The 57,671-nt window shown below is 44.5% G+C and carries 58 protein-coding genes and 4 pseudogenes (1 of these 62 only partly in view); 15 read left to right on the top strand and 47 right to left on the bottom strand.

What is annotated here, in order from left to right:
* The 3 genes from FFM82_RS04400 to FFM82_RS04390 all read right to left on the bottom strand — a co-directional run.
* Positions 1–340 carry the beginning of a hypothetical protein gene (locus FFM82_RS04400; protein ID WP_137644650.1) on the bottom strand. It extends 758 nt beyond the left edge of the window, so the window shows 340 of its 1,098 coding nt (coding positions 1–340); it begins with the start codon at positions 338–340; the stop codon falls past the left edge of the window.
* A gap of 76 nt (positions 341–416) precedes the next feature.
* A complete protein-coding gene (locus FFM82_RS04395; RefSeq protein ID WP_170178209.1) occupies positions 417–1,178 on the bottom strand; it encodes a zinc-ribbon domain-containing protein in 762 nt (253 codons plus the stop codon).
* A gap of 67 nt (positions 1,179–1,245) precedes the next feature.
* Positions 1,246–1,641: a hypothetical protein gene (locus FFM82_RS04390; RefSeq protein ID WP_137644648.1), complete on the bottom strand. Its 396-nt coding sequence runs from the start codon at positions 1,639–1,641 to the stop codon at positions 1,246–1,248.
* A 234-nt stretch (positions 1,642–1,875) separates the two neighbouring features.
* Here FFM82_RS04390 and FFM82_RS04385 point away from each other — a divergent pair, with 234 nt between their 5' ends.
* Positions 1,876–2,952 carry an acyltransferase gene (locus tag FFM82_RS04385; protein WP_137644647.1) on the top strand — a complete coding sequence of 359 codons (1,077 nt, stop codon included), beginning with the start codon at positions 1,876–1,878 and terminating at the stop codon, positions 2,950–2,952.
* A gap of 52 nt (positions 2,953–3,004) precedes the next feature.
* On the opposite strand, the gene FFM82_RS04380 is transcribed toward FFM82_RS04385, so the two are convergent.
* A complete protein-coding gene (locus tag FFM82_RS04380) occupies positions 3,005–3,676 on the bottom strand; it encodes a Fic family protein (protein ID WP_137644646.1) in 672 nt (223 codons plus the stop codon).
* The gene (locus FFM82_RS04375; protein WP_137644645.1) at positions 3,657–3,992 is read right to left on the bottom strand and encodes a helix-turn-helix domain-containing protein; all 336 of its coding nucleotides are present in this window, start codon (positions 3,990–3,992) and stop codon (positions 3,657–3,659) included. Before FFM82_RS04375 ends, FFM82_RS04380 begins: the two co-directional genes overlap by 20 nt.
* A gap of 176 nt (positions 3,993–4,168) precedes the next feature.
* Here FFM82_RS04375 and FFM82_RS04370 point away from each other — a divergent pair, with 176 nt between their 5' ends.
* The 3 genes from FFM82_RS04370 (at position 4,169) to FFM82_RS04360 (ending at position 6,350) form a co-directional block, all read left to right on the top strand.
* Positions 4,169–4,756: a DUF3841 domain-containing protein gene (locus FFM82_RS04370; protein ID WP_137644644.1), complete on the top strand. Its 588-nt coding sequence runs from the start codon at positions 4,169–4,171 to the stop codon at positions 4,754–4,756.
* A gap of 83 nt (positions 4,757–4,839) precedes the next feature.
* The gene (locus FFM82_RS13720; RefSeq protein ID WP_225425614.1) at positions 4,840–5,013 is read left to right on the top strand and encodes a hypothetical protein; all 174 of its coding nucleotides are present in this window, start codon (positions 4,840–4,842) and stop codon (positions 5,011–5,013) included.
* Between the two features lie 248 nt (positions 5,014–5,261).
* Positions 5,262–6,350 carry an Ldh family oxidoreductase gene (locus FFM82_RS04360; protein WP_137644643.1) on the top strand — a complete coding sequence of 363 codons (1,089 nt, stop codon included), beginning with the start codon at positions 5,262–5,264 and terminating at the stop codon, positions 6,348–6,350.
* Positions 6,351–6,419: 69 nt separating this feature from the next.
* Here the strand turns inward: FFM82_RS04360 and FFM82_RS04355 are convergent, their stop codons facing one another.
* From FFM82_RS04355 to FFM82_RS04320, 6 genes are all read right to left on the bottom strand, one after another.
* Entirely contained in the window at positions 6,420–6,692 is a 273-nt protein-coding gene (locus FFM82_RS04355) for a DUF3781 domain-containing protein (protein ID WP_137644642.1), read from the bottom strand.
* An 87-nt stretch (positions 6,693–6,779) separates the two neighbouring features.
* Positions 6,780–7,505 carry an ABC transporter gene (locus FFM82_RS04350; protein ID WP_137644641.1) on the bottom strand — a complete coding sequence of 242 codons (726 nt, stop codon included), beginning with the start codon at positions 7,503–7,505 and terminating at the stop codon, positions 6,780–6,782.
* On the bottom strand, positions 7,502–8,404 hold the full coding sequence (locus tag FFM82_RS04345) for an XRE family transcriptional regulator (RefSeq protein WP_137644640.1): 903 nt from the start codon (positions 8,402–8,404) through the stop codon (positions 7,502–7,504). The genes FFM82_RS04350 and FFM82_RS04345 overlap by 4 nt, the downstream gene beginning before the upstream one ends.
* 477 nt (positions 8,405–8,881) lie before the next feature.
* Positions 8,882–9,142, bottom strand: a complete 261-nt coding sequence (locus FFM82_RS04335) for a type II toxin-antitoxin system Phd/YefM family antitoxin (RefSeq protein ID WP_137644639.1) — start codon at positions 9,140–9,142, stop codon at positions 8,882–8,884.
* 512 nt (positions 9,143–9,654) lie between these two features.
* Positions 9,655–9,870: a hypothetical protein gene (locus FFM82_RS13715; RefSeq protein ID WP_137644638.1), complete on the bottom strand. Its 216-nt coding sequence runs from the start codon at positions 9,868–9,870 to the stop codon at positions 9,655–9,657.
* Positions 9,871–10,725: 855 nt separating this feature from the next.
* Positions 10,726–12,207: an RNA/DNA-binding domain-containing protein gene (locus tag FFM82_RS04320; RefSeq protein ID WP_137644637.1), complete on the bottom strand. Its 1,482-nt coding sequence runs from the start codon at positions 12,205–12,207 to the stop codon at positions 10,726–10,728.
* A gap of 1,246 nt (positions 12,208–13,453) precedes the next feature.
* Between FFM82_RS04320 and FFM82_RS04310 the strand changes: the two genes are divergently transcribed.
* From FFM82_RS04310 to FFM82_RS13940, 3 genes are all read left to right on the top strand, one after another.
* On the top strand, positions 13,454–14,650 hold the full coding sequence (locus tag FFM82_RS04310) for an SWIM zinc finger family protein (protein ID WP_137644636.1): 1,197 nt from the start codon (positions 13,454–13,456) through the stop codon (positions 14,648–14,650).
* Between the two features lie 224 nt (positions 14,651–14,874).
* Positions 14,875–15,117 carry a hypothetical protein gene (locus FFM82_RS04305; RefSeq protein ID WP_137644635.1) on the top strand — a complete coding sequence of 81 codons (243 nt, stop codon included), beginning with the start codon at positions 14,875–14,877 and terminating at the stop codon, positions 15,115–15,117.
* Positions 15,069–15,227, top strand: a complete 159-nt coding sequence (locus FFM82_RS13940) for a DUF6483 family protein (RefSeq protein WP_371852236.1) — start codon at positions 15,069–15,071, stop codon at positions 15,225–15,227. Before FFM82_RS04305 ends, FFM82_RS13940 begins: the two co-directional genes overlap by 49 nt.
* Before the next feature lie 415 nt (positions 15,228–15,642).
* On the opposite strand, the gene FFM82_RS04300 is transcribed toward FFM82_RS13940, so the two are convergent.
* The gene (locus tag FFM82_RS04300) at positions 15,643–16,401 is read right to left on the bottom strand and encodes an aminoglycoside adenylyltransferase domain-containing protein (RefSeq protein WP_137644634.1); all 759 of its coding nucleotides are present in this window, start codon (positions 16,399–16,401) and stop codon (positions 15,643–15,645) included.
* Positions 16,402–16,526: 125 nt separating this feature from the next.
* Between FFM82_RS04300 and FFM82_RS04295 the strand changes: the two genes are divergently transcribed.
* Complete coding sequence (locus FFM82_RS04295) at positions 16,527–17,039, top strand: 2'-5' RNA ligase family protein (RefSeq protein ID WP_137644633.1); 513 nt, start codon at positions 16,527–16,529, stop codon at positions 17,037–17,039.
* Between the two features lie 11 nt (positions 17,040–17,050).
* A pseudogene (locus FFM82_RS13935) lies at positions 17,051–17,320 on the top strand (YrdB family protein); the annotation flags it as partial.
* A gap of 72 nt (positions 17,321–17,392) precedes the next feature.
* Here FFM82_RS13935 and FFM82_RS04285 read toward each other — a convergent pair.
* From FFM82_RS04285 to FFM82_RS04200, 17 genes and pseudogenes are all read right to left on the bottom strand, one after another.
* Positions 17,393–18,025 (bottom strand): site-specific integrase, encoded by a 633-nt coding sequence (locus FFM82_RS04285; RefSeq protein WP_137644632.1) that lies wholly within the window; start codon positions 18,023–18,025, stop codon positions 17,393–17,395.
* Positions 18,015–18,440, bottom strand: coding sequence for a phage integrase SAM-like domain-containing protein (locus tag FFM82_RS04280; protein WP_137644631.1), 426 nt, complete (start codon positions 18,438–18,440; stop codon positions 18,015–18,017). Before FFM82_RS04280 ends, FFM82_RS04285 begins: the two co-directional genes overlap by 11 nt.
* A gap of 876 nt (positions 18,441–19,316) precedes the next feature.
* Positions 19,317–19,935 (bottom strand): annotated as a pseudogene (locus FFM82_RS04270) (M1 family metallopeptidase); the annotation flags it as partial.
* A 283-nt stretch (positions 19,936–20,218) separates the two neighbouring features.
* Positions 20,219–21,322, bottom strand: a complete 1,104-nt coding sequence (locus FFM82_RS04265; protein WP_137644630.1) for an ABC transporter ATP-binding protein — start codon at positions 21,320–21,322, stop codon at positions 20,219–20,221.
* Positions 21,323–21,365: 43 nt separating this feature from the next.
* The gene (locus FFM82_RS04260; protein ID WP_137644629.1) at positions 21,366–22,382 is read right to left on the bottom strand and encodes a LacI family DNA-binding transcriptional regulator; all 1,017 of its coding nucleotides are present in this window, start codon (positions 22,380–22,382) and stop codon (positions 21,366–21,368) included.
* 30 nt (positions 22,383–22,412) lie between these two features.
* The gene (locus tag FFM82_RS04255; RefSeq protein WP_137644628.1) at positions 22,413–23,243 is read right to left on the bottom strand and encodes a carbohydrate ABC transporter permease; all 831 of its coding nucleotides are present in this window, start codon (positions 23,241–23,243) and stop codon (positions 22,413–22,415) included.
* A gap of 14 nt (positions 23,244–23,257) precedes the next feature.
* Positions 23,258–24,181, bottom strand: coding sequence for a carbohydrate ABC transporter permease (locus FFM82_RS04250; RefSeq protein WP_225425615.1), 924 nt, complete (start codon positions 24,179–24,181; stop codon positions 23,258–23,260).
* Positions 24,182–24,251: 70 nt separating this feature from the next.
* On the bottom strand, positions 24,252–25,517 hold the full coding sequence (locus FFM82_RS04245) for a sugar ABC transporter substrate-binding protein (protein ID WP_137644626.1): 1,266 nt from the start codon (positions 25,515–25,517) through the stop codon (positions 24,252–24,254).
* Between the two features lie 23 nt (positions 25,518–25,540).
* Positions 25,541–27,868 carry a glycoside hydrolase family 65 protein gene (locus FFM82_RS04240; RefSeq protein ID WP_137644625.1) on the bottom strand — a complete coding sequence of 776 codons (2,328 nt, stop codon included), beginning with the start codon at positions 27,866–27,868 and terminating at the stop codon, positions 25,541–25,543.
* A gap of 15 nt (positions 27,869–27,883) precedes the next feature.
* Complete coding sequence (locus FFM82_RS04235; protein ID WP_137644624.1) at positions 27,884–28,147, bottom strand: hypothetical protein; 264 nt, start codon at positions 28,145–28,147, stop codon at positions 27,884–27,886.
* Positions 28,148–28,155: 8 nt separating this feature from the next.
* On the bottom strand, positions 28,156–28,575 hold the full coding sequence (locus FFM82_RS04230; RefSeq protein ID WP_170178206.1) for an RDD family protein: 420 nt from the start codon (positions 28,573–28,575) through the stop codon (positions 28,156–28,158).
* A gap of 160 nt (positions 28,576–28,735) precedes the next feature.
* On the bottom strand, positions 28,736–29,407 hold the full coding sequence (pgmB, locus tag FFM82_RS04225; RefSeq protein WP_137644622.1) for a beta-phosphoglucomutase: 672 nt from the start codon (positions 29,405–29,407) through the stop codon (positions 28,736–28,738).
* A 14-nt stretch (positions 29,408–29,421) separates the two neighbouring features.
* The gene (locus FFM82_RS04220) at positions 29,422–31,605 is read right to left on the bottom strand and encodes a glycoside hydrolase family 65 protein (protein ID WP_137644621.1); all 2,184 of its coding nucleotides are present in this window, start codon (positions 31,603–31,605) and stop codon (positions 29,422–29,424) included.
* A gap of 223 nt (positions 31,606–31,828) precedes the next feature.
* Positions 31,829–32,488: a zinc ribbon domain-containing protein gene (locus FFM82_RS04215; protein ID WP_137644620.1), complete on the bottom strand. Its 660-nt coding sequence runs from the start codon at positions 32,486–32,488 to the stop codon at positions 31,829–31,831.
* 15 nt (positions 32,489–32,503) lie between these two features.
* On the bottom strand, positions 32,504–32,950 hold the full coding sequence (locus tag FFM82_RS04210; RefSeq protein WP_137644619.1) for a TcaA second domain-containing protein: 447 nt from the start codon (positions 32,948–32,950) through the stop codon (positions 32,504–32,506).
* Between the two features lie 28 nt (positions 32,951–32,978).
* The gene (locus tag FFM82_RS04205; RefSeq protein WP_137644618.1) at positions 32,979–33,473 is read right to left on the bottom strand and encodes a hypothetical protein; all 495 of its coding nucleotides are present in this window, start codon (positions 33,471–33,473) and stop codon (positions 32,979–32,981) included.
* A gap of 31 nt (positions 33,474–33,504) precedes the next feature.
* Entirely contained in the window at positions 33,505–34,479 is a 975-nt protein-coding gene (locus FFM82_RS04200) for an AAA family ATPase (protein ID WP_371852235.1), read from the bottom strand.
* Between the two features lie 237 nt (positions 34,480–34,716).
* Here FFM82_RS04200 and FFM82_RS13950 point away from each other — a divergent pair.
* A pseudogene (locus FFM82_RS13950) lies at positions 34,717–35,070 on the top strand (MerR family transcriptional regulator); the annotation flags it as partial.
* A 68-nt stretch (positions 35,071–35,138) separates the two neighbouring features.
* Here the strand turns inward: FFM82_RS13950 and FFM82_RS04185 are convergent.
* The 7 genes and pseudogenes from FFM82_RS04185 to FFM82_RS04150 all read right to left on the bottom strand — a co-directional run bounded on the left by FFM82_RS04185 (position 35,139) and on the right by FFM82_RS04150 (position 42,560).
* Positions 35,139–35,645 (bottom strand): annotated as a pseudogene (locus tag FFM82_RS04185) (type 1 glutamine amidotransferase domain-containing protein).
* A gap of 915 nt (positions 35,646–36,560) precedes the next feature.
* The gene (locus tag FFM82_RS04175) at positions 36,561–36,809 is read right to left on the bottom strand and encodes a hypothetical protein (RefSeq protein WP_137644616.1); all 249 of its coding nucleotides are present in this window, start codon (positions 36,807–36,809) and stop codon (positions 36,561–36,563) included.
* A 30-nt stretch (positions 36,810–36,839) separates the two neighbouring features.
* Positions 36,840–37,577, bottom strand: a complete 738-nt coding sequence (locus tag FFM82_RS04170; RefSeq protein WP_137644615.1) for a class I SAM-dependent methyltransferase — start codon at positions 37,575–37,577, stop codon at positions 36,840–36,842.
* A gap of 434 nt (positions 37,578–38,011) precedes the next feature.
* Positions 38,012–38,704, bottom strand: coding sequence for a 2,3-diphosphoglycerate-dependent phosphoglycerate mutase (locus FFM82_RS04165; RefSeq protein WP_137644614.1), 693 nt, complete (start codon positions 38,702–38,704; stop codon positions 38,012–38,014).
* Positions 38,705–38,780: 76 nt separating this feature from the next.
* The gene (locus FFM82_RS04160) at positions 38,781–39,854 is read right to left on the bottom strand and encodes an AI-2E family transporter (protein WP_170178205.1); all 1,074 of its coding nucleotides are present in this window, start codon (positions 39,852–39,854) and stop codon (positions 38,781–38,783) included.
* Positions 39,855–40,013: 159 nt separating this feature from the next.
* Positions 40,014–41,168: an ROK family protein gene (locus tag FFM82_RS04155; RefSeq protein ID WP_137644612.1), complete on the bottom strand. Its 1,155-nt coding sequence runs from the start codon at positions 41,166–41,168 to the stop codon at positions 40,014–40,016.
* Between the two features lie 375 nt (positions 41,169–41,543).
* Positions 41,544–42,560, bottom strand: a complete 1,017-nt coding sequence (locus FFM82_RS04150; protein WP_137644611.1) for a cell surface protein — start codon at positions 42,558–42,560, stop codon at positions 41,544–41,546.
* A 144-nt stretch (positions 42,561–42,704) separates the two neighbouring features.
* Here FFM82_RS04150 and FFM82_RS04145 point away from each other — a divergent pair, with 144 nt between their 5' ends.
* Positions 42,705–43,901, top strand: a complete 1,197-nt coding sequence (locus FFM82_RS04145) for a class I SAM-dependent methyltransferase (RefSeq protein WP_137644610.1) — start codon at positions 42,705–42,707, stop codon at positions 43,899–43,901.
* A gap of 70 nt (positions 43,902–43,971) precedes the next feature.
* On the opposite strand, the gene FFM82_RS04140 is transcribed toward FFM82_RS04145, so the two are convergent.
* The 3 genes from FFM82_RS04140 to FFM82_RS04130 form a co-directional block, all read right to left on the bottom strand.
* Complete coding sequence (locus FFM82_RS04140; RefSeq protein ID WP_137644609.1) at positions 43,972–44,859, bottom strand: hypothetical protein; 888 nt, start codon at positions 44,857–44,859, stop codon at positions 43,972–43,974.
* A gap of 367 nt (positions 44,860–45,226) precedes the next feature.
* Complete coding sequence (locus FFM82_RS04135; protein ID WP_137644664.1) at positions 45,227–46,084, bottom strand: HPP family protein; 858 nt, start codon at positions 46,082–46,084, stop codon at positions 45,227–45,229.
* Positions 46,085–46,373: 289 nt separating this feature from the next.
* Entirely contained in the window at positions 46,374–47,411 is a 1,038-nt protein-coding gene (locus FFM82_RS04130; protein ID WP_137644608.1) for a serine/threonine protein kinase, read from the bottom strand.
* Between the two features lie 61 nt (positions 47,412–47,472).
* Between FFM82_RS04130 and FFM82_RS04125 the strand changes: the two genes are divergently transcribed.
* Genes FFM82_RS04125 through FFM82_RS04115 form a run of 3 tightly spaced genes read left to right on the top strand, consistent with a single transcriptional unit; the run spans position 47,473 to position 48,868 of the window.
* Entirely contained in the window at positions 47,473–47,841 is a 369-nt protein-coding gene (locus tag FFM82_RS04125; protein WP_137644607.1) for a DUF4064 domain-containing protein, read from the top strand.
* 9 nt (positions 47,842–47,850) lie between these two features.
* A complete protein-coding gene (locus FFM82_RS04120) occupies positions 47,851–48,390 on the top strand; it encodes a DUF4352 domain-containing protein (RefSeq protein WP_137644606.1) in 540 nt (179 codons plus the stop codon).
* A gap of 43 nt (positions 48,391–48,433) precedes the next feature.
* Positions 48,434–48,868 (top strand): hypothetical protein, encoded by a 435-nt coding sequence (locus tag FFM82_RS04115; protein ID WP_137644605.1) that lies wholly within the window; start codon positions 48,434–48,436, stop codon positions 48,866–48,868.
* A gap of 34 nt (positions 48,869–48,902) precedes the next feature.
* On the opposite strand, the gene FFM82_RS04110 is transcribed toward FFM82_RS04115, so the two are convergent.
* Positions 48,903–49,796: a LysR family transcriptional regulator gene (locus tag FFM82_RS04110; protein WP_137644604.1), complete on the bottom strand. Its 894-nt coding sequence runs from the start codon at positions 49,794–49,796 to the stop codon at positions 48,903–48,905.
* A 180-nt stretch (positions 49,797–49,976) separates the two neighbouring features.
* On the opposite strand from FFM82_RS04110, the gene FFM82_RS04105 reads away from it, so the two are divergent.
* Positions 49,977–51,512 (top strand): FAD-dependent oxidoreductase, encoded by a 1,536-nt coding sequence (locus FFM82_RS04105; RefSeq protein ID WP_137644603.1) that lies wholly within the window; start codon positions 49,977–49,979, stop codon positions 51,510–51,512.
* Between the two features lie 66 nt (positions 51,513–51,578).
* On the opposite strand, the gene FFM82_RS04100 is transcribed toward FFM82_RS04105, so the two are convergent.
* From FFM82_RS04100 to croR, 7 genes are all read right to left on the bottom strand, one after another.
* Positions 51,579–52,298, bottom strand: a complete 720-nt coding sequence (locus FFM82_RS04100; RefSeq protein ID WP_137644602.1) for a sulfite exporter TauE/SafE family protein — start codon at positions 52,296–52,298, stop codon at positions 51,579–51,581.
* 73 nt (positions 52,299–52,371) lie between these two features.
* A complete protein-coding gene (locus FFM82_RS04095) occupies positions 52,372–52,722 on the bottom strand; it encodes an AzlD domain-containing protein (protein WP_137644601.1) in 351 nt (116 codons plus the stop codon).
* A 19-nt stretch (positions 52,723–52,741) separates the two neighbouring features.
* Positions 52,742–53,515, bottom strand: a complete 774-nt coding sequence (locus FFM82_RS04090; protein ID WP_137644600.1) for an AzlC family ABC transporter permease — start codon at positions 53,513–53,515, stop codon at positions 52,742–52,744.
* A gap of 147 nt (positions 53,516–53,662) precedes the next feature.
* On the bottom strand, positions 53,663–54,163 hold the full coding sequence (locus FFM82_RS04085; RefSeq protein ID WP_137644599.1) for a GNAT family N-acetyltransferase: 501 nt from the start codon (positions 54,161–54,163) through the stop codon (positions 53,663–53,665).
* A 135-nt stretch (positions 54,164–54,298) separates the two neighbouring features.
* Positions 54,299–55,633, bottom strand: a complete 1,335-nt coding sequence (locus FFM82_RS04080) for a D-alanyl-D-alanine carboxypeptidase family protein (protein WP_137644598.1) — start codon at positions 55,631–55,633, stop codon at positions 54,299–54,301.
* A 69-nt stretch (positions 55,634–55,702) separates the two neighbouring features.
* Complete coding sequence (locus FFM82_RS04075) at positions 55,703–56,857, bottom strand: sensor histidine kinase (RefSeq protein ID WP_137644597.1); 1,155 nt, start codon at positions 56,855–56,857, stop codon at positions 55,703–55,705.
* A 15-nt stretch (positions 56,858–56,872) separates the two neighbouring features.
* Positions 56,873–57,562 carry a response regulator transcription factor CroR gene (gene croR, locus FFM82_RS04070; protein ID WP_137644596.1) on the bottom strand — a complete coding sequence of 230 codons (690 nt, stop codon included), beginning with the start codon at positions 57,560–57,562 and terminating at the stop codon, positions 56,873–56,875.
* Positions 57,563–57,671 lie beyond the last annotated feature (109 nt).

Below are 57,671 nucleotides of genomic sequence, written 5' to 3'. Positions count from 1 at the left end.
GAGCCCCGTTGGTAATCTTACTACCGGTTGTGACCGTCGTGACCGCCTTTTCAACGTCCCCATCCTTGAGCTGAGACTGGGTATCAACGTAGGCTTGCGTTTGGTCGCGGTAGGCCTTGGCCTTACGATCCTTAGGCTTTTGCGTTAACGCATTGTCAAAGTAGGTGAGCGCTTTGTCGAATTTATTTTCCGCCACCGCGTCGAGCCCCTTATTGATTGAACGGGTATACCCCGAATCACTCGATTTAGACGTTGCGGCTTGCTTACCACAGGCACTCAGGCCGCCAACTAGTAAGCCTAGCAAGCCTAGAAAACTAAGTACTTTTACAAACTTTTTCATAACCCCTCACTCCTCCAATTTATTTATACAAAATAAATTATACATTTAAGTTAATGAAAGCGATATATTAGTTAAGCTAATCCGCCGTTAAGGTTAAATCGATGGTTTCACCATCGCCCGAAGCCCAGATCCAGTAGTCCCCCTGGGTATCACCCGATTGGATATCAAACGTGTACTTGCCCGGGAAAAAGCCGCTTTGGAGCTGTTGCTTGGAAACGCGCTGCTGCTTATCTTTCAATTTAACCGTAACTGAACCACCACTCCCCGTCAGGTCCGTGAGTTCGACTGGGGAACGGCGGGTCGTTAGGTAATAACTAGTGAAGACGCCTAGAACCTTCTTGCTTTCGAAGTTAAAGTGGTATTTAACTTCGGTCCCCGTCACCCGCTGACCATCCACGATAATTCGACCGACTTCACTCAGCGAATCACGCGAATGGTTGTGCATGTCCTTAACAACGCTCTGCGCGCCAACGTCACTAAACTTCAGCTTCTGTTCATCCTTAGAAAATTGTTTTAAAAATAAGTTACCGTCCTCTTTTTGAACGGCGGTGGTCAAGTTCTCGGCTAACTGGTCACGGGAAACGACCAGGCGCTTTTTAACGCCATAAATCCCACCTAAAATCACTAAAACTGCTAGAATCACAAGAACGGTACCGTTATTACGCTTACGTGGTGTCTGCGTCCCACCTAGTGGCAACTGTGGTGTCGACCGGTCGTCCGCATGATCGACCGTGTCGTCAGCCGCGTGCGCCGGCACCGACTCAATTTTCTGACCACAATGCGGGCAGAACTTCACCCCCGCTGGTAAGTTTGCGCCACAATTCGTACAATGCTTCATGCTAGTCATCCTTTCATTATTCGCCAAAAAAGTGATTACCACGATTAGTAATCACTCGTTTAGGCCGTTATTCAACGTTTTGTTGGCCACTCTCATTCGCCTGCGCGGAATGCGCCACGTGGTACCCGTTGGCGATTAGTTGATTTTTGAACCAGGTATCAAACATCAGCCCGTACCAAATACTACCGACTACGTTAAATATAAAACCAACCGTATTCCCCAAAATAATAACAACTAATAAATCGGCGACGTACAACGCCACCACCGGAATAATGGCCTTTTTAACAAAGCCCGCAGTCTTATACTTTTGGGTCGCCAGGACGTAGATCCAATTGAAGATCCACGCCAGCCAATTAAACGAACCCTTGACCTGCTTAGTCACCGTCCGTCCATCGACCGTCTTTACCAGCGTCATATCCTGAGTGACCCGTTGCTTAAAATCAAACCAATCTGAAATATCCATGTTCCGCCACGCCCCTTTTAACTCGTTTTAATCAGTCCCGTAAACTGGCACTAACCACCAATTTTCCGGTCCTGATATCGCTACCAATTATAAATAATTTGCTAGCCGTTCCACAGTCACGTTAAGCATGGCGAATGACGTGACGTTGTACCTTATAGTCTGCAAGTTGCGTCACCGCTAATTTAGGATTATATTGACAGTGTTTTCGCGATTTTAGTTAAGGGGGCAACCACAATGCAGACCAAAACTACCGCCGACGTCGGCGACTACATGAAAGTTTTCGCCTGTACGGCGGTCATCATGCAATCCGTGCTGGCGTTTGGGTTACAAACTAGCCCCAATCCGCGGGTCCAAACTGGAATCGGGATCACTTACAACTTAGTCAAGTACACCGCGCCAGCTTTCATCTTTGGCATTTTATTCACGACGGTGCGAACCCACGAACGGGCCCACCTTGGTGATTACCGTCAGTATTTAACCCAGCAGTTGCACAGTCTGTTCATCCCGACGTTTTGGTGGAGCTTGGTGTACCTGTTGGGCCTGCCAAGTCTTCAGCAGGTTAGTCACTACCACAACCTTGGTAGTTTCATTTGGCAGTTTATCAACGGCAACGCCGCTCCGCACCTGTGGTATAACACGATGATGTTGCAATTCATCTTACTAATGCCGTTTTTCTGGTGGCTGTCACGCTGGGCCGTACAGTCACCGCGACACCTGTGGGGTACCTTGATTCTAACAATCGTGGGCTACGGCGGTTGGCTGGCCTTCTACGATCAACAGGTCTTTAACGGTCCACACCACTGGTATTTATTGGACCGGCTGTTCGTCAGTTTTCTGATTTACGGCATTTTTGGTGCGTTGGCGTGGAAAAAGCGGCGCACGTTGGAGACTTTCCTTCAGCGCTATTGGCCACTGCTCGTCGGACTATTCGCGGTAACCTTCATCTGGACCAACCTTGAACTGCAAGCCTTTGGTCAACCAGTACGCTTAGCCAACGCTATTTATTACAAGCCGTCAACGACGCTGTACGCTTTAGCCGTGATTGGTTTAATCGCCACCCTCGCTTGGGCAAATATCCGGCATCACTCCCGTTGGTTACCGGTAATGCATGGCTTGGCGACCTACGCCTACCGGGCTTACTTAGCCAACGTTTTCTGGCTGCAACTACTCTGGCAAACTTTCGGCCACCGGCTCAGTCAAACACACCCGGTTTGGGCAATCGTCAGCTGCTACGGCTTAACCTGGTTGTTATCATTTGCATCGGCTTACGGGTTACACGTCGGCTGGTCCGCGCTTAAACGTTGGGCATAAAAAAGCAGGCTTGAAGTTTCCGCATCAACGGAAACCCCAAGCCTATTTTGATTTAATACATTTTAAGACCGAACACGGCCGTTTCTGATAACCACTGCTGCAACTCAGCGGCCTGACCACTCCGATAATAGTCCGCCAGTTTCTTACCGTATTCCGAGAGTCGCTTTTCTGGAACCCCAAAAATGCCGGTGCCTCCCTGAAGCATGAGCAAGTTAGCCGCAATCATGGCGGTCCGTTTATTGCCATCCGTAAATAACTGCGCCCGCGACAGCGCTAAATTCAGCGTAATCGCCTTGGTAGTCGTTGATTGCCGTGCCGTGATAATCGCGTTAATAGTCGCAATCGTGGCATCATTTGGCATTGGCAGGTCCCAAAAAGTATCACCGATTCTGACCCGAACGGCACTAGTCCGCACCTTTCCCGCCGTTGGGTCACCACCCAAAACGAGTTGATTGATCATCAAAACATCGTCGAAGGTCAACTGGGCACACTGCCGGGTCAATGCGTACTGAAACGCCCGTTTAAGGTTTAAAATCGTCCAAACGGCTACCGGACTCACCTGGTCAACCATGAAATCATTCATAATTGACGTCGTCTTCATTAAGCTAACTGGCAAATTTTCGAACTGTCCCGCTATAAAAACGAGCTGGTTCAGGTTCTTCTTAAACAGAAACTTTTCCTCAGCTGCGGTTAACTTGAACTGATCATTTATAGACGCGTTCACTTTTCATACCCCACAAATGCTCGACAATTGATGGCTCCTTCTTAATGGCCTCCAGAAGTCGGTTAGCCACCCGGCTCGGATGTGAACGGCCACTTTCCCAGTTTCTAACGGTCCGTAGTGAGACGTTCATCACCGTGGCCAGTCGCCACTGGGTTAGATTCAGCTCGCTACGCAGGGTCGTGATGTCGGCTGGCGAAAATTGCATCGGCGGGATAATTGTGACGTCGTGGACAACCACTTGCGAATAATCACCATCAAAGATGGCTCGCGACATTTGCTCAATCCCAATTTCTAAACTTGATTTTTCCTCTGCCATTCACTCGTTCCTCCAATTCAGTGCGGGTTAGGTCACCATATTTCGCTAATAGCGTAACCAAGCCAGTTAGTAAAGTCAATTGACTTGTTCATCAATCACGACACGGGTTGTTTTAAAATTTTTAATCCCTTAAAATTAATCATCAAATCAATTTATTTCAGTGAGGATGACCCGTGATGCGATTATGGACAATTCAACCGTATAGCGTTTACCAGCAACTCCGTCGTAACGGTTACTTCTTTTGTAATCCGCAGCAGTCAGAAAACCTTCAATCTTCAGACTTCGTTACCGCCTACGACTGGATGATCGTCAAAATGAAGGCCAAAATCGGTCAACCTCCTGAAGGGGTGACAACCCCACTCTGGGGCTGGTACCGCATTAATTATGAAAATCGGCACCCCGACTTTCGCCATCAGCGCGACTACGACGACGAAGTCTGCCTGGAGCTGGATATTCCAGCCAACCAAGTCCTTCTAAGTGACTTTGAAAGCTGGCACTTCGTTCTAAACGACTGGTACAAGTCGCCCGCCACTGATGATCAAACTTGGACGCAACTTGACCACTGGTTTGATGCCTTGCCACCATCCCAACAGCAACAAATAAAGCGCCAATCTTGGCAAAGCATCTTCGATATTACGCCCCGTACGGGTGACTGGACCAAAAACGGGGACACCGTTCAGGCCTGTTTCTGGTCAATCAATGCCAATCAAGTCCAAAAAATCTGGCGGCTACGTAAGGGCCAGCGAATGCAGATCCTGACCTAACCGCCGCGCCTAACTTTTTAATCGTCGTCCAGTTTTTTGTATAATTAAGCATAGGCAAACACCCACTTGAGGAGGTAGGCAGAATGGAAAAGAAACCAGTGAATCAGTTTCCCAATCAGGCCACTAATACTAATCAGCTCAACGGACAACGCTCCCCACGCGACATTCATGACCTCTTTAAAAACTGGCAAGACGACGGCATTCGCGATTCCGGATTGGACTGGGGCCAGCCGGTTGGTAACGAACTTAAGCGCTAAGCCGTACCAACTTAATTCCATTTTAATAACTACCGCTAAACACTGTTCCGGAACTGCAGTTACCGCGAACAGTACTTTTTGCCATGCCACTAGCGTAGTCAACACTTTAAATTAGGAGCTCCTTTTTATTTAATAAACATTCAATTAAAATATTATTAAAATTTGATTGACATCAAAATCACATTTTATTATCATATTATAATAATAAAGTCGTTACTTAGGCTAAATTCAAAGAAGTGGTGAATGCAATGGTCAAACGATACGATAGTAATAAAATGGAACAACTAATTTACAATATTTACAAAGGGTACGGCTTTACCGAAGAAGAAAGCAAAGAAGTCGCCCACATGCTGATCTACACCGACTTAATCGGCATCGAATCCCACGGGGTTCAGCGAATGATCATGTACGACGATTTCATTCGCAACGGCAAGATTCGTGTACATAATCAACCCGAAGTCGTGAAAGAAACCGACGTCAGTGCGGTCGTCGACGCCCACTTCGGTCTGGGACAATTAAACGGTATTTATAGTATGCGCCTCGCCATCGAAAAGGCGAAGCAGCACGGCATCGGCATGGTGACGACTCGTAATTCCGGTCACTACGGCATTGCGGGTTACTACGCTAACATGGCCGCCGAAGAAGGCTTAATTGGCCTGTCATCGTGCAATTCGCGGTCGGCAATGTTACCCACCCACGCCACCAAAGCGCTGGTCGGCACCAACCCAATCGCCTTTGCCATGCCAGCCAAACCGAACACGTTCATCTTTGACGCGGCGACAACCACCGTCCCCCAAGGTAAAATCGAAGTTTACCGTAAATTAGGAAAAGATTTACCCGCCCTGTGGGTCGCTAAGGACGGCGAAACGCCGGTTAACAGCCATAACGACACCAAGGACCTCGACGACCTCCGGGATTTAGATTCCAACGTTGGCTTGGCCCCACTCGGGGGTGTCACCGAAGATACCGGTAGCCATAAGGGGTTCGGCCTCGGCGTTATCGTCGAGGTTTTCACGGCGATTCTTTCCATGGGGAATACTTCCAACGAAATTACCCCGGACGACCGCTCCGTGGGCCCTTGCCAGAGCTTTACCGCCATCGACCCATCGATTTTCGGCGACAAGGATGCCATCACCGCGAAGTTCTCGGCTTACCTGCAAGCCATCCGCGACCTGCCATCGGTTCCCGGTAAACCAGTTATCGTCGCCGGCGACAAGGAAGCCGCCGCTTATGAGGACCGCTCTACTAACGGCATCGAGATCGATGACAAGACGCTCGCAGAAGTGGTCGGCATTGCGAAACGGCTGGGCATTGACTACGCGCAATACGTCGCTTAGCTCACTCTTAACATCCTAAAATAGAAACCGCCAACGCAGGCGATGAACCGGTGCGTTGGCGGTTTCTATTTATTTTTTAACTTTAGACGCCGTAATCAGTCGGTAGTTTGACGCGTTAATCGTTAATTCCACCTGGTCCTGGTGACTCAGCACGTAATAGTTTTTACCGTGCCGATTAATTTCGTCCGCACGTGCCAAAACGCCGCTCACCAAGGCTTTAACCCCCGCCTCATCCCGATTGAGGCCTAATTTCTTGTTGACCCGCGCAAAAACCAACGGGGTGTAGCCCACCTGCGCTTGAAGCGTGGCAAGCACCTGATCCTGGCTAGCCGTATTTTCCATTCCTAAACTCCCCTTTTAACTATAATATCAAATCTTTGGCCCTTTAATTTAGGTGAAAAACAGCCTTTCAAATACCTGCCAACCACCTTAAGCGCGCCGAGGTATTTTCCGTCCGAACAACCGTAACCGCAGTGCGACCATAAATGGAATCAGGGTTAATAACGCTGACAAACCAAATTTCCACAGAATGCCGTCCGTGGCTTGGTTAGTCAGCCATTGATGAAAGAACTGATAGAAATAATAAGGTGGTAACAGTGCCTGAACCTTCGCGATGATCCCGGTAAGCGTGCTTGTTGAAAACAACGAAAACGGCACGATCATCAGGGCAAATAGAAACATTAGCGGCGTTGATCCCACGTCAACCGTCATCGGACTAAAGCTCATTCCAAACCAAAAACCGATCACGCTGAAATATAGCCCCAACACTGATAGCCACAAAACGGCACACCAGTAATTTACGTTGATGGGCAAGGTCTTTAACGCCACACCCAGTAACGTAATGGCCAAAATGATCAGTAAGTGTAAGCAAACTTGAATAATCAATTGGCTAAACATGTAACGCCAGACGGAGTACCGCGATAACCGGGCTTGGGCGAGGTAAAACTGCCGGCCAGCCGAGATTCGCTTACTAAACGTGACGATTGAATTACCGATAATTCCCATTAAACTTGCGATTAAAAACGCAATAAACGGATCCATCATCCGGGGATTGACCACGCTCGGTAAAAGGTACCAAGTCGCTGGAAACACAATGGTGAAAAAGATAAACCGTTTGTTTCGCAGAACCTGCTTTAACTGAATCCACGTAATCATTTTGCAACTGCTCCTTCCAAGTTACCCTGCCGGTACCACTGTTCAATGGTTTGATTGTTGGCGTGAATCGTCTTCACCTGGGTATCACGCGCAATTTGCCCGTCTTTCAAAAGCACGACCCGCGAAAAGAACTTATCGATTTGATTAAAATCGTGGGTCACAACCAGGGTCGCCCCGTGCATTTGTTCCAGCAACCGCCAGAACAGGTCGATTGAATCCAAGTCCATGCCGACCGTCGGCTCATCTAAAATCAAAAGTTTGGACGGTCGTAGGACACTTAGTAACAGGGCTAATCGGCGCTTCTGACCTCCTGATAGTCGCGCAACGGCCGTATGTCGGCATTCATATAACCGAAACTGTTTGAGCAGCGCTTGCCACCGCTTAGCAATATCCACCCGCTTAATTGCGGCCGCCAAGCGAACCTGCTCGCCCACCGTTAAAGCTGGTATCAAAACGTTTTCTTGCGCCATCACATCCAAATCATCGCGTCGCGAAAACTGTGCCTGCACCGTACCGGCATCGGCCATTATTTCCCCGGAAATAATCTTAACTAACGTTGATTTCCCGGCACCGTTATTTCCCAGTAGTGCAATCCGATCATGTTGATGAATATCTAGGTTAACCCCCGCCAGGACCGGCCGTTCAAATTGTTTGCGAATCTGATGCAGTTTCAAAATAACTTCCTGCTGGTCAGCCGCCCCCAAAAGTAGCTGATCCAGTGTCACCCCAAAAATCTGTGTCAATAGGATAACTTTATCGAGACTGGGTTCTGATTGACCGCCCTCCCACTTAGAGAGCGCCTGCCGTGAGACGTAGAGCTTGCCAGCCAGTTCAGCCTGCGATAGGTGATGTTCGGTACGAAATTTTTGAAGCTGTTGTGGTAACGTATGATCCCCCATAAATAACCATCCCTTTCATTGGATGATTTAAAGATACAAACAATGTCTGAAAAACACAAGTCTTCCCAGGATACCGGTGGTTGCGAACCTTGCTACTTTTAGTTGCCCCCTAATTTTTCTCTTTTACACTGAATTTTTATAAAAAAATTGACCACCCGCTATTTGATTCGTGGTGGCCAATACTTAGGTTTTAATTTTATTCTGCACATTTTTTTATAAGTTACTTACGTTAGATTAATTATCGTAGTGCGCCCACGCGGCATAAATGATGACAACCTTCTAAACAACCCGGTGTTGTTCATTTATCCGCCGCGAAAATTTTCCAGCAACTGGCGGAACTAACTTTTCCAAGCCTTGATTCGGCTTAAAGGGATTTCCTTTAGTTGTCCTATTGTCTTTTTAAAAGACTCAATTAAATTCAAACGCTTTAATTTTTTAAATCCCCCTTGGCCTATTTTTTAATTTCCACGCGGTAGCTCATAACTGATCCCAATCAATATCATCAACATTCATCGCAGCCATATCGTCCTTTTCACGTTCCGCCACCTTAGCTAAAGTGCCAGTTTCCGACAAGTAAAGCGTTTCTTGAATAGCGTCCCAATCATCCTTAGGAACAATTACCGTATCCAGTGTTTCGTCCTTTTGCTGAATAACCACCGGTTTATGTTCTTCTGCGACTTGTTTTAAAAGGCCATAAAGTTTATTTCGTGCACTGGTTGGGGTATAGGATTTTTGCATTCATTATCGCCCCCTTCTGTAAGCCACATTGTACATACGCTTTTTTCGTACGTCAATTAAACGTTATTCACGAATATAATAACTTCGCCTAAAACGCTTAAGAATTACTCCTTCACCATTCTTTCTTGATCATTTTAAATCAAAAGTCATAAAACTTGATTGGCAAATCATAAGAAGACACAGGCAACCAAAACATTCGACACATTCTTAATTACGTTAAACAACAATAATTACACTTTAGTTATTACTAGATGGGGTCAAAAGCGACTGCCACCGCACATGTTAGCTTTTTGAAATCCTAGTTTAGTGCAGATCTGAATATTTTGTTTAAGAGACAGGAAAAATGGCCTTTTATAATAATCGTTTTTATCACTATTACATACAGCATGGTCAATCTGGTACACACCCATTTTAAGCACAAAATTAATAGTTCGTTGTAGTAACTATGCTAATAAAAAAGCATTGATCACCCGCGTGCTCACGGATAACCAGTGCCCAGAGTTTCCTTTGTCTTAAAACCATGCTTTCTCGTCGTTACTTTTTTCCCGAATACTAAATATCGAGCTAAAGATGCCAAAAAGCGAAGCACCAATCAAAATTGAATAACAAATATCGTCACCAGCAGTGACTAGTTGTCTTGGAAAGCCCACAATGGCAATATATAAAAAGAGCAAACCAAGCCAAAACCAGAATGATTTAAAAAATGAAACGGGATGTTTTAGATACATACAGTCACCTTCAATATGCCGTAATGCTAACCAAAACAATGTTTATCACTAATCCAAGTCTCTTCATCAACCGGCGGAGCATATCCTCGTATTTTGATACCCCAGATTTTAACTCTCTTTTTTAAAATTGGCGTACAGATTTCGTTTCATTTCAATGTCATATTTTTTTATTAACCAATCGATTAGCATTACTTTTAACTAGTGGTTTAAGATGCAGCAAAGCATAACGTTCTTTCAAAATTGCGTTGATTGTAAACTTTATAAAATTATCCAAAAAACACAACAACTAAAATCTAGTCGTTGTGCCTTTCTACAAATCATTATTTAAACCAACTACCTGATTAGTGTCCGTAACGCTAACTAACAACACCATCTCAAAACACGGCTAGTTAGTCTTCGCCCATAATTTCCTTCTTTTTTTGATCAAACTCTGCTTTAGTTAAAACGTCACTATCGCGTAATACTTTGAATTCTTTCAACACTTCACCTTGCTCATTCAAGGAGCCTACCAATACTCTCGCTCCACAATACTTTGATGTAATCTACAAACATTTTCCAAACACTACAATATCCGGACTACCTTCACATTCGTAGCGTTTTATCATAACCGAGTCACTCCACATTCAAGATATCCAAACACATCAATTGGGCAATAATTGAAGGCCTTAGCCGTCCATTCAATTAGCTATTCTACAACTATTGGAGTTCACTTTAATTTGATTCTTATTTTATATTACTTAAGTCAGCATCAGATATGGCTAGTTTTGCGACAACTAGCCGATATATACAGGCTCTTAAACTCGGATTTGTAATAATTCATTTTTCACACTGTTCCGACCCATTTGTCAAAGCATTTTATTTTTTATTTAAATTAGTCCGTACATACTTTTGCTTGGGACTTTTTGGCTTAGACGGAATTGTCATCCGAATCAACCCCATATCTAGCAGTGGTGTAATAATTTGAGTACGAAACGCATTGCTACTCGTCCGTTTTCCATTACTAACTAATTGAAATAACTCACGCGTTGACATTGGTTCATCTAGCTCACTTAACACTTTCTGCTGCTCTTCACTTAAATATGCATGTTCGATTTGGTTATTATCACTAGTAGTCTGATTGGATAAATTACTCAATCCCGAATTATTAATCGGTAAGCTAACAATAAAATGATCTTCATTATCAACCACCGGATTACCGCCAAGTAGAATTGGAGCCAATTCAAAAATCTTTCTTAATCCCGATCCAAGCTCTTCAACTAATCCGAGAATATGAAATACATGTGCAATATTCGGGTTTTTAGGGTATGGCCGAATTTCACCATGATGCAGTTTTCCTGGATGAACAGGTTTATTCGCGTTTTTAAAATTAATCTCATTTTTAGTGATTTGAACTCTTGAAACGAATGGATTTGAATATTCACGATGCACCAACATGTTAACAATTATTTCTCTAAAAAGAACATCTCTCAATTCGATCCGTTTATCTTTCCGTATATAAAAGGGATTACTAACATATTTTGCAAAAAAATTCATTATTTGAGAATAACTATCAATTAAATTGGTTGAGATTCGAAGACGATCATCATACCTTTCTGTATCGTTGATTCTTAAAAGAACATCGATTGCAAAATAAGGCAGCACACCATGGATAACTTCATCCTTACCAAATGTTAATATACCCGATAACGTAAATCCTTCCTCACCTGTCAAGTAATCTTTTCGATACATGGACAAACTTTTAAGAATTTCTAAGTCCGTCTCACCCATTAAATTGTGCTCACCGTTAATATTAGTACTAGATTTTCTTACTTTTTCAATTAATACATGTTGAAAATCTTCGATTTGAACATATGGATATATTTTATTCTCAGTATATTCAGACTGTTTTCTGGTATACATTTGCTGGACTAAGTTTGTATTATTAGTAATATCAACATCTGCATCGTTGTTACGATCATAAATAACTCGTTCATTCATACGATGAACCTGGGAACTATTTGGGACCAAAATATGTAATATTATCTTGCCGTTTACTTTGTATGGCTCTATATCGAGATATAATGGTGGCATTATTTTAACACCTGATTGAATTGCTGAGACAAATTCTTTCTTCATCTTTTCAATGCGATTCGCCGATATCCCTAATATATTCCCATTGTCATCAATTCCTAAATAGATATTACCACCATTACGATTTGAAAATGAACATACTGATTCATAAACATCTTTAGGGATTGCCCCTTCACCGTCTCTGCCTTGAGCACTCTTAAACTCAATGGAAATAGTTTCCTTACGTGCCACTATTTCCTCTAGTAAGTTCTTAGAAATATCTTTCATTACACAAATCTCCCTGTCTCTTCAGCCCAGTCTAATAATTAATTAACTGCACTTCATAACCACGCAAGGCTTCATATTATAAGCTTATCTAAACTTATCTCAGCTTATCTTTTTATACTTGTTTGTCTAATTCAATGCCACTAGACAATCCGTACGGGATTCACATTTCAAGCTTATCTAAACTTATCTCAGCTTATCTTTTTGCACCTATTTATCCAGAGTTAATTCCATTGTACAATCTGCGCAGACTTCAAGTTTTAAGCTTATATAGGCTTATCTTTTGTAGTCGTTTTATCATAACCACAACGTCATAAAACGACGATGATACAGATTAAATTTATTTCAAACTAAACATTATACGCTAGTATACCAGTTCTTGAACCAACATTCATAAAACTTGATGTGAAAAGGGTACGTTAAATATTTTATGTATACGCGTCTTGGCCTGGCCCCTCTAACCCGGCTATTCAAGCGCTGATTCAAGTGTATCTTGGTAATTAAGGAAACCATGGTATAACTTAGGCCGACAACACCATCGTCCAAAAATAACAAGACCTATTGAATGGCCCTACGCCTAAATAGCTCGAAGTTGCTCTTTTCAAACAGTTACTAATTCTTCGGGCGCAATCGTATAACTCAAAACTTTCTTATGACCGTCGAAAAAAATTCCAATCATGATATAGACGGCCTCGTTTTCGACCGTATCTCATCGAAAATAGCTGTAAATTGCGTCGATATATACGACAGCATATTTGTCAGCTAAGTACTGTTGGTAAAACTAATTAACTTGTTTGACCACGTTTTGCGTGGTATTCAACACAGTGGCGGCGTGTAATAGATATCCCATATATTTCCCCATCAGTCTCGTAATTTCCTGGGTTGTACTTTCGCGTCGATAAAACTGAATGACCAAACTAGCTATTCGTCGTTGATACAAGTCGATAGTTTTTGGCCTGGTCGTTGGGCCAAGAAAGGTCATCAATTCGTTTTAAGCAACATCTTCTTTTTTCGCTTGTGTTGCCATAATTTCTTTGCTAGCCCATTCATATGGAAACGTTCCGTTTGTGACTATGGCGTGCTCTAGTTACAACGAAACCGCCTCTGTCCTGCTGTCCCAAAGAATCAATGCTAACACAAGCTATTTAATACTCCCCACCCAGAATGTATAATCGTTATAGATGTATAATCGTTATAGATGTAAAAAGTTAGCTTAGTTAATACCATTCAACCAACAAAAAGGTGTCTTATGATAAATTGGAAAAAATATTTTCATCCTCAAATTCTGCAGCGAGGAAAATTGTATTATCAACATCATTGGGTTAAAAGTTTTGTTAAGACTCAAAACGGTTTGAAGGCCACAGTCATCGGTAACCGTTCTTATCACGTCTCAGTTAACCAAATCAAACGGGGTCATCCCCAAATGAATTGTGACTGTCCCTACTTCAAAGCCGGGCATAACTGTAAACATCTGGCCGCAGTTTTCTATCAGTATGATCTAGGCAACATCACCACCCCACTACCCACTTACACAGCGAGGTCCATCGCGATTCCGCAGCACGTTCATAGCATTCCTGGACAAATCATTATCGACTTTTTTGATCAAGTCATCGCTGGTGATAGCCAAGCCTACAACCAGTTTGAGCACTTATTTTTTTATAAAAAGCTCAAAAACAATCTTAAATCATTCGCAATCAATCGGCGTTCTTTTTGGCGAACATTTGACCGGACGGATTCAGCGTTATTTGCTCAAATTGCGGCAAAATTTATGCTGATTATTAATCGTCATTTGGAATCAATTAAGTCTAGTCACCAACTCACAACGGCCTTTGATTTAACAACCGAATTTTATTTAAGTCTATTACGCCAACACATTGATAACACTTCCTCTGAAGTTATGGATACAGTTTCCAATTATTCGACCGGATGGCTATCAATCTACGAAAATGCGGACGACCACCTGCGAGCCCACTTGTTTAATTGGCTGTGCGACTACGCCGCTAAGTTACCTTGGACCGTCATGGCACCGCTACAGGACCTACTTTTCGAATATCATATATATGAACATCCCAGCGAGTTACAAATGAAACTTATTGTCATTGATAACCGGCTGGCACAATTACAACAAATTAATCATGATTCTCCGATGATGCTCCAAATATGGCAAGTTGAATGGGTTCGCTATCGCGTTGATACCATTAGCATCCTTAAGCTACCCCTTTCAGACATCAAACCATTTTGCGAAACGAACCAGGACGACCCCGTAGTCATGAATTATTTTCTAAATGTCTGTCGATCACAAAACAATCGTACCTCAGCACTAAACTATATTAATTTAGGCATTCAAACCGCACCCAATCATAATAATCCGGTAGATATTAGCTATGCAGAATGGTTATTGAAACGCTTCGATGATTTCTGGGGCGGAAAATTAATGCTCGAATAAGTGTCACGACACACTTAAAAGCTCAGCTAGTTGTCTCTGAAAACAATCTTACCATCGATCAACTTACGAGCGATTTGATTCTCCCACCAGCACATGGTAGAAGTTACAATAATCACCTTTAGATTTCCATTCCAAAACAAACTACTACTTTGTTTTTTGCTTTACGTCACTGAACCTGTTATAAAATGGAGAAAATGATATGACCGTCATAAGGAGGGCTTTCCTTGCAAGAAGAAAACGATATACTGCTCCGACAAGTCAAAGCGTTCGCACAGGGGTTAGGTGCCATACTCTCAAAAGGAAAAGGGGGCACCAGCCAGGAAATTATTTTTCCACCAAAAGAATCCCAAAAATTGCCGTATCAAGAACAGCTCGAACAATACATTAAAACGGCCAACTACGTGCTGGTACCCAATACTTGTTCAGTAAAAGGTTTGCATTGGAAGAAGTTAAATTCGTTGCGTTAGGAACTTGGTATTTTGAACGTTTAAACAACCTAACTGATCAGCAGTTAACTCAATACGACTATCCACGCGTAAAAATTGGCGAAGACCTCAAAAAAATGCAACTGAAATGAGCGTAGTCGCTATGGACTATCTTCAAGTACATTACCTTCTTAAATAATTCTTCATCGAAGTAAACCGTCCCTCAGCCGTACAACTTAGTTCGTTCTAGTTCAACCTCTGCGTAGTCGAAGGTAAATATGTGCATCAGTTCCCACTGTAACAACTCATTAGCATTCACACTTTACTACTGGACTATAAACCATAACCCTCACACTTAAAAATAGAGACATCCCTAGGCTGAATGCCATCACGACGTCTCTTCAAAGCAACAATAGATATTTATAAGCAAAAAAATCTGCTTAATTTTGCATAGGTCTGATTACGACTAGGTATCTTTGGTAAAAGCTTTCTTCAAAACTGTCAACGCGTCTAAAGCCTCGGGAAGCCAACGTCCGGAATACGTTGAATACAAGTATCAACATCTTTTTACAAAATTGTGGTTAAAACCATGGTGGCAAAATCAGTCAAGTCACTTGAATCAATCCGGCCTGACGCCGGCTTACCATTGTATGTTTGAAGGGCAGCATCGATTAATGGCCGCCACCGCAAAGCTAGGTGGTCTAATCCCCATCGACCGCCCCCATTTTTTGACAGAATCAGTCCCGATCGTTGGTAAGCTAAGACCCGGCATAAATTCAGCGTCACGTACACTGGATCGACCGTTATCTCGGCCTGTGCATCCGCAATATCAAAAACTAAAGCCTGCCAGTAAACGGCGGGTGGAATTGGACTAAATACTGCCGCAATGGCCGGCCCGGTTAAGACTTGACCATAGTGATTCAAAATTGTTAAGTGGGCTGCAAGGTCTGGATCAGTCCCATGCATCGTTTGAATATACTGGTCTGGTGCTTGCAAGTAATTTTGATAATGATATTTAGAAAAATGGAAGTCAAAGGGAATTAGTGCTTCAAACGGTCGCAACGCTGCTTGAACCAGAACGTGAAATTCCAACCCTTTTTTGGGAGCTAGTGGCCATAGTTTTTGCAGCGTAACGCTCATTAACTCCCGTTTATTTGTAGCAGTCAAAGCGTGATGAACTACGACAACGTAATCTAGATCACTGACGTCCTCATTATAAGAACCGAGTACGTATGAACCGTGTAAATAGATTCCGACCAAGTTGGAACCTAATACCTGTGTATAACTAGTTACTAAAGCTGTTAAAAGCTGCTGCGTTCGTTGCATGTAACCGTCTCCTTCCATTTTGTTAATCATGTTAAATTTCTTCTTAACAACAGAATACCATTAAACTAAAATGAGAATATAATTAAATTAGCATAAACTCAATTTTCAATTACGTAGGACTGACCATGCGCACTATTTTAATTTTTCCAACCATCCCACCAACCGTCTCCGCTACAATTTATCAGATTCGGCAGCAGTATGATCCGTTGGCACCTCATATTCGGCCCCATCTTTCACTGGTATTTCCGTTTGAGAGCAGCCTATCGGATGCTCAGTTAACGCGCTTAATTCGAGCAATGGTCGCTAAATTGAGTCCGTTTGAGTTAACTCTGGATCACCTTGGTACTGACCACCACGGATATTTTTGGTTGCGAGTGACGACGGGAAATCTTCTTTTAACACAGTTACACGACCAGTTGTACGCGGATGCAAACTTAGCTCCGTTTTTGCGGTCTGACTTGCCCTATCACCCACATTTAACATTGGGGCACGTCGCGCCAACGGCAGTCCCCGCAATTTTGGCACGCTTAGCCCCACTCCCATTAAAATTTACTACGACGGTCACAACGATTTCAGCAGAACACATTCTAGCTAATGGGGATTCCGACGAGGTGATCCGAGTGATCTTGACGCAGTAGTAACCTTAGGCTTAATCATCGCTAGCGGCCTTAGGACAAGTAATTTCGTTTTAAAAATCAGCATTAGCACCGTCATACCAGTAATGGACGTTTTATTCTGGTCGCTTTACATGGCACCCATGTCTCTAACCAGGCAACCCGAATTAGCTCGTACTCTTGCTGAGATTGTTATCTTCGGCGGTACAGTCTCCCTGCTTCTTCTGTCTTTCGGTCCCAAAATTAGCTTCACGTACCTCGCTATCGCTACTATTAACACGATTCTCGACCACGTCCTTGTTTAAACAGTAATTCGCCCCCCTGTCCCACCGCCCCATCCTATGCAAAAAGACACGCCCAATGGACGTGCCTTTAATTTACAAAGCAATCGTGTTCAGTGCCACCATATCTTCCCTTTGATGATCGCCGGGAAGAACCCTCAAGTAGTACCGTTGCGTTATGGAAGGGTTGCTGTGACCGAGTAATCGTGAAACATACGTTACATCAAGTTCAGGTCGCGCCACAAGTAATGATGCCACCGTATGGCGCAAAGAATGGGGACTATAAATTGGGATAATTCCAAGCTCTCTTTGTAAATGATGGAACGCAGAATTAATCGAGCTAGCCTTAGGGAGTCCCATCTCATCCTCAGCGAAAACAAACTCGGTAGTAGGATGGTTCTCATGCCACAGACCTAAAAGACGTGTCACACTTTTGACCAGTGGAATTGTTCGGATTGCGCTGACCGTTTTAGTCGTCTTAATTTTACGTGCTGCCGAATCAAAGCTCCGTTGGATTTTTAGCTGATGCCGTTCAAAGTCAATATCGCACCACTTCAACCCAATTATTTCGCCCACTCGTGCACCCGTTGCACTGATTACCGCCAAAATTAGCTGACTGGCCTCGCTTGCGCTATAGGTGTGGTTGAATAAATAGGTCCGAAGTTTTAGATAGTCTTCCGCTGACAAGTATTTATTAGCGTCTGACCGGGTACGGGCGTTATTTCGCATTTGCTAAACATGCCTTCACCTGGATACAATGTTTTCGGCAAGTTTCTTTTGAATAATTGTGTCCCAATTGGTTGAAAACGCTTTGCAACAAGGTTCGGTTCAATTGAGATAATTTCACTTTTGGAATCAGCTTTTGAAGATGCTGAAACGTTAACTTGTAAGTCCCCTTTGTCGCAGCAGAGACAATGGGCGCTTTGAAAAGCTGATACCAAGAGTTAAAGTAGTCAATAAAATAACAGTTACGGGCTGATTGCATATTACCACCATACATTTGTTCTTGCTCAAGTAACCAAGCTTCCCCGGCTCGTTTACTGACAGTAATGTGACTATGCCGAATTCTAGTCGGGTCACTTCCACAAGTGTAGTAGGCACGATAGCGGCCTACCTGAAGCTTTTTTATCGTTCCCGCCATCATTCATCACTCCATCCTTCGCTCGGAGCCTCTTTGTACCAGAATTTGGCCTTATCATCCAAATATCTAAACAAATCGCACTGACGTAGCCGTACTTGACTTGAACGACCTACCAGAACTCGAGGTAACCCCGGATCCAACAACCATAAGTCTACCGTCTCACGAGCAACACCTAATAACTTTGCGGCCCCCGGAATAGACATCAATTTATTTTGTTTTGTTGAATCCATGTTGAGAGTTCGGCAAAGGCTAAGATACCGGTCCACGTATGGTCGGAGCTCGTTCAGCTCCGTTAAAGTATTACTATTATGGCTGCTCATCTATTACTCCCTCCTTTCGCAAATCATAACCTGACAAGCCGTTAATATGCCCATGCATATTAACGATCGGAGCTGGTTGTCCCCATAATGATTGGAATGCTTCTCGTAGTTTTTTAGAAAAAACATTCGAATTAGTTGTCCCTCTATCCGCAATGTTCTCACTTTTAATCCATTGACTGTACTGTTCACGTAAATATTTCATGGATAAGGTCGCATCGTGATTTTCAACCAAGCACCCCTTTATAAAGCGTTCGACGGGTCGGCTAAACAACATGTAACTATCCTTAGCTTCACGCATTGCTTTTGAGCTTGTAAAGTTAAAGTTATTTTTACGTAACTCACCGAGTCCGACAAGCGCCCAATTCAAAATTCCAGAAAGCTCGGTTGCTAGCTTGCCTTCAAGATCAACATCCACCTTTTCCAATGGAACTTGAACTTGGAAAGGTAAAATATTTAAACGCCGCGAAAAGCCATCCGACGTATCAGAGGTCGTTGGCATGTTGTTAGTTACGAAGATTAATTTAGTTTTCAAAACGGTCGTATATTGGGCCTGGTTTTTCGCATTGACAGTGACCGAATCGCCGCTCTTAGTTTTAGTTTCTTCACCCTGCAATTCACCGAAGGCAAACGCAATCAGGTAAGTTGACATCCGAACGGTCGTGTCGAAGTAGTGCACGCCGTCTTCAACCCGCTTTTCGGGCATGTTACTTAAAATCGTTTCGCCAACGTGTTCGTCGTACTTTATGGCGAGGTCAAAAGTGGCCTTGGCTTCCGGTTCGTCGACACACGGGAAAGCTTGCCGGGCCGCGGTTGTTTCAAACTGGGTCCCGATGATTTGTTTCTTTTCACCGTTAACTTCGTAGTAGGACGGGTAAATCCCCATCATGCTGTCGGTCAACTTGGCGCTGTAGTCAATGGCTAGGGTCACCTTCCCCGTTTGTGGGAGGCTGATCCGGATCCCTTGAATCGCGTTGTCAACGCTAAACGGAACGTCTTTGCCGTCAGCTTGGACGGACGCGATCGTTAAGAAGTTCTGGTGAATCAGAACTTCTTAACGATCGCGTGTTCCCGGTAATGGTTGATTTCCCGGAAAACTGTTTCTTTTCACGGTTAATGTCGATATAAATATCATAAGGTTCTGGTTGGAACGTTTCGTAAAAATGAGTTGTCTCTGCCATGGTAATCTCCTCGTTTTTTAAGAATACATCCATTATACCTTACAATTTATGATAAAGTTGCATATCAATTCCTTTGAGTATAAGTATTCTTGATACAGTGATAATTTTTCGAAAATAATTATCATATCACAAAAAATAACGGACTAGAATTATAAAAATCCATTGTCCGTTACCTTATCGTTACCATCTTAATTACAAGATGTCTATTCAGTTTTGCCGATTAGGAGGAAGCACTTGGATATACGGTCATCAGCCGCCATCCGTTACTGAATAACACCCTCAGTTATTCGATGGTAGCGCCACTCTCCTTGTCGAAGAAGTGGGCCTTACTCATTTCAAACGCCATTTGGACGTTTTCACCCGGTTTATGGAAATCACGGGCGTTAACTTGAGCAACGAATTCAGTGTCACCGGTCTTTGAATATAAATTGGAATCGGTACCCAAGAATTCGGAAACCACTACTTGGGCGTTCACTACGGCGTTTGGGAAGGTTTCAAGTGCGACCTGTTCCGTGTGAATATCTTCCGGACGCATCCCTAACGTCACGTCCTTGTCCAAGTACCCCTGTTCCCGGAGAATCTTCAAGCGCCCTTCCGGTACTTCAACATCGAACCCTTTCTCATTGGAAACCCGGTTATCGTGTAAATGTACGTCAAAGAAGTTCATTGAAGGTGACCCGATAAATCCCGCCACAAACTGGTTCGCCGGCTTATTATACAAATCATCGGGCGTCCCGATTTGTTGAACCTTACCGTCATTCATGATAACGATCCGGTCCGCCATCGTCATCGCTTCAACTTGATCATGGGTGACATAAATCATGTTAGTTTGTAACCGCTGGTGAAGCTGAGCAATCTTCGTCCGCATATCGACCCGCAGCTTAGCATCCAGGTTGGACAACGGTTCATCTAGCAGAAACAAACTAGCATCCCGCACAATCGCACGGCCCAAAGCAACCCGTTGCCGTTGACCACCGGATAACGCACCCGGTTTGCGTTCCAAATAATCACTCAGTCCTAAAATTTGGGCGGCATCGGTGACCCGTTTTTTGATTTCATTACGCGGCGTTTTACGAATTTTCAGCCCAAAGCCCATGTTATCCGCAACCGTCATGTTCGGGTACAGCGCGTAGTTTTGGAAAACCATGGCAATGTCCCGGTCTTTGGGTTGTACCTTATTAACCACCTGACCATTCATGTAAAGATCACCCTTGGTAATGGTTTCAAGGCCGGCAACCATCCGTAACGTCGTTGTTTTGCCACAACCGGACGGTCCGACAAACACTACGAACTCTTCATCCGGAATATCCATATTAAAATCAGTTACCGAGTATTTTTCATTACCCTTATATTTTTTATAAATATGATCTAATTTAATTTCAACCATTTTAATTCACCTTTTTTAATCGGTAAAACTTAAACAATTGCAGCTAACGCGTCGTTTCCCGCCGAATTAAATTATACGGCACGTGCCGTTCGATAGTCGTTTCCGGCTGGGGACCGTCCGTCAGTTCCTGAATCAAACGGCCCGCCTCTCGACCAAATTCATAAGGTTGCTGTGCTACCGTCGATAAGGCTGGCGAAACGTACGCGCCCAGATCAAGACCATCAAATCCGATAACCCCAACGTCGGCCGGAACCTTTTTTCCAACGTCCTTTAAGGCCTGCAAAACACCCAGTGCCATAATATCGCTAGCACAGAAAAAGGCATCAATGGTCGGGTTCTGCTGTAAGGCTTGTTTGGCCATTAAGTTAGCAATTTGTTCATCGTAGTTGGCGTACTGAATGAGGCTGGAGTTCACTTCAAAGCCCGCATCCGTCAGGGCTTTTTTATAACCACGTTCACGTAAAATGCTAACCGTCGCGTCGTAAGTCCCGTTCATCATATCGATATTTTTGTAGCCGCCCTTAATTAAAACGTCTACGGCGTCCTTCGCAGCGGTAACGTTATCGGTCGTAATTGACCCAACGCACTGATTATCGTTGACCGGCATGTCAATCAACACGGTGGGAACGCGCGTCGTTTTTAACTGCTCAATATACGGGTCGTTCTGGTGAAGCCCCTGCATAATAACGCCAGTCACGTCCCGCTCACTGCAAAATTGTTCGTAAGTTTTTTCCTTTTGTTTTTGAGTTGTAATCGCATAAAATGCAAATTCAAGATTCTGTGATTCAGCATAGTCTAAAACACCGTTCAGAATTGACATTGGAAAAGTGTACTTGGGTTGGTACACCAAATCGTTAAATACTAATGCAATCGTTTTTAAACGTTTCGAAGAGAGCGCCCGGGCGGCTAAATTCGGTGAATAACCAACTTTATTGGCAATCTCAAAAACGTGTTTACGGGTTTCTTCGCTAATATCAGGATAATCGTTAAAAACCCGTGATACCGTTCCAATCGAAACCCCCGCTTCCTTAGCCACTTCTTTAATCGTAATCTTTTTCAAAACGACACCCTCTTCTAAATTAGTAACGGTTTACTTTTCACCATCCATTCTGACACCCTGCAGGAAGTAGCCGTTAAAGATAATATACAATATAATTATCGGCACAATTGAAATAATGCTTGCTGCCATGGTGTGATCCCAACGAACTCCCGTAGCCTGACTGGTAAAGGTTTGTAGTCCCAGTGTCAGGGTGTACTTCTTCGGCGTTGAAATGTATAACATTGGCTGCATAAAGTTATTCCAGAATCCCATGAAAACGAAAATTGCTTGCGTGGCAATTGACGGCCGCGCTAACGGCATCACAATTCTGAAGAAAGTTGCAATCCGCCCGAGTCCATCAATCTCCGCGGCTTCTTCAACGTCCATTGGAAATGAAAGGAAGAATTGCCGCATCATAAAGATGTTCCCGATGTTAATTGCGGCTGGAAGGATTAGTGAACTAAACGTATCCAGCATACCTAAATTCATCAAAATTAGATAGTTGGGAATTAATAAAACTTGTGCCGGTACCATCATTAGAGCTAAAAAAGTGTAATAAATCTTTTGCCGCCCCGGAAAGTTCAACCGGGCTAACGCGTAACCCGCCATGGTGTTTAAGAACAAATTAACAACCGTCCCAATGATCGAAACGATGACCGAGTTCATAAACCACTTCGTAAATAACGAGGAAGTCCCGGTAATATACTTATAATTGTCCAGAGTAAAATGCTGGGGCATGAGCGCCGGATTGCCACTCACAATTTCTTTTAGCGGTTTAAAAGACGCTGCTAAGGCCCATAAAAATGGGTATAACGTAATGATTGCGTAGGCAATCAAAACAATGTACAAGATGATCTTTAAAATTCTGGATTTTTCTGTCATGTCAAACGCCCCCCTTACCGCAATCCATTACTACCGTTCAACTTTTCAGTCAAACGAGAAACCACGAAGATGATAATCGTCAATACCACGGCTAACGCACAGGCGTAACCCATCGTATTCATGGAACCAAACGCATATTGGTAAACCATTAGGGCGATCGTTAAGGTTGAGTTATCCGGACCACCAGAACCGTTCGAGAAGATGTAGGCCTGATCAAACATTTGGAAAGTCCCAATAATCCCAGTTAACAGGACGTAAGTTGTGATTGGTCGTAAATAAGGAACGGTGATGTACCGCAACTTTTGCCAAGCCGACGCACCGTCAATTTCCGCGGCCTCATAAAATGATTCGGGTAAATCCACTAAGGAAGCCAGGTAAACGGTCATATAGTTTGGAACCGTTGACCAAATATTCATAACCATGATGACTTTTAGTGAATAAGCGGGGTTTTGTAAGAAGTTGATAGGATGTTGATATAATCCCATTGAAATTAAGAAATTGTTCAGCGGACCCGTAATATTAAAGATAAACATGAAAATTAAAGTTAACGCCGCACTGGAGGTTAGCGTCGGTAAGAAGTACACCAACCGGAATAATTTTTTCCCCTTAATCCCACGAGTACTCAATGCGTAGGCAATCAAGAGCGCAATAATGGTTTGACTCGGAACAACGATCAGGGAAAACAGCGCCGTATTTTTTAACGCCGTCATTGCAACGTCATCTTTAAAAACGTCAACGTAGTTTTTCAAGCCGGAAAATTCAAATTGTTGCGAAATCATATTGACATGGTTAAACGACATGTATAGCGCAAACACGATTGCGGCTACGAAGAAAATTGCCGCAATTACAAACGCGGGTGCTAAGAAAATATAAGCTTGCCATACTTGACCATGTTCGCCATTAAGACCCCGAGCAGGTTTAGGCGTTTTTTTCTGCATTTCCATTGCTTTCACCTCTCTTTGAAATAATAGGGCTGTGTACAACCACACAGCCCTACCATCTCAAGTCTTAATTTGCTTTTGAAATTGCCGCGTTAGCTTGCTTGTCCGCAGAAGTCATGGCAGCTTTCATCGTTGTTTTGCCATCTAAGGCCTTAGCAACAAAGTTTTGATATGAAGTGTTGACAGTTGCAGCGGTGGTTCCATCTTGCCAAACGGTTGAATACTTAGTTGCGTCTAACCAAGTCTTCATGTTAGCGTCATCCGTTAACTTAATGGCTTTGGCAACGTCGGAACGACTTGGCATGGTCCCAACGGTCTTAGCCCACTTGGTTTGTCCTTCCTTACTGGTAGCGTAGGCAATCCAGGCATTTGCCAATGGCTTAACCTTACTGCCGGCGTATTCACCCCAGCCAACGGTGAAGATCATCCCACGACGAGCACCTTTGTAGGTCGGCATTGGTAAAACTTGGAAATCAGTTTTATACTGTTTCTTTTGTACTTGATAAGTCCAGTTACCTTCTTCGGTCATAGCAACTTTACCAGTCCCGAAGGCCGTCCCGTTATCACCAGAGCCAAGATCCTTAGCCGTTGAAACTGCGCCGGTCTTAACTAGTTGCTGATAAAGTTTCATGTTTTCAAGCACTTGTGAACTAGCCAAGTTAGAATCACCGTTGGTCTTGATTGGCATCCCGCCATCCGTCTTCATAATGGTGAAGTTCCGGGCCATATCTTGATCATAGGTCATTGCCTTAACCTTGTTCTTACCATAGACCTTGTCCAACTTAGCTTGAAAACCTGGTAACCACTTAATTAAGCCATCATAACTAGTTGGAATGCTGGTAACTTTCACGCCAGTCTTCTTCATGATCTTTTTATTGACCATTAATCCCAAAGTAGAGTTATCCTTCGGAACCCCGTATAAGTTCCCCTTGGTCTTGAACGCGTTAATCAAGTTCGGATAAAATTTCGAAGCCTGCATCTGTGAACTATCTAGTTTTGCAAGCACCCCTTGCTTCTTAAACCACGGGTACATCGAAGAATCAATGTAAAATGCATCGGGTGCTTTGTGTCCGGACAAGTCGGCTTGAATTTGCGTATTAAAGTTCGTATAGACCTTGGTCTGAACCTTAGCCCCCGTCTTCTTTTCAAATCCCTTAATCACTTTATTGATTCCGGCACGTTCCTGATCACTCCCGTACCAAATACCAATTTTAACTGTTTGCCCCTTAAAATCAGTCTGCTTAGAAGAAGATTTATTACCACAGGCCGCTAATAAACCAACGGACGTTAACAATACAGCTGAAACCCCAATACCTTTAATCCAACTTTTCATAATATAATCACTCCTCAAGTAATTTATAGCGTAATGACTACGCTTTCATTTCCCTTTAATTGATACTCGTGACCCTGGTTGGTAAAACTAACTGGTACCTGTGCGTCGATCGTCGCAACGGTAACTTGCTTTTGATCAATGTTTAAATGCAATTTCTGGCCTTGCCAGAAGATTTCAAAACTTAGTTGTTGCCACGCCTTTGGTAAGTGTGGTTCAATTCGCAATTGCTTGCCGAGTAACCGGACACCCCCGAAGCCAAAGACGACGGCGTTCCAAATTCCACCCAGTGACGCCGCGTGGATACCATCATTTGATGAACGCATGTCCGGGCCAATATCGATTTGACACGCCCGTTGGAAGAAACTGTACGCACTATCCGTCATTCGCAAGTCCGATGCTAAAATCGCGTGCGTTGATAACGATAACGAGGAATCATGCGTGGTTTTAGGTTCGTAATAATCCCAGTTAATTTGTTTTTCCTTCGTCGCAAATTTTTGTTCAAATAAATATAATAGCAGTAAAACATCCGACTGTTTGGTAATTTGCAGCTGGTTAACTTGTTCCAAATTATAATCATCAAAAATGCCACCTACGTGTTCCGCGTGCCGGTATTTACTAATATCGACCGTCTTTAATGATAGGTACGTATCATTTTCTGGAATCACCCCGTCCTGGTTAGGTTCCAATAAATAAATTTTATCGACCCGCCGTTGCCAGACCGGATAACAACGATCGAGTTCCAGCCTTTCACTTAGCTCATTAAACTTCTCAGGATGATTAACTTTTAAATCCTCGTAAATTTGAATAGCCGTCTCAATCGTCCACTTAGCGGTATAGTTCGTAAACGTATTGTTATTCACGTGTTCCTTGTACTCATCCGGTCCAATAACGTCTTTGATTTCGTACCGGTCAGCCGCTTCGTTAAATTCCAACCGACTCGACCAGAACTTAGCCGCATCCAAAATCAATTCGTCCACTTTGTCCAACGCAAATTGCTGATCACCACTTGCGTGCACGTATTCCAAGGCACCAAATGCTACGTCGCTCGTAATGTGTTGTTCAATGAAACCCGACCAAATCTTCATGGCGCGACCCGTGACAATATCGGCAGCCCCCCATTTAGGGGTCGTTTCACCATCCGACGGCCACGCCGCTTCCCAAGGAAATTGGGCACCCTCGTAATGGTTATCCTTGGCTTTTTGATGAGCGCCCGCCAGTCCCAGGTACCGGTATTCAACTAATTGTTTGGCAACGGCGGGTTTCGTGAAGATATAATAGGGAAGCATAAAAATCTCAGTGTCCCAGAAAGCGTGTCCCTTGTATCCTTCACCCGTTAACCCCTTCGCCGCAATGTTCATTCGTGAATCGTGTTCAGGAGTTGAAATCGCCAGTTGATACCGGGCAAAGTTAATTGCTAACTGATCATCCGGGTCATCCGACTTAAGCTGAACCTTGCCATAGTTCCAAACCCGCCGTTTCCAAGCAGTTGCGGTTTCTGCCAGTAACTCATCAAACGAACGTTTTGAACTTTCCTTTAAGAGCCCCAATCCAAATTGTTGTAGTTCTTCTAAGTTATGACCGTTAAAATCAATATCACGATCCGAAACAAGGGTGTTGTACTTAACTAACTGCAATGTTTCATCTTGTTTTAGACTCTCTTGATACTTACAAAATATCTGTCGCCGGCCTAACTCCATCTGCTGCTTAACGGGCCGATGATCCGGCGTTTCAAACTCATGACAAGTCGACAACGCAAAGTTGATTTTGGATTCGTTAGTTTCTGTCAACAATTGCATGTAGTGATTATCAAACAACCGCTTATCACCTTCAATTAGGTGTTGTGAACCGTTGTTGGTTTGTTGACCATCGATTCCCGATTTAATCTTAACTACACAATCAGCAGTGGTTGGCGTCACGGTGACCCGTAATACTACTAAATGCAGGTTGGCCATCGAAACAAACCGTTCAAACGTAAACCGGTACGTCCGCTGCTCATAACTCCAGTTAAACATGCGGGTCAGTAATCCATTTTTCAAATCTAACGTGCGCTGGTAGTTGCTGACCTCGCCTTGATTTAGATCCAGGGTCTGTCCGTCCACTTCAACTTCTAACCCAACGACATCTGGTAAGTTGGGTAACTCGGTTACCTCACCATTAAACTTATCAAACGTTCCCGCAATAAAGGTATCCCGGGTTTCATTGACATACCGTTCTTCCGTTACCGCTCGAATTCCCACGTAGCCATTTCCTAAACACATGTTAGCTTCGGTTTTACCTAGATGCTTTAAATTAAACGCATTCTCTCTTAGAATCCAAGGATTCCCCGGATCCGTTTTAAACCCCAATTGCATACTAACGGTCCCCTCTCAATTTCGGTAAAAATATCTATTCGAGCGGTGCAGTACCACACCAGCACCGGCCAAATAAATGCCAATTTGAAGTGCAATTTGTAAATGCAAAATTAGAGAAATAATGATAAACGGTAGCAAATAACCCAAATACCATTTATAAATCTGACGAATATCGTTGCGATCACGGTTGGCATAAACAATTACAATCGCATAAATCGCCGTGAGAAGAAACATTGCTAATAATCCGCCAGTATTAATACTTGTTAATGGTAATTTCATAACTAGCCTCATTTCTCCACGTTAATGAGATCCTTTTCTAGAACAACCGTACTGTTACCCAAGTAATCATGAAGCATCCGCCCCGTGAACGAACAAATTAAAATACTGATTAATCCAAAGATCCAACCCACAAACGGTAAAAAGTAAATTGCTTTGGTCACTTCCCGAATCCCTGAAATTAAGGCTTTGTTTGGCAATTCGTCATTTACTAGGACGTATTCGCGGCCAATTTTTTTGCCCAAAGTCTGTCCCTGATTACTCGTAATCAGAATAACGTTATAAACCACAAATCCAATCTGTCCTAAAATATCCGCAGTTCTAAAGTTTGCACGTAAAAATAGAATCGATAAAACGACTACCGGAACGTAAACCACGATGACGTCAATCAGGCCGGCCAGCACACGTAATTGAAGATATTTAAATCGCATCATCGGCACTCCTTTATTGAAATTAGCGAAAGCGTTTTTGCTTATGGCCTAAATATAACGCCTTCATTATTTTTAGCAAGCGCTTACACGAACAATCTATCAATTTTTTGATTTATTTAAGGCTATTTACGTTGTTTTAACTAACAAATATTCTTTCCACCTAATTAAAAACATTATTTATATTATTTAAAGTTAGGTCCCGCGTAGTTGAAAAACAGATATTTGCTTTTGCTAAAACTTTCGGATCACCAACTCCGATTGAAGTCTCACCCGCGCCATTGATGGATTCTATCCCCGCCGCAGCGTCTTCAATTCCAATACAATTTTCTGGACGCAGGTTTAATATTTCCGCACCCCGCCGAAAAATTTCCGGATCAGGTTTTCCTTTTTTTAAACTGGTCGGATCAACCATTTTTTCAAAATAACCCGCTAAGCCTAATTTATTTAGTACTAGCTGCGCATTTTTAGACGCGGAGGCCAGTGATAATAAATAGCCCCCCTGTTTAAGCTCTGCTAAAAATTCATTTATTCCTGGTAAAATATCGGCCGGCGTCATTTGATTAACTAATTTTAAATAGTTTTCATTTTTAGCCGTAGCCAGTGCTTCCTTTTCGTCATCCGTATAATCATCAACCTTATTACCACGGGCTAAAATTAAATTTAGTGACTCCATGCGACTAATTCCCTTAAGCTGATCCGCCAATTGATCGTCCCAGGCAACTTGAACCTGAGCCGCAACTTGCCGCCAAGCCCGGCTATGAAACACGGCCGTATCCGTGATTACACCATCCAAATCAAAAATAAATCCCTTGATATCGCTAAAATTGACCATCGTTATTACCACCCCTATTTAATTTTTCTTGCTTTACCGTCAACAACTACTTCTAACGTTGGTCCGGCTACGCGTAACACGTTTGTTTGGGTCCGTTGTAATTTAATTTCTAAAGTACTTCCGCGAAAACGAATTCTAAACGCCAAATGATCCAGTTCATCCGGCAGGTAGTTTGTAATGTGAAGCCGGCCGTGCTTGACGTACATGCCCGCAAAACCATACGTCAAACCTAGCCAACTACCGCCTAAATTAGCTTCATGCAGTCCATCACTCGCATTTCCTTGCAGGTCAACCAGATCCATCAATGACGTATCCATGTAGTACTTAAAAGCCTTTTGGGGTCGGCGTAACCGACTAGCTAAGATACTAAAAATAGACCGCGACAATGACGAATCGTGCGTCGTAATTGGTTCGTAATAATCATAATCCCGCCTCAATTGTTGATTCGACTGATCCTCAGGAAAAATCATCTCTGCTAATAACGTGTCCGCCTGCTTATTAACTCGGTGCCGGTAGATCATGAGTGGATGGTAGTGTAATAACAACGGATAATTCGTTTTTGGTGTTTTAGCAAACGGCCAAACCGGCATTTCAGGTGACTCATCGTCTTGCTTAGTGACCCGTTGCTCCTCATCATACGGTAAATACATGCGTTCGCTCGCGGCACTGAACTGTTCCTGCTCGCCGGGGTCCGCCACCATGTAACCGTGTTTAATTAACCAAACGGCAAACGCTAAGTTCTCCTTCGCCATGCGGTTAGTGTAATAATTATTATCAATCAACGCCGTATATTCATCGGGTCCGGTTACCTTATAAAGGCAAAATTCCTGCTGCCCTTTCCGTTCCCGCCAACTACCATAAGCTAGCCAGAATCGCGCGGTTTCTAAGACAATCTCAGCTCCTTTTTGACGTAAGAAATCACCGTCGTCAGTCACTTCATAATAAAGTTTAATTGCATGGGCAATATCCGCATTAATGTGATACTGAGCCGTACCGGCTGGGAAATACGCGCTGGCCTCTTCACCATTAATTGTCCGCCAAGCAAATAAGGCGCCGCTATCCACACCGAGGTCTCGGGCCCGGTTACGGGCCTGCTGTAAAATACTATAGCGATAGCTTAACAACCGCTTGGCAATCTCCGGGTTAGTGTAAATAAAGAACGGTAAAATATACATTTCCGTATCCCAGAAATAGTGGCCTTCATAACCCGGCCCCGTAATCCCCTTAGCCGCAATATTGCTTCGGCCATCACGGCCTGCCGATTGAAATAACTGAAATAGATTGTACTGAATCCCCTTTTGCAGTTGTTCATCACTGAGTTCAACCCGCGACTGGTTCCAAAAATCACCTAGGATTTGTCGGTTAACCGCCTGATCGTCCCGTTTTTGCTGGGGTTTCAATTCACCATTAATTTCACTCAGTCGCCGAGTAAACTGCCAGGTCACCTCTTCACCCGCTGCAATTTTTCCAGCACCTTCGAATCCGCTTTCATTTCTAATTAACGAATAATTCTGCGGGCCCGCGTTCACCTGATCTTCCTGAATCAACGTCTGTGACGTCGACTCCGTCTTGCTTGTCCATTGAAAACTGCGTTCATCCTTCGTGTTCTGAATATGGATGGCCAGGCGCGCGTTTCGTGCCGCTACCCGTGGATCATCATCGTTGATCAGCGCTGAACGTTCACCACCATTAACAAATAATGACCGTTTAAACTGAATGGTTCCCGTGTAATTAATCGACTTTAACGTATACGTAACGGTGAACTGGTGCGTGCCATCCTGAACAACCCAGGAATTAACGGTTAGTAAAAATTTTTCTCCCGCTTTAGTTTCTAACCCAAAGCGTTCGTTTAAGCTGCCATCAGAAAAATCCAGCGCCGTACGCTTTAAATCCACCCGCCAATCACCGGGGACCGTAGAATCTGCCGTGTCGGAAATCAAATCAAAATTTCGCGGATTAGGTAAAGAAACGATGGTTTGGTGTAATTTAGCATATCCGTAAGCATTCTCACCGTACACAATGGGATTCGTAACGTACAAACCATTTACCAGCATCACGGGTAACGTCCCAGCCTGATTCCCCGTAAATGGAACGGCATCCCGAACGCCAAAATGACCGTCACCCAGTGCAAAAATCGTCTCCAAATATTGTCGATCCTTGTTTGCAACATCATCTAACGTTAATTTTGTAGATTGCATTTCACCATGACCTCCTTTTCAAATCAGTTGTAGTATAGCACTCCGCAAAAACGTTTTCAGTTAAAACTAATTATTTTTATTCTTAGGATTAAGCCCCATTTTTCATTGAGAATCGCCTTTACCGCCGCAATCCGCGTTCCGAACCCACAACATAAAAAAAGCCGACCATCCCGTTGGATAGTCAGCTAATTTAACTATTTAATAGTCGGTAACTTTTAAATTCCTAGTTCACTTCCACGAACTTGCCACTACTCTGGTCGTGCTTCGCCCAAATATCGTTAACGTTATCGTAACGGTAAGTATCGGTTAGCTTATTGGTGTCGCGGTCGTACAGTTTAATTTCATAAACGTCGGTGTGCGGTTCACTTTCCGTGTAAGTGTAATCGTCAGTATCCACCCCGTCGGCGTCACTAATGCGGTCCACCGCCGTTTGGGCCGGACTCGTTAAGTGGTCGTACGAGTTACCGGTATGTTTCTTGACCACGCTTGGGGCTTTCGGACCGGCCGTCGCTGTTTGGGTATCCTCGTCCTTAGAACTAGCGTCATCCTTGGCGCTGGTCTTAGTCGCCACCAGCAGCTTAATCTTCTGGTTAACGTTCGACTTGCCCTTCAGCATTGCATCTTTACTGGCCGAATCGGCACCGCCGACCAGTTTAAAATGGTACGTCCCGGGCATCAATGGTCCGGCCGTGTAGTTTTCGTGACTGTACTTGGTCGTCGACAACTTGGCCCCGTTAGCCTCAATGTCGGCATCCTTTAAATTGGTCTCAATTTTCGGGTGCATCGTCGTTACTTGTAACTTATAAACCGGCACAACTAACAACTGGTGTCCCGCCGTCACCACTTTAAGCGTGTGGTCGCTAGTGTAACCGTTATGTGGCAAATCCGTTTGGGCATCCTACGCGTAAGAAGAATGTTCCTTAACGTAGGTTGCCAACGGTGCCACCGTCGTTTCGTTGATTTTCAAATTCGGGTCGTCGCTAACCAGGCTCTTCGCCAGGGTCGCCTTATCGCCGTCAACTAGTGCCTGCGTAATCTTGGCAACCTGTTGCTGCTTACTAAACATCCCCCGGTAAACCAGCGCGCCGCCCCCTAAGACGATGACAAGTACCACGACCAAAACGACCCACTTGAGCCCCGACGGCCGTTTCTTCGCCGGGATAGCTTCCCGCGACTGTCGCGATGGGCTTGATTGCGGTTGATCAGAACTTTGCGTGGTTGTTTTTTCAGTTACCTGACTAGCCGCACCCGACTGAGCACTCGTTTCCGGTAACCGCTGACCACACTCCCCGCAAAAAGTACTGCCCGCCGCATTTTCATGGTGGCAATTTGGACAAATTATCATCAGTTATTCCCTTCCTTTTTTAATAATTTTAATCACCTTGCTGGCCAATCACTACATTTTCCCGCTTACACTTTCGTAAAACTAGTGGACCCGCAATTGGGGCCAGGAGACCCGCAATCAGAACCCCACCCACCATCGTGGCGATCACTTTACCGATAACCGACCAAAAGCCACCGAAATAATACATGTTATTTAACAACCGGCCAATAAAACTTTGTAAGTACCAATACCGTGAGAACGGGTAAAAATACGCTCCGACTACCGTTAAAAAGATGTGAAGTGCCATAAATACCATCGTCAGCACCGTTTGCATAGGGCCCGGTGTTGATAAAGGTTCCAGAAAAAATGCACCTAGGATGAAGCCATACATAATCCAATCTAAAACAGCCATAATTGCAATTTGAAAATACATTCGCTTCCGGTAAGCCGGCATTAAATAATCGTAGTTATGTTTAACACTACTGACTGTCTGCTTAAAATTGTCATTTTTAGGTGGTTGAACATAGTGTTTCTTTTCTGACATTGTTACTTTACTCCTCCCGAATCGTCACCAGTTATAACTGAGCGGCGATTAAGTCCTGCTCAGTTATCTGTGATAAATCTGCTTGCGGATTCTTAGCTAACCGAACCGCAATCTTACGAATCACTTGTTCATTTAAGTTTCGAATCCAACGGCCATTACTGTGATCGTTATCCTGCGCAAAGTTGTGCTCAACTAACGCAGTGTATGTCGTTGCATCCACTCGATATTTTTTAGCTTTTAAGTCCGCTAAACCAATGGCAACCAGCTCTTTTGGTGTGTAGTCTTCAAACATGAAACTGTTTGGAATTCGACTACGTAAGCCCTCGTTCATCTTTAAGAACTTCTCCATGTCATCGGTATAACCGGCAAAAATAATCACAATATCGCTGCGGTGATCCTCCATGAACTTCAAAATTTCATTAATAGCTTCACTACCAAAGTCTTGAGTACCACCAGTTGCTAAAGTGTACGCTTCATCGATGAAAAGTACCCCGCCAAGCGCTGATTCTAAAACTTTCCGTGTTTTAATTGCCGTTTTACCAATGTACTCGCCAACCAGTTCTGCTCGTGAAACTTCGACAAACGTTTGCTTGGCAATAATTCCCTTTTCGTAAAGAATCTTTCCTAAGATTCGGGCCACCGTGGTTTTCCCAGTCCCCGGATTGCCTAAGAATAAAGAGTGCAGGGTCATGGCCGAACTATCCAGTCCCTGGTCACGACGTTTTTTGTTCATTTCCGCAATAGCAATGAATTCGTTTACTTCGTCCTTTACGTTTTGAATTCCAATCATCTGATTCAACTGATCCAGTGCGGGTAACTCACCAAAATACTTAATTTGCCCCTGGTGATCCGACAACAATAGGTTCCCCTGTTCATCAGCCATGAATTGATCTTGTTTCCGATCATACTGGGCATAGTTCAAGTGTTCCACCTGCAAACTTACGCTATGATCCAACTTAATATTCGGTACTGATAGCATTCCAAAATTAATCGTATTAACATTCACAACCGAACCTTTTTCCACGTATAGGTTGATTTTGCCATTATTGCGACCAACTACTTAAATCACCTTGTCACACATACGTTTATATTAATCTGATATACTGTTTACATCTACTGCTGGAAAAAGCTGAATAGTTATCAACTTTTTCCACTAAATCTATACGGAGGTTTACATGCAAATTAAAGACGTTGTTACAACTGCTGGTATCAGTGCTTACACCATTCGTTTTTACGAAAAAAAGGCTTAATTAAAATTAATCGTGATTCACACGGTGTACGTATTTTCGACGAACTTACCATCAACAGACTACGTTGGATTCAATGTTACCGACGGGCTGGTCTCTCCATCAAAGACATCAAAAAAATTATTGAAGCAAATTTATCCCTAGCTGATTTTATTACAATTCTTGATGGAGCAAAGCAACGTTTGGTAACAGAAATTGCTGACCTTGAATTTACAAAAGCTTGCTTAGATATTAAGAAAAAGGCCACCCTGTCTGGCGAACCACTCACCGATGTAACCGCCTGTGCACCTTCAACATATGAAACTCCTAAGATCTATAACTTTGGTGATACTAAACATCACACAATTTAAAGAACTGATTCCTTCATTTAGAATCAGTTCTTTTAGTGTCGAGTATTACCTACTTTCTATTAGCGAAATTAAGCTAGTTGACTCAAAATTTCCTTATTAAAATCATCTAAGTCGTCCGGTGTACGGCTTGTGACTAAATGCTAATCAACCACTACTGATTCATCCTTAATAATTGCCCCCGCATAGTAAAGATCAGGAACAACCGTCACATATCCAGTAAGTGTCCGTCCTTTAGTTAATCCAATTTGAATAAACATTTGAGGGCCATGGCAAATTGCAAAAATTGGTTTATCCGCCAACATAAAATCTTTTACTAATTCAACGTAACGGTTGTCAGCACGTAATTGATCCGGTGAAAAGCCACTTGGAATTAACAATGCATCGTAATCATTGAGAACTATTTCGTTAATCCCTCTGTCTGTCATAAATTTAGTTCCATGTTTACCAGTCAACGCTTTATTAGCTTCATTTTCAACTAGATCAACAGTATACCCTGCTCCAATCAAGGCGTCTCGCGGTGAGGTGTATTCAATATCTTCAACTTCATTAGTCATAATTGCGACAACTTTACTCATAAAGATTCTCTCCTTCTAATACCCAGTAATTACTCAACAATATCAAGTTTACGAGCTTAGACTCGGTCTAAGGCAAGAGGATTCAAAAATCCTTTTACAAAAAGAGTGATTCCTAAAAATCCGGAATCACTCTTACGATTGTCGTCCTACCTTTATTTACTTACGACGTGTTCTTCATCCAACATGTACTGAAACGCAACTTCACTAGTTAGCAAATTCGCCTTGAAGAACCCTTAGTTACCATTATTTTCATCGCCCATCACTATGAAATACGTCGTACCTTCATCAACCACGCACTGGAAGCTAAGCTGATTATATTTGAATACTTGTTTCCAGAATAAGCCGATAATTCAAATCATCTCGTGTTGCGTAGCTTCGTTTGCTATCGTAAAAAGTTCCTCTTAGAAAGTAACCAGAGTCACCGCTGATAACATTCCCACGACAATCATTAACTTTAAGTGCTTTCTGACTGAAAGCATGCTGACATAAGCTATGATGAAGCTGTATTCATTTTTTGAAAACACGGAGGAAATATTATGAAAACTGCACTTTTTATCGTGCTAACGGGTTATTAACAGGTTATCAACATACCGGCAATGCTCAATATTTATAGCAAAGTTAGCCACAGTATCAAAATCCTGATGACTTTCATGAGGAACAAGTAATCACCGATAAAAATTTAGTAACGGCCAATGGCACCGCCGCCTTGGAATTTACGAATTCAATCTTGAAATTAATCAAGTTATCAACTAACCAGCAAATTGATCAATCAACTGATTTATACCGCCTTGGCTTTTATCAATACTGCCAAATTTACGGAAATCCGTTCGCTAACTAAGCACTGTTAAATAGCCAATTAAAAAAGAGTGATTCCTTAAAATTTGGAATCACTCTTTTATACTAATCAGCATATATTTATTTAGTAACTACGTGATCTTCGTCCAGCATGTATTGGAACGCTACTTCGCCAGTCAACAAGTTAGCTTTAAACAACCCCTGATTACCGTTGTTTTCATCACCCATGACCACAAAGTACGCGGCTCCTTCATCGGCCACGTGTTGGAAACTCAAGTAGTTGCCCTTGAATCCCTGCTTCCGGAATAACCCAATAATCCGAATCATTTCACGTTGTGTTACTTCATTAGCTGAAACTTTTTCGCTCATTTAATTGTATCCCCAATTCTCTTCTTAATCTTATTTTGCCGTTTTAGTCGTTGGTTTATTGCCTGCCACCACGTAACTATCGGTTAGTGGCGTAGCCCACCAACCGTTAAAACCTAAGCCCATTGACTGGGTAATTTGTAACCCTGAGTCTTGAAAGACCTGCCCGTACTCGTTAATATTACGACCAGTATCGATGATCATAAGGTGTCCACCAGGTTTTAGCACTCGAATGGCTTCCTTGACCGCATTGATCCGGGCCTGTTCATTTTTAATATTATGGATGGCAAAGCTAGACGTCACCACGTCAAAGCTTGCATCGGGAAAATCTAACTTGGTCATGTTCCCCATCACTAAATTAACCCGATTCGTTAATCCCAAATCATCCACGTTTTTTTGCGTCACGGCCATTTTGTTATGTGATTGATCGCGTGACAACCACAGATCCAGACCGGTTACTTTACCAGCCGGTCCTAATTGCCGGGCGATGCGCGTTAATAAAGCGCCCCGACCACAGCCTAAGTCTAAGACTTGACTGTCCGGACGTAAGTTTATGTGCCTGATTGCATCGTCAAACAAGCGATACTTCCCCTGGGCCGTCGTGTGTAAAAAGATCAACGCACCCAGCAACAAGATAATCCCGATAGTCAGCTCAATGCCAATCGGGTAATTCCACCGATTCACGTACGCGTGCCAGAGTAACCCTACGCCAAACACGGCATAGATCAGCAACGCATACGGCGCATCGACCCCGTACCTTTTGATATTCATCCAGCTTTGTCCCCTTTTAAATCCCCGATTTTCGTTTCCCCGCTCAATCGTGGGAAATGGGGGCTAAGGGGGCATGCTTTGAACTTACCCGCTTAGCTCCTACTTCTTAATCACTGTTTTAATCGGTAGTGTCCATTTAGCGTCCACTGCCCTTAATTCATTAATTTAACTTATTATCAACTGCTCGATAAAGCATTCCAAAGCCTTCAAGTAATTCTTCACCAAGTCTGCTTATAATTGATTTTATCTAAATGTATAAGGCCGGTTACTTTCTGAAATCCAAAGCTTAGTTTTCATGATTATAACCAGCGTCCGTTTAGCGTCCATTTATCACCAAATGCCAACCTCATCAGACGTTATCGGCACTTGGCGCCCAAAAAAGCACTCCCCTGCAAGCAGCGGAGTGCCCTAAAAATCAGTAAATAACTATTTAATTATTTGCCTAACTTTTCTTTACCTAAAACGTTCAACTTTTCGTCGAAGTCGTAAACCACTGGTTCACCAGTAGCCATTTCAAGGTTCATGATGTCATCATCACTGATTTGTTCAATGTACTTTGAAAGGGCGCGGAGTGAGTTACCGTGGGCGGCAATAATGACGTTCTTGCCGTCTAATAACTTAGGCGCAATTTGGTCTTCCCAGAAAGGCATAACCCGTTCCAAAGTAACCTTTAAGTTTTCGCCACCAGGCACGATGTTCGGGTCTAAGTCAGCGTAACGACGATCGTTAACAGCTGAACCTTCATCATCCGCACTCAATAATGGAGGCAATACGTCGTATGAACGACGCCAGATATGAACTTGGTCGTCACCGTATTTTTCAGCGGTTTCCTTCTTGTTCAAACCTTGTAATGCACCGTAATGACGTTCGTTTAAGCGCCATGATTTCGTTTCTGGAATCCAAAGTTGGTCGGATTCTTCAAGGACGTAGTGCAAAGTCTTGATGGCACGAGTCAAAACTGAAGTGAAGGCGTAGTCGAATTGTAAGCCGGCTTCTTTAACTTTTTGACCAGCCGCCTTAGCTTCTTCAACACCCTTTTCACTTAGATCAACGTCTACCCAACCAGTAAATTGGTTAGATAAGTTCCATTCACTTTGACCGTGACGAATCAATACTAATTTTGCCATAGCAGTTAATGACCTCTTTCTTATAGTTATTTACTCCCCTTATTCTACACTGAAACCGCGAAAAATCAAAACAATATCAGTCCTTATTTTCAGAGTCGGGGTGAAAAGTGATGGTTTTTTTCAAATTAATTTTCGGGTGTAGTCCGTGAACCGGTTTCACACCAATGATGTCTAAAATGAAGTTAAAGATTGGGACACCGACAATCAATCCCCAGACGCCGAAGAGCCGTTCACTGATTAACAGCACCACGAACGTGTAAAAGATTGGTAATTCCGTTCGACTCGACATGAACTTCGGGTTGAGCACGTAGGCTTCAAGGGCGTGCACCACGACAATCATCACAATCATGTAGACAACGTAACGGAAGCCACCGACCGAGTAGGCAATCAAGCTCAGCGGCACTACCGAGATGATCACCCCCGCGACGGGAATTAGACTGAGCAAGAAAATCATTAAGCCTAAACTGATCAGCTGTGGCATTTGCAGGATCGCCATAAAGGCCACCGTAATCGCCGTGTTAACGATGGCAATCAGGAACTGGGCTTCCAAGACGACCCCGAAACTGTTGACAAACTTACGCGCGAAGTAGGCCACGTCCTGGAAGAACCAGCCAAAGGTACTTGTTAAGAAACGCTTGGAAAAGTCGCCCATCTGGTGCATTTCGACCGTAAAAAAGAAGCTTAAAATAAACGATAGGAAGAACGTCAGCCCCATGTTCCCAATGTTGGTAATGTACTGGAAAACGACCGAAATGCCGCCCTTAAGCTGCTTTAAAATATCCGATTCGGCCATGTATGACGTGACCCAAGTCAGCAGCTGATTGGTATCGTGCGACGGGTTTTGATAGAACTTATACACCGACTCAAACGTGGAAAACGTCTGGTTAATTAACTTCGGCAAATACAGCGAAACCGCGTAGTACATCCCTAAAATAACCAAAATATAAATGACGATGACGATCAGCGTCGGTGGTAACTTGACCCACTTGCGCACCGTCCGTACTAAGCGGGTCACCAAAAAGGTAAAGACAAAGGTGAGCAAAATAATGCTCATCATTCCCGCCGATAAATACAAGACCAACACCACCAGCGCCAGCACAACCGCCCGCCGCAAGCGGACGTTGTGGACGAACTGCGACCAAAATTCCAAAAGTTCCACCCCTCTACTATCCTTGTCCCCATTTTAACGGAAAACCAGGCTAATAAAAACGAAAAGTAACTTATAATTACGCAAAAAACGTGTAAAGTTTCCGTCATTTACGGTAAACTTCACACGTTCGTTTATTTAAACACGTTGGTTCAACTTATTTTATTGGAAATGCATCTTTAAACTTTCTAATCCTAACGCTTGGTGAATAATCACGGACGCCCCGCCCAGTAAAGCTGCTGATTGGACGTTCTTCGTCGCAATGATTGGAACTTGCCGGGTCGGTGAGGACATCTTAGCCGTCATGTTGCGGATATCCGTCAACAATTGTGGCAAGATTTCCAGTACGGTCGTGTTCAACACAACTACGTCCGGTGCAAAAGCGGTGCTGACGTTGGAAACCACCTTGGAAAGGTAGTAAACGAAGTCGTTAAAGACTTTGGTCACTTCCGGATCATGGTTGATGTAGTCGTGCTTAACCGCCGTTAAATCTAAGCGGTCAACGTGCTTAATGGCCTTCAACCGTGCCCAGAGCGCCTTTTCCGACGCGTAATCGTTCACCGATTCCATGTGGTTGTCCAAGTGACGGTCTTCAAGTAAGGCCGTCCCGACTTCGCCGGCTTCACCTTCATGCCCGGAGTACAACCGCGAATCGGCCACGATACCGGCGTGGATTTGATCACGCACGACCACCGAAACCACGTTATTGAAGATTTCGTTGTCGTGGAAATCGCGTTCGAATACGGCCGTTAAGTTGGCTTTCTTTTCCAGTACCACTGGAATCCGTAACTTATCCCGCAAGTATTTAGCTAAATCGAAGTTGGCTAAACACTTGATTGGGGTTTTCAAAATCTTGTTTTCGTAAATGATTCCGTCCAGGGCAATCGCAACCCCCATCAAGCCATGAATCGTGCCGTAATCGTCAACGTTTCGTAACTGGTCTTCAATCAGGTCGATGGTATCGGTCAACGTCATGTCGTTGGTCTTAAAGCTCTGGAAGTGTAAGATCTTACCGTTCAACCGCGAATACATGAGCTTCACGGCGTCTTCGGATAAATCAATGCTGGCAACGAAACCATAGTTGACGTTTAATTCCGCCATCACCGGCTTACGGCCACCATTTTTAGTGCTAACGCCACAGCCGATTTCCTTAATGAAATCGGTCCGTAATAACTGATTATAAATGTCTGAAACGGTAACCTTGTTTAAGTTCAAATTCCGTGAAATTTGACTCCGACTAATTGGCCCCTCATTAATAACTTGTTGTAGCACTTGTTTCTCGTTGGTACTGCGCATCACGTGTTTATTAATAATCATCCTGAATCTAGGTGTCCACACCGAGTCGCCGAATTACTATTGTCAGATTACTTAACCTGGCCTGCCATCAATCTAGCCATTCGGTGGTCACCTTAACCCCCTAATCTGTTAATATTCTATAGCATCAAACTAACTTGTTACACAAAATAGTCAATTTTGTACCTATTTTGACATCTTGCTGCTAAAAAAATGTCGCCGTTGGTCCAAAATGACCGCCCCCATGAATCTAAAAAACATGTAGAACGAAAGTCATCCGTCCTTACTCTTACATTCTATAACAGTTTTTATAAAAAAATCACCGATTCACACCTAAAAGCGGGTGTTTTACCGGTGATTGTTAAGTATGCTTCCATACCGATATAATTCTAATTATATTTATTGTAAGGACTTGGCCGCTTGCGCGATCGACATGTGCTGGGCACTGGCCTGTTGCAAAATGGCCTCAACCTGCGCATCGGTGTAATTATGGCTGTTATAGCCGGCTTCGTCAAGTTCAGCGCGGGTCGCGTTGATCTGGGCCGCACTATAATCGGTATTTTTAGCGGCCTGCGCGATGGAAACGTGCTGCTCGCCCGCCCGCTTTAAGATTGCAATGATTTGGTCGTCAGTCATACTACTACCCTTCATACCGGCTTCGTTCAACTCGGCACGGGTTGCATTGATTTGGGCTTCGGTATATAACCCAGTCGGCTGACTCGATGACGTGGCGGTGTCGCTTTCAGCGGTCGTTGACTGCGATTGTGCAGCCTGGTGCCGCTGACTTGAACTTGAAGAACTTGCCGACAACGCACTTTCAGTACTATCCTCAATTGGCGCAGCGCCAGTTAGCGCTTTGATCGACGCGTTATTTTGCTTGCGTAACGCGGTCGCCTGCTTATAAATATCTTGATAATGGGTTTGCTTGAAACGCTTATCCTGCATCATCACTTTGATGACACCGTTAGAATCGGTAAACTCATTGGCCTTATTTAACTCTAGGGCACTCTGATACTGCGAACGGTAGGTCTTGCGCTTCGCTAAGACCTGCTTGATCGTTTTGAGTTGGTCCTGGGCGCGTTCCGTTAAGACGGCGGATGCGTGCCGGGTTTGCTTAACCTGCTTAAAATCACGTTTAGCCGCACTAAACTGACGCGCTTTTAACGCTTCAGCGGCGTCCACGTAAGTCTGCGTCTGGGTCAAATACCGTTGCGCCGTCTGATCACTGGCGCGGGTCCGGGTGGCGTGCGTAAAGTTCGTCACGGCCTGCGAATAATCCTTAGCATGTAAAGCGCGCTTACCTGCTTTCATTTCGGTCGTGTACGACTGTTCCTGCAACCGGTAACGAGTGTACGAATAACCACCAACGCCAACGGCCACGACGACCACGACAATTGCCCATAACCACTTTTTCATCACAACACCCCCAAAAGTTTGTTTTACTTATCGATTTATTATACCATGTTTACGAATTTAACCGTAAAAGCTTTGTGCTTACAAAACGGTTTTCATAAGCGTATAATGTTTTTTGTATTTTATCAAGAAAGGATCCTCACTGTAATGTTAGAAAAGACTTTTTACAAGACCCTGTTAAGCCACTCCTTCAACATCCCGGTTAAGGTAAACTACTGGGACGGTAGCAGTAAGACGTATGGCGACGGCACCCCAGAAGTAACGATTACTTTCAAGGAAGCCATCCCAATGCACGATATTACCAGAAATGCGTCGATTGCGCTGGGCGAAGCTTACATGGACGGCAAAATTGAAATCGAAGGTAGTATTCAAAAGTTGATCGAATCAGCTTACGAATCCGCCGACAGTTTCTTTTACAACTCCAAGCTAAAAAAATTCATGCCTAAGCAATCCCATACTGAAAAGAAGAGTCAGGAAGACATCCAAAGTCACTACGACGTTGGTAATGACTTCTATGAAATGTGGTTGGATCCAACCTTGACCTATTCTTGTGCCTACTTCAAACACGAAGACGACAGTCTAGAAACGGCCCAAATCAACAAAGTGCACCACATCATTCAAAAGCTCAACCCGCAACCAGGTAAAACCTTATTGGATATCGGTTGTGGCTGGGGAACGCTTATGCTGACCGCTGCTAAGGAATACGGTTTAAAAGTCGTCGGCATCACGCTTTCTCAGGAACAATACGACCTGGTTTCCCAACGGATCAAGGATGAAGGCTTAAGCGACGTCGCTGAAGTTCGCTTGGAAGATTACCGCGAACTCGGTGACGAAACTTACGACTACATCACCAGTGTCGGCATGTTCGAACACGTCGGTAAGGATAACTTGGCGATGTACTTCGAACGCGTTAACCACTACCTCAAGCCAGAAGGTATCGCCCTGCTTCACGGGATTACCCGTCAACAAGGTGGCGCCACTAACGGCTGGTTAGATAAGTACATCTTCCCAGGTGGCTACGTTCCCGGCATGACCGAAAACCTCCAACACATCATCGACTCCGGTTTACAAGTTGACGACGTTGAAACCTTACGCCGCCATTACCAACGGACGACTGAATTATGGGACGAAAACTTTAACGCGGTTCGCGGTAAAGTTGAAGCGAAGATGGGCGAACGCTTTACTCGCATGTGGGACTTATACCTACAAGCCTGCGCCGCTTCCTTCCAGTCCGGTAACATTGACGTGATGCAGTACCTCGTTTCTAAGGGCCCGTCATCACGGAACTTACCGTTAACCCGCGAATACATGTATGCGGACCATCCGGTGGCTGAAGAAGTCTAATTGAATATGAATACTAAAAAGCTTCGCTGAAAAAAATCAGCGAAGCTTTTTTGCTACTACCATTGACCCGTTAGTCGGTTGCTTGGCCGGTCACCGTGATTTTTTTCGCCGTTAGTGACGGCACGGTATTGCTCCCCCCGAGCTTAGTTTCGTAAGTTTGTCGGTCACCGAAGACCCCCTGAATATCAACGTAATCATCTTCAACGGCCGTCGTCTTACCTTCATGGCTAACCATAAAGAGGTGCGAAGGATCCTCATCCGTATAAACTAATAGCGTCGTCTGCCCAGCCGATTCGTCCGCTTGTAGCACTTCGGCTTTAGAAATATGGTACGATTTGCCGTTCCAATCATCAGACTTTACAAAGTCGCCATACGAATACTTCCGCGCATTGTTTTCGCCCTCGGTCGCACTGTAGCTACCGTCATGAGTGCGCTTTGTCGAAGATTCCGTTGATGATTCGGCTTCATCACCATTCAAGTAACGGGCCTGGGCCGCCGTTAGTTTGAACACCGTCGTTTTTGACTTCGCATTCACCTTGGCAACCATTTTATCGGATAATGCTGTCCCCATTTTTTTATCATAATGACTAATGGCCACGACCCGCAACTTCGCCGTTTGGCCCGCTTGGTATTTCTCAGTCGTGCGAACCCCTGACGCACCTAGGACCGTTGCCTGAACTTTACCATTACGGACTTTAGGCAATTTACCAGCACTAGTTTGCGCTAACGGAATGTTATGGTCACCGTCTTTCCCCGTAATCACAACCACCGTTGCGTTATCCGGTGCCTTAGTCGTCCCAGAAAAGCGCCAGTCCTGATGTTTGTCAGTCGTAATCTGGGTCACCCGGACCGGGTAGATTTTCTGGGTTGCTGGTTTATCTTGGTTACCCGTAAACTGCGCAACAACCACCAATAAAATCAATAGAACTACTGACAGAACCGAACTTATTAGTGTCACCCGTTTCCACCGGTAACCATTCTTTTTAAAAAGCCAAGTAAAGCCCCACCCCAGCAATGAACATATAAATACCAAAATCACTAACATAAAAAGTACTCCAACAATTTGATCCCACAACATTTTTTTCTCCTCCACTTCTCACCGATCATCGTCAATCACCATTTCAGTTGGGTTTATTAACAATTGTGCCCCCAAAGCCATCGCAACGCCCAACTTCAATGTACAACCATCATAATGAATAAGCGTGGAAAAATCCTATGCAATTTGCATAATTAAATTTATATCAAAACTAGTCGCTCGTCCCCATTAAAAAATGACATGACTAAAATTATTATTCTAGTCATGCCATTTTTATAAACTCCTATTACTATTCGTGAATCATTGCCGGAATCAGCCAATCTACCAGTGTCCGGTAGAGTAATAAGCCACCCAAGAATAGGGTCGCCGAACCGGCCGCCGCAATCGGCAGCGTCGTTTCCATGTTAGTTGGTAACACTAACGCTAGTAGTGGAAAGGCGTACGCGGCCGGTAAGCGTAACTTTAAAACCGCTAATAACACGCAAACCAGTGGCAACGCGATCACCGTGGTCAATAGCCATGAAGCCGTCAGCCAGTGAATGCCAACGCCAAGCGACGCCGCGCCAACCAGCGCGACCCACTGCTTACCAGCCAGTTTCGTCGAGTAAGTGGGACTTTGGATTGCCTCAAACAAGACCACGATTACTGGTGGAATGGCGGCCATCTGCGGTTGTCCTAATAACCATACCATTACGACCCACGTCGCCACTAACGCGCCAAAGCCGAGCATCTGTAGCGGCTTAATCGTTTGTTTATTCATGACCGGCTTACCATTGCGATGATTGATCAGGAAAACTCCCGTCATCAAGCTCAATGTCCAAAAGAAAATGGCGACAATAAATGACCAGTGCGTCGCATTAATGATAATTGGTAACAACCCGGTTGCAAATGCCGGGGCTAAATTAGAGCGTAGAACTTTCATCAACCCAAGCATCAGTGCCACCCCAACAGCGACTTTTAACGGGTAGGACCAGGCCATTTTATTAATGAAGAACCCGATTACTGCGGTTCCGGAAGGTACTAAGAATAATTTAAACGGTTGTTGAATCCAGGTCGGCTTTCGATACAGCCAGGTTCCAGCCGTTAACGCGCCAATTTCAGGCAAAATCAGCTCCGTATCTTGAAAAAGGGTCGCAACGCCAACCATTGCTAAAATAAATCCCAAGCCACAGAGATACCTTAAATAGCGTTTTTTTATCGTAATCAAAATAATATTCCTTTCTTATATTCATTTCCATATATTATTGTAATCAAATCAGCAATGAGTGGTATTGTAACATAGGATTCGGGCCATATTCAAATATTTACCTTAACTTTGACACAACAATAAAACCTCCAGCTAACCTAAATTAAGCGGAGGTTTTTAAATTATGCACCCAGCATAAGATTATTTATATAAACTTGGTTATTCTAAATAACGTACTCGTGATTAACCTTTACAGACCTAATAACATCAAGATAACGATGGTCTCGCCAGCGCGCAGCCAGACCCGGTACCTTCTGACATTAGGCCAATGGCGGTACAACCTTAAATTCAAGTAATGTGCTAAGACTGGTAATCCAAACAGGATGAAATCAATCCACCACATCTGCCACTTCGCCGACCACCCGGATTGATCCAAACCAATCAGGAGTAGCAGCCACCACCAGAGCGTGTAAACCAACCAGCCGCTCCGAATAATCATGACCCGGTGTTGGTGCCAGAACGTCTTGAACAACTGGCCGGTGGTCGGTCGCGGTGACTGCCCGTTGATGGCTTGGCGCATCGCTTCCGCTGTCTGGTAACGCTGCTCGGGATCAAGCGCCGTCGCCTTTGCAATGATCTGTCGCCAAGGTGCAACGGTGGTCAGGGTCCGCTGAATCGTCTGTGAGTCAGTCGGAAGCTTACCAGTTAGTAAGCAGTTCAGTACGATACCTAACGCGTAAATATCGCTTCGCTGGTCCGTCTGTGCAAAGCCGTAATTTTCAGGTGCCGCAAAGCCGCTCGTTCCGAGCAACCGCGTATCCGTTGACTGCGCCGTGTGAAACTCACGGGCAGCGTTCACGTCAATGACGAAACAGTGCCCGTTTACCAACATCAAATTACTTAACTTAATGTCGCGGTGCACGATATTTAAAGCGGCCAGTGCCGCTAACGTTTCTAGGACATCCGTCGCAATGGTTTGAACAACCGGACTGGCCAGCGGACCTTGCTTCGTCAGCCGGTCGGCCAATGTCTCACCATTAATGAGCGTTTCAACGGTGACCACGTAATCTTCCATCGGTAATAACCGCTGCAGCTTCGGCATCCGAATCACCGGGTGTTCAAATAGCGTTTGGAGCACCGGTAACGTATCCATGGTAGTGAGCTTAGCGACTGAAACAACCTGATCCTTCTTGACCAACATTGGAAACTCGCGGCCGTTAACTAGTGGCCCAAGCGGCTGGTAATCCGCCGCGGTCAAGGTTTGCATCGCTTGTACAATCGGTAACATCACCAGCACATCCTTTCCGTTTTATAACATTAACCTTAACTATAACCTTGGAGGAATTATAATGTCAAAATCAAATGAAGTAGAATCAACTGCCACCACCACTCAACCTCGTTCCCGCACCGCCGAATTAGTCCTAGGCATTATTGGTGGCATTTTCGGTATGATCGGTGGCTTCCTTGCCCTGACCATCGGCAGTATTGGGAGCGCGTTTGGGGCTAGCGGGGCCGGAGAAGTTAATGGCTTAGGAATTGCTTGCATCCTCGTCTCAGCGTTAGCCATCGTTTTTGCCGCTCTGATTAACCGCAATCATGTTTTGATGGGCTGGTTCATTATTATTTGCGGGGTATTAAACTTTATTCTGGTCAGTTACTTCGGTATTCTAAGCGGCCTGTTAATTCTCATCGCCGGCGGCTTAGCCCTCAGAAAGTAGGTCTTAATAATGAAACCTTGGTATAAAAAGTGGTGGGTTTGGCTGCTAGGCATCGTTGCCCTATTTTTAGTCGTCGCGCTCTTCAGCCCGGATGATGACAGCGCCAGCAGCACCCGCAAGCCAGCTTCAGCCTCATCCGCCAAGCCAAAGCAGCAGAAAAAGAGTCTGTATAAAGTTGGCGACAGCGCTACCATTGATAACATGAAACTAACCGTTAACAGCGTGACACCCACTTCCGACATCGACGACGACATTTCGACCCCTAAAAGTGGTAATCAATACTACGTCGTCAAAGTAACGTTGAAAAATGTCGGTGAGGACGAAGAAAGTTACGACTCGTACGATTTTCAAATCAAGTCTGATGGTAATAAAACCGACCTCGACGAAGTCAATACCAAGAACGACGATGATCTAGATAGCGGCGACCTAGCCGCCGGCGGACACGTTACCGGCGTTATGACCGGCCAGGCTAAAAAGGACGGTCAGGTCGAGTTAATTTACTCCCCCGATTCGTTCAACGATAAACACGTCACCTTTAAATTACAATGATTTCTGGTAAACTAATATCGACATTGATATTAGGAGGGGTACTATGCCTGAACGGTCAACCAAAGAAATGTTTAACGAAATCAAGAAAGCGCATGGGGCTAAGGAATTTATGACTAAAATGCAAGATAACTTTATTCATACCGTCCCGGCCGAATACTTAGAAGAGTTGCTAAAGATTAAACAGACCACTAAAAGCGAAGTCATCCGGCAAGCTAACTTGGGCGCGACCACCGGCTATCAATATTTTGATGGCAAACGCCGCCCAAGCCGCGCCCGCATGATTGCCCTCGGCTTTGGCTTCAGTCTAACCGTTGCCGAGTTGAATACCATGTTACGCCGAACCGGCTATGCCGAGCTGTACGCCAAGGATGAATGGGACGCACTAGTGATCTTCGCACTCAACCAAAAATTTGACATCAACCGTACGGATGAACTGTTATTTCGGTACGGATTGGGGACAATCACTTCCGATAATTAGGAAAACTGGGATGGCTTAACGGCCACCCCAGTTTTTATTTGTCCGTTAAATGCTGCTTCTTTAACCAGGCAACAAAACTTGCTGCCGCCTGATTGATCAACTTATCCATCGTTCCAACACCATAAGCCAATTCAACCGGATAATCCACCGGGACAATTTCAAACGATTGCTGATTAGTACAACTAATAAAGTTTGGCATAAAGCAAATGCCTAGCCCGGCTTCAACCATTGTATTGGCCACCGCCACGTTATCCACAAAGGTTATCGTAGCGTCACTAATCGTCGCCTGTAAATAGCGCTGAAATTTTAGCTGTTCCGGTGGACACCAGCCCTCGTTAAGTAAGATTAAATTTTGACCGTCAAACGTATTGATCGGCGCCCGTTTTAACCGACATAACGGATTTTCGGTCGGGACTAGTGCACAAAAGTAACCGTCCAACAGTTTAGTAAATTGCACTGCCGGCGTATCGTATAAGTCATCATGAGTCGTAAAAATAACGTCACATTCTTGGTTTTGCAGATGCTGTTTTAACTGATTATGATCAAAGTACTCCAAGTATAATTTAACGTCCGGATAAGCCGCTCGATACTGCTTAATGAGCCGTGGCAAAGCATGCGATTCAAAACTCGTCCCCGTCGTTCCAACCGTTAAAGTACTGCGTTCTCGCTGATATACCTCACGACTATCGACCACGGCCTTTTCCAAGTTACTCAGAATCGTGACCGTTCTTTGGTAGAATAACCGGCCACTATTCGTTAACGTTACCTTGCGCTTAGTCCGTTTAAACAACGTAAACCCAAGTTCATTTTCGATTGATTTAATCGCTTGAGAGACGGCCGACTGTGACAAATTCAGCGTTTTCGCCGTTAACGAGAAGTTCAACGTCTCCGCCAAGTTCACAAATACTTTTAAATGATCCACGTTCACCGCAGCGCACCTCCCCAGTAATCAGTTTTCCTTATTAATAATAACATTTTTGCGTTTCACGCCACCAGACAATCGTGATAATTTTAACGATGTAAGCGATATCAATATCGCTGATACTGTTTGTTCAGTTTTTAAAATAGTTATTATTAATTTATCATTTCACAATTTGGAGGGCTTACAATGTCAAAATTAGCAAATGTTGATCATTACCAAGTTACCGAAGATGATGTTAAACGGACCGTTAATACCGAAGTACTGGTCGTTGGTGCCGGGAACGCCGGGATGATGGCCGCCGCGGCCGCCGCTGAAAAGCACGCCGATGTAATGGTAATCGAAAAAGAAGCCAGCATTAATCTGATGCGGGTCGGCCTTGGCGGTGTCGGCACCAACGCCCAAAAGCGTGCCGGTTTAACCATTAATAAGTACGATTTAGTCGAATACTTAGCCGCATTCGCACAGCACAACGTCGATGAAGGTCTGATCTACCATTGGGCCAACCATAGTGCCGAAGCCGTGAACTGGGTCGAAGACAACATCTTAAAGCCCAACGGTGCCCACCTTCGTTCTGAACCCGACGCCATGGTCACTAGTTCAGCTTACCAAGGCTTCCCAACTGAAAACGATCCAACGATTGACGATAAGACGTTTACTTCTTACGGTAAATGGTTCCAAGAAAAAGTTGACTCGATGGGCGTCAACTTACAATTTAACACTGCGTTAGTTAAGCTACTAACCTCTAATAATCAAGTCACGGGTGCAATCGTAAAAGACTTGGCTAAGGATGAATACGTGCAGGTCAACGCCACCAAGGGGGTCATTCTTTGTACTGGTGGTTACTCCGCTAACAAGGATTTGTTAAAGCAATGGAATCCATTGGCGCTTAAGAAGAACGTCTTTAATGACAGCCCCCGCAACAACGGTGCTGGGATTACTTCCGCATTAAACGTTGGTGCGCTTAAAGACGAAGAGCCTGCTGAATGTATTTTTGACCGTGGCTTAGTACCAATCGGGACTAAGACTGATGACATGTACGTGCAAACCGCGACCTATCAAGACTGGTTATGGCTCGGGAGTCATCCATTGCTCAAGTTGAACATGCGCGGTGAACGCTTCGCCAACGAATCCGTCCCTTACCAGTTCATTGTTAACGCTGCTAGCAAACAACCAGGTTACTTATACAGCATGATTTGGGACGATAATTTTGATGAATACGCCAAGCAATTCCACATGCTTGGTTGCGCCCGGGTTGGGTTCCCTGGTTACATGGCCAGCGCACAAAAATTACGTGAAGATACTGAACAGTACGTCAAAAAAGGGTTGGTCGTGAAAGCCGATACAATTGAAGAATTAGCAGAAAAGTTACACTTACCCGTTGAAAACGTTAAGCAATCAGTTGCTCATAATAATCAACAAGTCGTTAATAACTTCGATAAGGACTTCGGTAAGGAGCCGTTCCGCCTAACGCCAATCGATAAAAAGCCTTACTACGGCTGCATTCTCGGTGGCCGGATTCTCTGCACGTTTGACGGCCTACGCGTCAATAAGCAGATGGAGGTGCTGAATGATCAATACGATCCCATCGGTCACTTGTACGCCGCGGGTAACGATAGTGGTGGCTTCTTCTTCGGCAGTTATCCGGACCGGGTTCCCGGTTTAGCTGCTAGTCACGCGCAAACGTTCGGCCGCTTAGCTGGTCAACAAGCCGCAGCTAACTAAAAAACAATTCAACTCAAAAATGGCAATTTACCACCTCACCGCGGTAAATCGCCATTTTTATTTGTCCTAAAAGAATAAATAATAAATCCCACTTAACCCAATAAACAGGTAAATTCCCTGGCGGACGACCGCCATGGGTAATTTCGGCAAGATACGGGCCGCCAGCCACGCCCCACTAAAGGCACCGAGTAGGCCCAAGCCGATTGCCGGTAGCTGGGTCGGCGTTAAGATACCGTTTCCAATTCGTACTAGGGTAATTCCAATCACGTCGATGAAAAAGAACGCCTGCAAGTTGCCCAAGTAGGCCGCCGGATCGTCATCGGATAAGGATAGAGAATACAGCGCCATCAACGGCCCACCGATACCAAACAACCCGTTGAAAAAGCCGGAAATCATCATAAACGCGCCGGCAACCGGCCACGGATAGTGCTGGTGACTCGCGCGTTTATTGAACGTAAAGTAAACCGCCAACACACACAACAATCCCCCGAGCAGTCGTCGCAACAGTTGCACATCCAGCGTTTTGCCCAAGTGGACCGCCCAAATGGCCACACTGGCATAAATCACGAACGGCACTAGGATACGGCGCCACCTGACCGCGCGTCGATACCGCCACGCCATCGGGCCAACAACTGCCAGCATCGCCACGCCGGCAACCCCCGCGCCCTGGGCAATCGGCATCAGTTGTGGTAAGAAAATCATCATAATAATCGCCGCACCAAATCCCGTTAATCCCTGTACCAAGCCGGCCAAAGCAGCCGGTAATAAGACCAATACCCACGCCATTTTCGCGCCTCCCTTTTACGGACCAAGATACAAAAAAAGAACCGGTAATTGTTCCAGTCCCTTACAGTTACGTTTATATGTGAAACAGCAAGACGAATATCATCACTGAAACCAGGCCGATAACCACCGAAAGGGTCATTGATCGGGTTCGGTAAGCGACGAAACCAACTAGGATGGCCGAAATGATCATCCCGAGGTTGCCAGACGTCATAATGTGATACTTGCTATCGATGAAGACACTTTTGACCACCAACGCGGTGAACAGTGAGACCGGCACGAACCGCATCCACTCGTTAAACCACTCCGGAATAGCCCGCTTCGTAAAGAACAGGAGCGGGAAGAACCGTGGGATGAACGCCACGATCGCACAGAAGATGACTAACCAAAAGTGTTCAATACTACTCATCGAACTGACAGATTGCATAAGAAAACTCCTCTACACCCTACTTATCATCCAACGGTCGCGTTGGATCGTGAATCTTGTAAAGCAAATGACTTTCTGGCTTATGTTCTACTAAATGACGTTCGATGAAGTACCCGCACAGCGAGGCGATTAAAGTGGCAACCACTAGCCCCAGCGTGCTCTTCATCAAAACTAAGAAGAAAATCGTTAAAACTCCGGATAACGTCGCAACCAGAATGATTAAGCGACTCTTAGTTTGCATAATGGCCATATAAATAAAGAGGGCCGTTAGCGCAAAGTCCACGACTTTCAAATCAATCGTCAGCGCACTACCGATCAAACTACCGATAATGTTGCTGACCGTCCAAAACAGTAACGAGTAATGTTCAACAAGTAACGCCTGTTTCGGTTTCCAATGTTTATCAGTCGCGAACTTCAAATAGTTCACGGCGTAGTTTTCGTCATTCATTGAGAATGCGAACCCTAAGATAAACGGCAACGGCTGCCCTTTCAAATAACGGGACAAGCTCGAACCTAGTAATGCGTACCGTAATTCCAAGAAAAACATCATCAAAATAATCGTCGTCATCGGTGCGTTGATTGTTAACATCGATGCAATCAAAAATTGAGCGCCGCCGGAAAAGACCATCACTGAAATTAATCCCGTCAGTAGATGGTTGAACCCGGCCGCGTGTAGTAGGACCCCACAAGCTAATCCAATTGGGATATAGCTGAGTCCGAGTGGCATTACCGTTCGTAATACCATTAACCAATTTGGCTCGTTCTTTTTCACCAAGAATGCCTCCAGTACCATACCAGCAAAGAATCCAAGCAACATGCATTGATGTCTAATTTCATAGACATTCGATTATAATTTTAACATGTTTTTTATAGCAATCCTACCTCCTAAAGATAGATTGTTCGTAATCCGGCCGTTTGAAAACCCTTTCATTAGCATATTTTAATCAAAACGCTGACCCATAATGACCAAATCATTACTGCGACCAGCCAGTTCCGCGACCCCCGGCAAGAAACCCCACTGTTGATAACCGAACTTTTTAAATAATTTGATACTTGGAATATTACTAGAGAAAATATAGGCCACCACCGCCGTTAACCCCACGGTGGCTAAGCGGGTTGGTACCAACGCTAAAACCTGACTCCCAATTCCCTTTCCCTGAACACTGCGGTCTAAGTACAACGAAATTTCCGTCGTCTTCGCGTAGGCGGCCCGCCCATAGAATGGTGAAAAGCTCAGCCAACCGACCACTAGCCGTTCCGTGGTTTCGACCACCCACATTGGGTAGTGCTCCGGCGTATGCGCTAGAAACCACGCCCGCCGCTCGTTGACCGTCACTGGTTTCAAATCCGCGGTCACTTGGTGGCTTGGAATCGTTTGGTTATAAATATCCACAATAATTGGTAAATCCGACATCGTTGCCGGTCGTAACGTCACGTCCATCTGAACCCCTCCATGCTTACAATCCCCTTCATTATACCGTGTTTTTTTGAAACGGATGACAGAAACTTTCACCGCCATTGACCCAATCAAAAAAGCCCACCGGAATCGCATCCGATGAGCTTTATTTTCTCGTTTCTAGTTAAACCAACTTTGAATGTTGCGCCATAAACGCACAAAAATATTGGCTTTTTCAATCGATTGTTTAGGGGTCACGTTCACTTTCAACGTGCTGCTGGTCGTCCCGTTAACCACTTTAATGGCCTTCTTATTCAAGTTCAAAGTGGCTGTACCAACGGTTTTACCGCTCTTGATTGGTGCTTGCAACTTACCATCGGTCGTCGCCTTCTTATCCAGGCTAACTTTCCCGGTAACCGCGCTCGCATCCGTTCCGGTCGGCAAGTAAACCTTGGTCGTGGCGTTATTCGAAACCAGTTTGGCGGTCAACGCCTTCCCGTCCTTCACATCAGCGGCCTTAACACCTTTAACAGTGGCCTTCTTAGCAATGTTCGTCGTCGTGTAGTTGTGGTAAACGTAGGACATGATCTGCGCCGTTTGGCTAAAGCGTTCGACGCCGTTGGTGCTGGCAGCGCCCGCGTGCATCACGACAGTAATGATCCGGTTCCCATTCTTGAACTTAACCGTCCCGGTAAAGGCGTTCCCAGCCTTTTCGGACGTTCCAGTCTTCAAGCCATCAACCGGCAAGGCACTATAATGTTTAACCAACCCTTTTAACATGTAGTTACGGTTATCCATCTTAGTAGCTGAGCTAGTGCCCTTAGCGAACCAGGCGTGAGCAATGCTGGACGTCTTGAGGACTTCGGGATAATCGGATAATAGTTTTTGCGCGACCGTGGCCACGTCTTGCGCCGACATCATGTTTTCTTCGCTAGTGGCAACGTCACTGTACCCAATGTCGTTCCCAACTTCCTTGTTGGTCAACCCACTGGCGTTGATGATAGTGGCGTCGGTAATGCCCCACGACTTAGCGGTTTTCCGCATCAGCGTCACGAACTTATGCGGGCTACCGGCAACCGCATCCCCTAACGCGGTAATCGCCGCGTTAGCGGAATAAATCTCAGTTGCGTTATAAAGTTGCCGAACCGAATAAGTCTTCGTTGATAACAACGGCACGTTCGCGTAGTCCTTATTCTGGCTCATCTTCGCAACGGATTTGCTGACACTGATTTTCTGATCCCACTTGAGCTTACCCTGATGAATTGCTTGTAAGACCAAGTAGGTACTTAACATCTTCGTCATCGACGCAATCGCCATCGGTTTGGTACTATTCTTGTCGTACAAAATCTGGCCGGTGTCGGCATCAACCGCAATCGCAGCCTTTGCCGAAATCGACGGTTCACTGGCCGCCTTAGCCTGAAGGTCGGCCCCGGCAATGCCCAGTCCAGTGGTGCTAAACGTTACTGCCGCCACTAAGGCGATCAGCGTTTTTTTGATCTTTCCCGCAATTCTCATTTCTCAATTATCCCTTTCCTGAGTGCTAAATTAAGTTTAAATAAATTGCATTGTGTAGACAAGCTAATTTTACACATTCTGGTCATTTTTTGTTAACGGATGGTCATGTTTGATTGGTAAGTGAATAACGAAACTCGTCTGCTCATCGTCACTCTGCGCAAAAATGTAACCGCCGTGGTGTTCGACGATACTTTGCGCGATTGCCAACCCCAACCCGGAGCCGCCGGTCGCCTTAGAACGGGACTCCTCAACGCGGTAAAACCGTTCGAATAATCGGCCTAATGACGCCGCCGGAATCCGTTTTCCGTCGTTGGTGACGTGAATAACGACTTCCTGGTCACGTTGTTCGGCTTGCAAAACCAACCGGTGCGCCCCGTCGCCATACTTAAACGCGTTAGTGATCAGATTATTGAACACCCGCCCTAGTTTTTCAGCGTCGGCTTCCAAGTAAATCGGTTCCGGTCCACTCTCAACTTCAATCGTCAGGTGCTTTTTATTAGCTTCCAATTCAAAGCTGGCCGCCAATTGTTCCAGCATGGCCGTTAAGTTCAACTTGCTAATATTGAGCGAGGTTTCCGTCTGCCGGACCTTGGTGTACTCGAACAGGTCTTCCACCAACGACTTCATCTGGGTCGCCTTCAAATACGCGATATGGGCGTACTTCACCAGGTCGTCTTCGGATTGGTACTGCTTATTTTCAATCAAACCAAGGTAGCCGATAATCGAGGTCAACGGCGTTCGAATATCATGACTAACGTTCGTAATCAACGCGTCCTTCGAGCGTTCGATCTCACGTTCCTCGTCCATCGAGTGGATGGCCGAATCAACCAGTGCGTTGACACTTTCAACGACCCGCTGCGTATCACCGGTCAGGTTGAAGGCAATACGGTGATCAAAGTGGCCGGCCGCAATGTAGTGCAGTTCACTAATAATGTGGCGTAACTGCATCTGCTTGTAGCGCCGAATCAAGCGCCAATATACCACGAAACCATCTGCCACCAGCATTAACGCAATAAACAGGTTCTCATAACTCCAGAGTTGCAAGTTGGTTGGTCCCAGTTTGATGGAGCGTTTAATTTGAAAAATCCCGCTTTGTAGACCGGGGTTATTCGCAATCGCGCTGTTAATCAGTACCACGATCGACAAGTTTAAAAGGAGTAGCAAAATTACCGTTACTACCCCTTCAAAGAACAATTCACTTTTTTCGCGTCCTGTTAATTTCAAAATCTGACCCCACTATTAACGTGCTTCGATTTTATAACCGACGCCCCAAACGGTTTGAATCACCTTTTCGCCGTCAGTTGCTTCTTCAATTTTATCGCGCAAGTGGCTCACGTGCACCATGACCGTCTTCGCCGATACGATACTTTCCTGTTGCCAAACCCGCTCAAAAATATCATCCGCGGAAAAGACCCGGTTCGGGTGACTTGCCAACAGGTAAAGGATCCCGAACTCCAACGCCGTCAACTGAATATCCTTACCAGTTAACGTCTTAACTTCGTGTGAATCCTTATTAATGGTCAACGGGCCGATATCTAAAACGTCCGGTTCGTTGCTGGTCACGTTATTCTCCGACCGCCGCAGCAGCGACTTGACCCGCGCCATGATTTCCAGCGGGTTAAACGGCTTAGTGACGTAGTCGTCAGCACCAGTGATCAACCCCTGAATCTTATCCATATCGCCAGTTTTGGCAGACAGTACCAAAATTGGCAATTGGGAGTCTTTCCGCACTTCCTTGATCACTTCAATCCCGTCCATTTCGGGCATCATAATATCCAAAATCATTAGGGCAATGTCCGGGTTAGTATTTAATTTCGTAATGGCTTCGCGACCATTGTAGGCACTGATTGGTTCGTAACCTTCATTTTTAATGTAAATTTCTAATAGTTGCGCAATTTCTTTGTCGTCATCGACTACTAAAATCTTCATAAAATTATTCTCCTTAGTTAATTCTGGTTTTATTTTATCAAAAAGTTCAGCATTCTTGGTCATTCGTTAACCTTTTTAGGGAAAGCTTAAAAGTCCCGTTTCAAACCGA

It is taken from the genome of Lactiplantibacillus plajomi (assembly GCF_005405405.1).
GTDB lineage: Bacteria > Bacillota > Bacilli > Lactobacillales > Lactobacillaceae > Lactiplantibacillus > Lactiplantibacillus plajomi.
Note: the sequence above shows the minus strand (reverse complement) of the source record. Positions and strands in the feature narration are given on the sequence as shown.

Excerpts from the sequence above, each read along its gene's own strand:
- FFM82_RS04395 (WP_170178209.1), bottom strand. The coding sequence starts at position 1,178 with ATGAAGCATTGTACGAATTGTGGCGCAAACTTACCAGCGGGGGTGAAG.
- FFM82_RS04390 (WP_137644648.1), bottom strand. The coding sequence starts at position 1,641 with ATGGATATTTCAGATTGGTTTGATTTTAAGCAACGGGTCACTCAGGAT.
- FFM82_RS04385 (WP_137644647.1), top strand. The coding sequence starts at position 1,876 with ATGCAGACCAAAACTACCGCCGACGTCGGCGACTACATGAAAGTTTTC.
- FFM82_RS04375 (WP_137644645.1), bottom strand. The coding sequence starts at position 3,992 with ATGGCAGAGGAAAAATCAAGTTTAGAAATTGGGATTGAGCAAATGTCG.
- FFM82_RS04370 (WP_137644644.1), top strand. The coding sequence starts at position 4,169 with ATGCGATTATGGACAATTCAACCGTATAGCGTTTACCAGCAACTCCGT.
- FFM82_RS13720 (WP_225425614.1), top strand. The coding sequence starts at position 4,840 with ATGGAAAAGAAACCAGTGAATCAGTTTCCCAATCAGGCCACTAATACT.
- FFM82_RS04360 (WP_137644643.1), top strand. The coding sequence starts at position 5,262 with ATGGTCAAACGATACGATAGTAATAAAATGGAACAACTAATTTACAAT.
- FFM82_RS04355 (WP_137644642.1), bottom strand. The coding sequence starts at position 6,692 with ATGGAAAATACGGCTAGCCAGGATCAGGTGCTTGCCACGCTTCAAGCG.
- FFM82_RS04350 (WP_137644641.1), bottom strand. The coding sequence starts at position 7,505 with ATGATTACGTGGATTCAGTTAAAGCAGGTTCTGCGAAACAAACGGTTT.
- FFM82_RS04345 (WP_137644640.1), bottom strand. The coding sequence starts at position 8,404 with ATGGGGGATCATACGTTACCACAACAGCTTCAAAAATTTCGTACCGAA.
- FFM82_RS04335 (WP_137644639.1), bottom strand. The coding sequence starts at position 9,142 with ATGCAAAAATCCTATACCCCAACCAGTGCACGAAATAAACTTTATGGC.
- FFM82_RS13715 (WP_137644638.1), bottom strand. The coding sequence starts at position 9,870 with ATGTATCTAAAACATCCCGTTTCATTTTTTAAATCATTCTGGTTTTGG.
- FFM82_RS04320 (WP_137644637.1), bottom strand. The coding sequence starts at position 12,207 with ATGAAAGATATTTCTAAGAACTTACTAGAGGAAATAGTGGCACGTAAG.
- FFM82_RS04310 (WP_137644636.1), top strand. The coding sequence starts at position 13,454 with ATGATAAATTGGAAAAAATATTTTCATCCTCAAATTCTGCAGCGAGGA.
- FFM82_RS04300 (WP_137644634.1), bottom strand. The coding sequence starts at position 16,401 with ATGCAACGAACGCAGCAGCTTTTAACAGCTTTAGTAACTAGTTATACA.
- FFM82_RS04295 (WP_137644633.1), top strand. The coding sequence starts at position 16,527 with ATGCGCACTATTTTAATTTTTCCAACCATCCCACCAACCGTCTCCGCT.
- FFM82_RS04285 (WP_137644632.1), bottom strand. The coding sequence starts at position 18,025 with ATGCGAAATAACGCCCGTACCCGGTCAGACGCTAATAAATACTTGTCA.
- FFM82_RS04280 (WP_137644631.1), bottom strand. The coding sequence starts at position 18,440 with ATGATGGCGGGAACGATAAAAAAGCTTCAGGTAGGCCGCTATCGTGCC.
- FFM82_RS04265 (WP_137644630.1), bottom strand. The coding sequence starts at position 21,322 with ATGGTTGAAATTAAATTAGATCATATTTATAAAAAATATAAGGGTAAT.
- FFM82_RS04255 (WP_137644628.1), bottom strand. The coding sequence starts at position 23,243 with ATGACAGAAAAATCCAGAATTTTAAAGATCATCTTGTACATTGTTTTG.
- FFM82_RS04250 (WP_225425615.1), bottom strand. The coding sequence starts at position 24,181 with ATGCAGAAAAAAACGCCTAAACCTGCTCGGGGTCTTAATGGCGAACAT.
- FFM82_RS04245 (WP_137644626.1), bottom strand. The coding sequence starts at position 25,517 with ATGAAAAGTTGGATTAAAGGTATTGGGGTTTCAGCTGTATTGTTAACG.
- FFM82_RS04240 (WP_137644625.1), bottom strand. The coding sequence starts at position 27,868 with ATGCAATTGGGGTTTAAAACGGATCCGGGGAATCCTTGGATTCTAAGA.
- FFM82_RS04235 (WP_137644624.1), bottom strand. The coding sequence starts at position 28,147 with ATGAAATTACCATTAACAAGTATTAATACTGGCGGATTATTAGCAATG.
- FFM82_RS04230 (WP_170178206.1), bottom strand. The coding sequence starts at position 28,575 with ATGCGATTTAAATATCTTCAATTACGTGTGCTGGCCGGCCTGATTGAC.
- pgmB (WP_137644622.1), bottom strand. The coding sequence starts at position 29,407 with ATGGTCAATTTTAGCGATATCAAGGGATTTATTTTTGATTTGGATGGT.
- FFM82_RS04220 (WP_137644621.1), bottom strand. The coding sequence starts at position 31,605 with ATGCAATCTACAAAATTAACGTTAGATGATGTTGCAAACAAGGATCGA.
- FFM82_RS04210 (WP_137644619.1), bottom strand. The coding sequence starts at position 32,950 with ATGATAATTTGTCCAAATTGCCACCATGAAAATGCGGCGGGCAGTACT.
- FFM82_RS04205 (WP_137644618.1), bottom strand. The coding sequence starts at position 33,473 with ATGTCAGAAAAGAAACACTATGTTCAACCACCTAAAAATGACAATTTT.
- FFM82_RS04175 (WP_137644616.1), bottom strand. The coding sequence starts at position 36,809 with ATGAGCGAAAAAGTTTCAGCTAATGAAGTAACACAACGTGAAATGATT.
- FFM82_RS04170 (WP_137644615.1), bottom strand. The coding sequence starts at position 37,577 with ATGAATATCAAAAGGTACGGGGTCGATGCGCCGTATGCGTTGCTGATC.
- FFM82_RS04165 (WP_137644614.1), bottom strand. The coding sequence starts at position 38,704 with ATGGCAAAATTAGTATTGATTCGTCACGGTCAAAGTGAATGGAACTTA.
- FFM82_RS04155 (WP_137644612.1), bottom strand. The coding sequence starts at position 41,168 with ATGATTATTAATAAACACGTGATGCGCAGTACCAACGAGAAACAAGTG.
- FFM82_RS04150 (WP_137644611.1), bottom strand. The coding sequence starts at position 42,560 with ATGAAAAAGTGGTTATGGGCAATTGTCGTGGTCGTCGTGGCCGTTGGC.
- FFM82_RS04145 (WP_137644610.1), top strand. The coding sequence starts at position 42,705 with ATGTTAGAAAAGACTTTTTACAAGACCCTGTTAAGCCACTCCTTCAAC.
- FFM82_RS04135 (WP_137644664.1), bottom strand. The coding sequence starts at position 46,084 with ATGGTTGGCGTTGCGACCCTTTTTCAAGATACGGAGCTGATTTTGCCT.
- FFM82_RS04130 (WP_137644608.1), bottom strand. The coding sequence starts at position 47,411 with ATGTTACCGATTGTACAAGCGATGCAAACCTTGACCGCGGCGGATTAC.
- FFM82_RS04125 (WP_137644607.1), top strand. The coding sequence starts at position 47,473 with ATGTCAAAATCAAATGAAGTAGAATCAACTGCCACCACCACTCAACCT.
- FFM82_RS04120 (WP_137644606.1), top strand. The coding sequence starts at position 47,851 with ATGAAACCTTGGTATAAAAAGTGGTGGGTTTGGCTGCTAGGCATCGTT.
- FFM82_RS04115 (WP_137644605.1), top strand. The coding sequence starts at position 48,434 with ATGCCTGAACGGTCAACCAAAGAAATGTTTAACGAAATCAAGAAAGCG.
- FFM82_RS04105 (WP_137644603.1), top strand. The coding sequence starts at position 49,977 with ATGTCAAAATTAGCAAATGTTGATCATTACCAAGTTACCGAAGATGAT.
- FFM82_RS04100 (WP_137644602.1), bottom strand. The coding sequence starts at position 52,298 with ATGGCGTGGGTATTGGTCTTATTACCGGCTGCTTTGGCCGGCTTGGTA.
- FFM82_RS04095 (WP_137644601.1), bottom strand. The coding sequence starts at position 52,722 with ATGCAATCTGTCAGTTCGATGAGTAGTATTGAACACTTTTGGTTAGTC.
- FFM82_RS04090 (WP_137644600.1), bottom strand. The coding sequence starts at position 53,515 with ATGGTACTGGAGGCATTCTTGGTGAAAAAGAACGAGCCAAATTGGTTA.
- FFM82_RS04085 (WP_137644599.1), bottom strand. The coding sequence starts at position 54,163 with ATGGACGTGACGTTACGACCGGCAACGATGTCGGATTTACCAATTATT.
- FFM82_RS04080 (WP_137644598.1), bottom strand. The coding sequence starts at position 55,633 with ATGAGAATTGCGGGAAAGATCAAAAAAACGCTGATCGCCTTAGTGGCG.
- croR (WP_137644596.1), bottom strand. The coding sequence starts at position 57,562 with ATGAAGATTTTAGTAGTCGATGACGACAAAGAAATTGCGCAACTATTA.